Source organism: Mesorhizobium sp. M0119 (assembly GCF_040322615.1).
Classification (GTDB): Bacteria; Pseudomonadota; Alphaproteobacteria; order Rhizobiales; family Rhizobiaceae; genus Mesorhizobium.
The window spans coordinates 1-42382 of sequence record NZ_JAMYTU010000041.1; the positions used below are offsets into that span (position 1 = coordinate 1).

The 42382-nt window shown below is 58.5% G+C and carries 29 protein-coding genes, 8 pseudogenes and 1 other annotated feature; of the genes and pseudogenes, 20 read left to right on the forward strand and 17 right to left on the reverse strand.

Going from position 1 to position 42382, the window contains the following annotated elements; translation table 11 throughout:
* Positions 1-138: 138 nt before the first annotated feature.
* Positions 139-1704, reverse strand: a complete 1566-nt coding sequence (locus tag NKJ40_RS26120; protein ID WP_352468545.1) for an ABC transporter substrate-binding protein — start codon at positions 1702-1704, stop codon at positions 139-141.
* An 877-nt stretch (positions 1705-2581) separates the two neighbouring features.
* Between NKJ40_RS26120 and NKJ40_RS26125 the strand changes: the two are divergent.
* The 11 genes and pseudogenes from NKJ40_RS26125 to NKJ40_RS26170 form a co-directional block, all read left to right on the forward strand.
* Positions 2582-3810 (forward strand): annotated as a pseudogene (locus NKJ40_RS26125) (IS3 family transposase).
* Positions 2866-2977: a sequence feature (AL1L pseudoknot), on the forward strand. Its footprint overlaps the pseudogene before it by 112 nt.
* 54 nt (positions 3811-3864) lie before the next feature.
* Complete coding sequence (locus NKJ40_RS26130) at positions 3865-4140, forward strand: ABC transporter substrate-binding protein (RefSeq protein WP_352468546.1); 276 nt, start codon at positions 3865-3867, stop codon at positions 4138-4140.
* Position 4141: 1 nt separating this feature from the next.
* The gene (locus tag NKJ40_RS26135; RefSeq protein ID WP_352468547.1) at positions 4142-4462 is read left to right on the forward strand and encodes a hypothetical protein; all 321 of its coding nucleotides are present in this window, start codon (positions 4142-4144) and stop codon (positions 4460-4462) included.
* 158 nt (positions 4463-4620) lie between these two features.
* A pseudogene (locus NKJ40_RS26140) lies at positions 4621-4971 on the forward strand (transposase family protein); the annotation flags it as partial.
* A gap of 103 nt (positions 4972-5074) precedes the next feature.
* Positions 5075-5455, forward strand: a complete 381-nt coding sequence (locus NKJ40_RS26145) for a transposase (RefSeq protein WP_245274633.1) — start codon at positions 5075-5077, stop codon at positions 5453-5455.
* The gene (tnpB, locus tag NKJ40_RS31970) at positions 5452-5706 is read left to right on the forward strand and encodes an IS66 family insertion sequence element accessory protein TnpB (RefSeq protein ID WP_502903762.1); all 255 of its coding nucleotides are present in this window, start codon (positions 5452-5454) and stop codon (positions 5704-5706) included. Before NKJ40_RS26145 ends, tnpB begins: the two co-directional genes overlap by 4 nt.
* 73 nt (positions 5707-5779) lie before the next feature.
* Positions 5780-7261, forward strand: a pseudogene (gene tnpC / locus NKJ40_RS26150) (IS66 family transposase); the annotation flags it as partial.
* A gap of 236 nt (positions 7262-7497) precedes the next feature.
* Positions 7498-7686, forward strand: coding sequence for a hypothetical protein (locus NKJ40_RS26155; RefSeq protein WP_352468549.1), 189 nt, complete (start codon positions 7498-7500; stop codon positions 7684-7686).
* Positions 7673-9739: pseudogene (locus NKJ40_RS26160) on the forward strand (recombinase family protein). The gene NKJ40_RS26155 and the pseudogene NKJ40_RS26160 overlap by 14 nt, the downstream one beginning before the upstream one ends.
* Positions 9740-9770: 31 nt before the next feature.
* Positions 9771-9968, forward strand: a pseudogene (locus NKJ40_RS26165) (transposase domain-containing protein); the annotation flags it as partial.
* A 23-nt stretch (positions 9969-9991) separates the two neighbouring features.
* Positions 9992-10633, forward strand: a pseudogene (locus tag NKJ40_RS26170) (integrase core domain-containing protein); the annotation flags it as partial.
* Between the two features lie 233 nt (positions 10634-10866).
* Here NKJ40_RS26170 and NKJ40_RS26175 read toward each other — a convergent pair.
* Positions 10867-12384, reverse strand: a complete 1518-nt coding sequence (locus NKJ40_RS26175) for a fumarate hydratase (RefSeq protein ID WP_352468550.1) — start codon at positions 12382-12384, stop codon at positions 10867-10869.
* 354 nt (positions 12385-12738) lie between these two features.
* Between NKJ40_RS26175 and NKJ40_RS26180 the strand changes: the two genes are divergently transcribed.
* Complete coding sequence (locus NKJ40_RS26180) at positions 12739-13695, forward strand: LysR family transcriptional regulator (protein WP_352468551.1); 957 nt, start codon at positions 12739-12741, stop codon at positions 13693-13695.
* Here the strand turns inward: NKJ40_RS26180 and NKJ40_RS26185 are convergent.
* The 12 genes from NKJ40_RS26185 to NKJ40_RS26240 all read right to left on the reverse strand — a co-directional run bounded on the left by NKJ40_RS26185 (position 13646) and on the right by NKJ40_RS26240 (position 27952).
* Positions 13646-14530: an HpcH/HpaI aldolase/citrate lyase family protein gene (locus NKJ40_RS26185; RefSeq protein ID WP_352468552.1), complete on the reverse strand. Its 885-nt coding sequence runs from the start codon at positions 14528-14530 to the stop codon at positions 13646-13648. The genes NKJ40_RS26180 and NKJ40_RS26185 overlap by 50 nt on opposite strands.
* Complete coding sequence (locus tag NKJ40_RS26190) at positions 14523-15698, reverse strand: CaiB/BaiF CoA transferase family protein (RefSeq protein WP_352468553.1); 1176 nt, start codon at positions 15696-15698, stop codon at positions 14523-14525. The genes NKJ40_RS26185 and NKJ40_RS26190 overlap by 8 nt, the downstream gene beginning before the upstream one ends.
* Positions 15695-16957 (reverse strand): methylaspartate ammonia-lyase, encoded by a 1263-nt coding sequence (locus NKJ40_RS26195; RefSeq protein ID WP_352468554.1) that lies wholly within the window; start codon positions 16955-16957, stop codon positions 15695-15697. Before NKJ40_RS26195 ends, NKJ40_RS26190 begins: the two co-directional genes overlap by 4 nt.
* An 11-nt stretch (positions 16958-16968) precedes the next feature.
* A complete protein-coding gene (locus tag NKJ40_RS26200; protein ID WP_352468555.1) occupies positions 16969-18462 on the reverse strand; it encodes a methylaspartate mutase subunit E in 1494 nt (497 codons plus the stop codon).
* Positions 18459-19865, reverse strand: a complete 1407-nt coding sequence (locus NKJ40_RS26205; RefSeq protein ID WP_352468556.1) for a glutamate mutase L — start codon at positions 19863-19865, stop codon at positions 18459-18461. Before NKJ40_RS26205 ends, NKJ40_RS26200 begins: the two co-directional genes overlap by 4 nt.
* Positions 19862-20341: a methylaspartate mutase subunit S gene (gene glmS, locus NKJ40_RS26210; protein ID WP_352468557.1), complete on the reverse strand. Its 480-nt coding sequence runs from the start codon at positions 20339-20341 to the stop codon at positions 19862-19864. The genes NKJ40_RS26205 and glmS overlap by 4 nt, the downstream gene beginning before the upstream one ends.
* 724 nt (positions 20342-21065) lie before the next feature.
* Positions 21066-21965: a bifunctional methylenetetrahydrofolate dehydrogenase/methenyltetrahydrofolate cyclohydrolase FolD gene (gene folD / locus NKJ40_RS26215; RefSeq protein ID WP_352468558.1), complete on the reverse strand. Its 900-nt coding sequence runs from the start codon at positions 21963-21965 to the stop codon at positions 21066-21068.
* Between the two features lie 2 nt (positions 21966-21967).
* The gene (gene purU, locus NKJ40_RS26220; protein WP_352468559.1) at positions 21968-22855 is read right to left on the reverse strand and encodes a formyltetrahydrofolate deformylase; all 888 of its coding nucleotides are present in this window, start codon (positions 22853-22855) and stop codon (positions 21968-21970) included.
* A gap of 56 nt (positions 22856-22911) precedes the next feature.
* Complete coding sequence (soxG, locus tag NKJ40_RS26225) at positions 22912-23436, reverse strand: sarcosine oxidase subunit gamma family protein (protein WP_352468560.1); 525 nt, start codon at positions 23434-23436, stop codon at positions 22912-22914.
* Positions 23429-26392, reverse strand: a complete 2964-nt coding sequence (locus tag NKJ40_RS26230) for a sarcosine oxidase subunit alpha (protein WP_352468561.1) — start codon at positions 26390-26392, stop codon at positions 23429-23431. The genes soxG and NKJ40_RS26230 overlap by 8 nt, the downstream gene beginning before the upstream one ends.
* Positions 26389-26679 (reverse strand): sarcosine oxidase subunit delta, encoded by a 291-nt coding sequence (locus NKJ40_RS26235; protein WP_352468562.1) that lies wholly within the window; start codon positions 26677-26679, stop codon positions 26389-26391. The genes NKJ40_RS26230 and NKJ40_RS26235 overlap by 4 nt, the downstream gene beginning before the upstream one ends.
* A 22-nt stretch (positions 26680-26701) precedes the next feature.
* Entirely contained in the window at positions 26702-27952 is a 1251-nt protein-coding gene (locus NKJ40_RS26240) for a sarcosine oxidase subunit beta family protein (protein WP_352468563.1), read from the reverse strand.
* A gap of 90 nt (positions 27953-28042) precedes the next feature.
* Here NKJ40_RS26240 and NKJ40_RS26245 point away from each other — a divergent pair, with 90 nt between their 5' ends.
* From NKJ40_RS26245 to NKJ40_RS26255, 3 genes and pseudogenes are all read left to right on the forward strand, one after another.
* On the forward strand, positions 28043-28993 hold the full coding sequence (locus NKJ40_RS26245; protein WP_352468564.1) for a GlxA family transcriptional regulator: 951 nt from the start codon (positions 28043-28045) through the stop codon (positions 28991-28993).
* A gap of 216 nt (positions 28994-29209) precedes the next feature.
* Positions 29210-30289 (forward strand): annotated as a pseudogene (locus NKJ40_RS26250) (IS5 family transposase).
* Positions 30290-30687: 398 nt separating this feature from the next.
* The gene (locus NKJ40_RS26255) at positions 30688-31767 is read left to right on the forward strand and encodes a GlxA family transcriptional regulator (protein ID WP_352468565.1); all 1080 of its coding nucleotides are present in this window, start codon (positions 30688-30690) and stop codon (positions 31765-31767) included.
* 269 nt (positions 31768-32036) lie between these two features.
* Here NKJ40_RS26255 and NKJ40_RS26260 read toward each other — a convergent pair whose 3' ends face one another.
* The gene (locus tag NKJ40_RS26260) at positions 32037-33383 is read right to left on the reverse strand and encodes an NAD(P)/FAD-dependent oxidoreductase (RefSeq protein ID WP_352468566.1); all 1347 of its coding nucleotides are present in this window, start codon (positions 33381-33383) and stop codon (positions 32037-32039) included.
* A gap of 903 nt (positions 33384-34286) precedes the next feature.
* On the opposite strand from NKJ40_RS26260, the pseudogene NKJ40_RS26265 reads away from it, so the two are divergent.
* Positions 34287-35462, forward strand: a pseudogene (locus NKJ40_RS26265) (IS3 family transposase).
* Positions 35463-35490: 28 nt separating this feature from the next.
* Here the strand turns inward: NKJ40_RS26265 and NKJ40_RS26270 are convergent.
* On the reverse strand, positions 35491-36381 hold the full coding sequence (locus NKJ40_RS26270; RefSeq protein ID WP_352468567.1) for a LysR family transcriptional regulator: 891 nt from the start codon (positions 36379-36381) through the stop codon (positions 35491-35493).
* 125 nt (positions 36382-36506) lie between these two features.
* Between NKJ40_RS26270 and NKJ40_RS26275 the strand changes: the two genes are divergently transcribed.
* The 4 genes from NKJ40_RS26275 (at position 36507) to NKJ40_RS26290 (ending at position 41430) form a co-directional block, all read left to right on the forward strand.
* Positions 36507-37841 carry an aromatic ring-hydroxylating oxygenase subunit alpha gene (locus NKJ40_RS26275; protein ID WP_352468568.1) on the forward strand — a complete coding sequence of 445 codons (1335 nt, stop codon included), beginning with the start codon at positions 36507-36509 and terminating at the stop codon, positions 37839-37841.
* A 110-nt stretch (positions 37842-37951) separates the two neighbouring features.
* Positions 37952-39019: a 2Fe-2S iron-sulfur cluster-binding protein gene (locus NKJ40_RS26280; RefSeq protein ID WP_352468569.1), complete on the forward strand. Its 1068-nt coding sequence runs from the start codon at positions 37952-37954 to the stop codon at positions 39017-39019.
* A gap of 108 nt (positions 39020-39127) precedes the next feature.
* On the forward strand, positions 39128-40015 hold the full coding sequence (locus NKJ40_RS26285; RefSeq protein ID WP_352468570.1) for a nitrilase-related carbon-nitrogen hydrolase: 888 nt from the start codon (positions 39128-39130) through the stop codon (positions 40013-40015).
* Positions 40016-40062: 47 nt separating this feature from the next.
* Positions 40063-41430: an MmgE/PrpD family protein gene (locus NKJ40_RS26290; RefSeq protein WP_352468571.1), complete on the forward strand. Its 1368-nt coding sequence runs from the start codon at positions 40063-40065 to the stop codon at positions 41428-41430.
* Between the two features lie 665 nt (positions 41431-42095).
* On the opposite strand, the gene NKJ40_RS26295 is transcribed toward NKJ40_RS26290, so the two are convergent.
* Positions 42096-42272, reverse strand: a complete 177-nt coding sequence (locus NKJ40_RS26295; protein ID WP_352468572.1) for a helix-turn-helix domain-containing protein — start codon at positions 42270-42272, stop codon at positions 42096-42098.
* Between the last annotated feature and the right edge of the window lie 110 nt (positions 42273-42382).

Below are 42382 nucleotides of genomic sequence, written 5' to 3' on the forward strand. Positions count from 1 at the left end.
GCGGGTGGCCTCTGCGCCTTACCTCTTTACACTAGCGACGCTTTTTTTTTCTTTTTTTTTTATTGTGGCTGGCGGGGCCCCCCCGGCGCGCGGTCTCCCGGGGCCCCCCCCCCCCGCGGCAGGCTCGCAATTCGCTTATCAGGCCTCGAACCAGCAACGCGCGAAGTTTTTCCCCTCGCCGTTAAAGTGATCACCCACGAAACCCTGGACGTTTTTCGCCAGCCCATTGATAGCTGTTGAAAACATCAAGGTTATGTGGCCTGCGTCTTCATGAACCATTTCCGCGGCATCATGATAGAGGGACTTGCGCTTTTCGAGGTCGAGTTCTGACCTGGCCTGGACGAGAAGCTTGTCAAACTCCGGCCGGTACCAGTTACCGTCGTTCCACGGAGAGTCGCTTGCGAATGGCTGGGTAAACGCCTGATCTTCAGTGGCTAAGCTGCCGAAAGAGGAGGCGCAGAACGGCTTTTTCATCCAGACGTCGCTCCAATACCCGTCATGCGGCACACGCTTTGGATTGACGGTAATGCCAGCTTTCGCTGCCGTTTGCTGGAAGAGTTCTACCGCGTTGACTGCGCCCGGGAACACGGATTCTGATGTGTAAAGTTCGATTGCGCCGCTGTGGCCGGACTTCTTGTAATAGAAGCTGGCTTTTTCGGGATCGTACGTGTGCTGGGGCAGCGGCGAATAAAGCGGATAGATCGAATTGATGGGATTGTCGTTGCCGATGGTGCCGTAGCCCGCCTGTGTAGTTTTTAAGATCAAATCCCGATCGACCGCATATTTGAGCGCGAGTCTTAGGTCGGGGTTGTCAAACGGCGCCTTGTTCGTTTGCATCACAAAATAGTAAAACTTAGTGGTATCCGCTACGTCGACCTTGACAGACGGGGAATCTTTAATCCGCTCAACAAGGTTCGGTGTGAGGTTCGAGGCAAAGTGTGCTGATCCGGACAGCAGCGCAGATATTCTGGCCATATCATCATTGATAACCAAAATCTCCAGCTCGTCGAACAATGGCTCCTCTGACCTGAAATAGTTAGGATTTCGGCGATAATTGTACCGTACGCCATGTTGCGCCGAGTCAATGATAAACGGTCCCGTTCCGATTCCCTTGGCCGGGTCTTCTCCCTCCGGTTGGGCAATGAGCGCCGCATTGGTCATCAGGAATGGGAAGTTGACGTCGGGCGCAGACAAGGTCACCGTCAATTGGTAGGGGCCGTCCACCTTGATGTCCTTGATCGCCTTCATCAGGGCGGCAGCGCCCGATTTGGTATCGGGGCCGCGGTGACGGTTCAGCGAGTAGACCATGTCATTGGCGGTGAGTTCTTTACCGTTGTGAAAGGTAACACCCTTTCTCAGGGTGAACGTCCACGTTTTTCCGCTATCGCTCGGCTCCCAGCTCTCAGCCAACTCGCTGACCAAATTTCCATCTGTTGTGCGTTCCAGCAACCGGTTGCCAAACTGGTAGGAGACAAACAGCGAGACCGTAGAAAGCATTATCGTGGGGTCAAGCGTGTCGGTCGTCGATCCACTCTTAACCGCGGCGACAAATTTGCCGCCACGCCGGGGCGTTTGAGCAAATGCCGTTGTCGGCCGAACAAAACGGCCAACAGCGCCGGCTATGCCGAGACCTACGGATCCACGAAGCAAAGTTCGCCGATCAATCTGGAGCAACGGTTTGTTGCTCGAATGTTCAAAACCCATTGTTAACTCCCATTGGCTGTGACGACCGTTCCAGCGGCGGGTTCCCTTATCGGTTTCTCGTCCGAGCGGCCGGCATTATCCTAAAGGAAAATTCAGGCATCACAATACACTTTTCACATTGCAGAAAATTTTCGGCTTTTAGGCGCTAGGAGCGCATAATGAGGGCAACACGGAGAATGGGGCTCGCGAGACCTGTTGTTTGCGCCGAGTCATTATTAAGCCTACTGCCGTTCGTTGTCTTATCGCCAATTTGGATGCATCAGAGCCGGGTTTAAAGGTCATCCCTTGGCAGGTAAAGAGCGCCTTTATTGCATTTAGCATCAAAATCCTTGGAAAACCGATGTCGATAAATAGGCAGTACTTTCTAAGCTTGAGATGCGCTCTGGGGTGACGATCCGTTCGTCGTGAAGGCGACTGATCAACAGCGGAATGCAAAATCGCGATGTCTTCCCCCGCGACATGGACAGGCTCATTGATTCCGAATCAAAGAAAGCCGAGCGCGTCTATAGTATTTGCCCTCCCGAGCCGGCTTTTATCTTCGCACCCCTAACAGTCTTGAACGAGCAAAAAGGGAATAAAAATGCACAAGAAATCTGAGATGTCGATTTTTGATATCACGCGAAGGAGTCTTCTCCAGAGGTCCGTGGTTGTGGGCATAGGCGCTGGCTTGGGCGGAGTCCTGCTACTGAAGGAATCGTCGGCACAATCTCCCACGCGGGGCGGCAAACTGATCGTGGGCGTAAAGGGCGGATCCTCGACCGATACGTTGGATCCAGAACTTATGAGCGGAGAAGTTTGTGTTTATATGTCTTACCAATATGGAAACTTGAACCGCGCCGGGTTGATCGGAGGCTCCAACTCCTGAGAAGGTGGAGCCATGACAAGCAAGACGACCAACAAGTTTTCTCCCGAGGTTCGCAACCGCGCGGTTCGGATGGTGCTGGATCACGAAAGCGAGCACACCTCGCGATGGGCGGCGATCTCATCGATCGCAGCCAAGATCGGCTGCACGGCGCAAACACTGTATGAGTGGGTGAAGAGAGCCGAGCGCGACAGCGGCGTCCGCGCTGGCGTGCCCTCGGATGTGACGGCGAAGCTCAAGGCTCTGGAACGCGAGAACCGCGAGCTTCGACAGGCGAACGAGATCGTCCGCAAAGCTTCCGCTTATTTTGCCCAGACGGAGCTCGACCGCCGGTTCAGGCCATGATCGCGTTCATCGACGATCACCGCAAGGCGCATGGGGTCGTTCTGCAACGTGCTGCCGATCGCCCCGTCGACCTACCACGACCATGTCGCCAAGCGCGTCGACCCCTGCCGGCTGTCGGCTCGGGCAAGACGGGATGCAGCCTTGAAGGATGAGGTCCGACGCGTGTTTGAGGCGAACTTCCGCGTCTACGGCGTTCGCAAGGTCTGGCGGCAGTTGCGGCGCAAGGGCTTCGACGTCGCCCGCTGCACGGTTGCCCGCCTGATGAAGGCCATGGGTCTCGAAGGCATCATCCGCGGCAAGCCGATCCGCACCACGGTGAGCGACAAGGCCGCACCTTGCCCTCTCGATCACGTCAATCGCCAGTTCTATGCTCCGGCGCCGAACATGCTGTGGGTCTCCGACTTTACCTGACGTCGCGACCTGGACCGGCTTCGTCTACGTGGCTTTCGTCATCGACACCTATGCCCGCCGGATCGTCGGCTGGCGGGTGAGCCGGACGGCGCATGCCGCCTTCGTTCTCGATGCCCTGGAACAGGCATTACACGATCGACGCCCTGTTCAGGGTGGCGGGCTCGTGCACCACAGCGATAGAGGCAGCCAATACGTCAGCATTCGATACACCGAGCGCTTGGCGGAGGCCGGCGTCGAGCCCTCGGTCGGCAGCGTCGGCGACAGCTTTGACAATGCTCTCGCCGAAACCATCAACGGTCTCTACAAGGCCGAGGTGATCCACCGACGCGGACCCTGGCGCTCATTCGAGGCCGTCGAGTTCGCGACGTTGGAATGGGTCGACTGGTTCAACGATCGCCGGCTGCTGGAGCCCATCGGCAACCATCCCGCCGGCCGAAGCCGAGGAACGGAACTACGCCATGCTGGAAGAACCAGCCATGGCCGCGTGACTCAAACGAAACGGCCTCCGGCAAACCCGGTGCGGTTCAAATCTTCGTCTTGCGATGAAGTGGGGTATCGATCGCGAAGAAATCGTTAAACTGATTTATAAGGGTTACGCGGTTCCAGGCAACGATCACCCCCTGGACCCGACGAGCAAGTTCTACAACACGGACATGCCGCAGCGGACATATGATCCTGACAAAGCCGCATTCCACTTCAAGAAAGCGGATCTCAAGCCCGGGGCAAAAGTGGAACTGTTCACCTCGGCAGCAGCTTGGAGTTCTGCCGTCGAATGTGGCCAGGGTTTTTCGACAGTCATTGAAGACGGCCGGGATTGATATGACTCTGACACGTGCCGCGGTCAATGAATATTGGGGCTGCGTTTGGATGAAAGTCCCGTTCTGCGTTACGTTATGGGGCCGCCGCCCCGCGGATCGAGCCCTTACTCAAATGCTCAGCTCGGCTGCCAAAAGTAACGAGTCTGATTGGCGTTCGCCACAGTTCGATGCGCTGCTTGCGCAGGCCCGCGTTGAACTCGATGAAAGCAAGCGCCAACAGATCTATTTTGAATGCCAGCAGATGGTTGCGGACGAAAGTGGTATGTCCTGCTTCGTGATCGCGACTACCTTGACGGCTATTCCTCCAACTTACGGGGAATAAACCCGCATTCGCGCTATGACCTCGATGACAACCGGGTTGCGGAGAAAGCTTGGTTGGCCTAGCCGTCGAAACAACTTACAATCATTAGATGTTTGATCCCAGGCTTTGATGGGGCATCCTTGTCTTACGAAACGAAGGATGCGCTATGGGACAAGTTCATCAGTGGGAGCGCCACAACGACAGCGGCGATCCGTCGAGCGATACAGCATAGTCAAGAGAGCCTGAGGGTTCTGGCCAAGCGCTACGGGATCAACCAGAAGACCGTGGCGAAATGGAAGAAGCGCTCCTCGGTCGCCGATCTGCCGACCGGGCCGCAAGACCCGCGTTCGACAGTGCTGTCGTTGGAAGAGGAGGCGCTCATCGTGGCCTTCCGCAGGCACACACTGCTCCCCCTTGATGACTGTCTCTATGCCCTTCAGCCGACACTCCCGCATCTGACGCGCTCGTCATTGCGCCGATGTTTACAGCGGCACGGCATCTCGCGGTTGCCCGATGTCGAGGGTAAGCGCCAAGCTGACCCCATCTGGCGCGGCTTGAGGTGATGAGCGAGACATACTGACACTGAAGCAAGGAGCCGAGGAGCTTGCAGTGTCAATTTCTATGTCTGCGCCTATGCCTGATGATAGAAGTTTCCATGTTCTTGAAGCGGTTGCCAACCGACTGGAGGCAAGCCCGCAGCGTCCGCGGCGGCGCTGGTCGGCGGAAGCGAAGTCGCGGCTGATCGAGGCGACACTGAAGCCGGGCGCGAATGTATCGGCCATTGCCAGACAGGCGGGGATGGCGCCGGCCCAGCTGTTCGGCTGGCGGAGCAAGGCGATCAAGAGCGGTGCGGTCACGCCACACAGGGATGCGGAGCGGCTCGGCTTTGTCGAGGTCACGCCGACAGCGTCTGCGTCGGTGGAGATCGAGCTGGGTGGCGTGGTCATTCGCGCCGGTGCCGATATCAATGAGGAGCAGCTGGTGCGGATTATCCGGGCGGTTCGCCAGGCATGATCCCGGCTGGCGTGAAGGTGTTGGTCGCCAGTCATCCCGTCGATTTTAGAAAAGGTCCCGACGGCCTTTTGGCACTGGTGCGCGATGCCGGCTCGGATCCATTGCGGCTGGATGAGGCGAAGTTCTGCTGGCCGCGGATCGGCCACCACCGGGTCCAGCTCAATCATGCTCAGCTCATGGCTCTGGTTGACGGAATGGACTGGAAACGGGTTCGAACGGAGACCGTCAGGCGGCCGCAATCGGTTGGGTAAAACCCTGCGGCATGATGAATCAGGGATCTGAAAAAGCGGGAAAATTGCCCGCGAATATGCTCTGATTTTGGCCATGTCGGCACCCGATCTCGCGCTCCCGGACGACGTTGACGCGCTCAAGGCGATGGTTGTTGCCATGGCCGAAAAAGCCGCCGGTCTGGAAGAGCGTAATGCCGATCTCGAAGCCCACAATACGCATCTCGAGTTGGTCAACAAGAGCGCCGAGGAGCGGATCGCACGACTGACGGCGGTGGTGAAGATGCTGGAGCGGGCGCGCTTCGGCAGCCGCTCCGAAAGGTTGCGGGCCGGTGCGCTGAGCGAGGAGCAGTATGCGCTGGTCTTCGACGAGATCGAAACCGGCGTGGCGGCCATCCAAGCGCAGATGGAGAAGTCTGCGGGCGGCTCGAAAGCGAAGCGCGCTCCGCGTCCTCGCAAAGGCTTTGCGGCCCATCTCGAACGGGTCGAGGTGGTCATCGAGCCCGAAACGCCTGCTGGCTGCGAAGCGCTGGAAAAGATCCTGATCGGCGAGGACGTCTCCGAACGGCTCGATGTCACCCCGGCGAAGTTCCGGGTGATCGTTACGCGTCGCCCCAAATATGCCTACAAGGGTTGGGACGGCGTCATCCAGGCAGCCGCGCCCGCCCGCATCATCGAAAGCGGCATTCCGACCGAAGCGCTGCTGGCGCAGATCGCGGTGTCGAAATACGCCGATGGCCTGCCGCTCTACCGCCAGGAAGCGATTTATGCCCGCGATCAGGTCGAGATCGACCGGTCACAGATGGCGCAGTGGATGGGCAAGCTCGGCTTCGAGCTCGAGCCGCTCGCCGATTACGCACTGGCTCGCATCAAGCAGGGGGAGCGGGTCTTCGCCGATGAGACCACGCTGCCAACGCTGGCGCCGGGATCTGGCAAGGCCAAGACGGCCTACCTCTGGACCTATGTCCGCGATGATCGGCCCTTTGGCGGCAGTGGACCGCCCATCGTCGCCTACCGCTTCGAGGACAGCCGCGCCGGCGAATGTGTCGCCCGTCATCTGGACGGCTATCGCGGCATCCTGCAAGTCGACGGATACGCCGCCTATAACCGGCTGGCCCGATCCGATCGGGGCAATGACGGCGTGATGCTGGCGGCGTGCTGGTCGCACGTGCGGCGCAAGTTCTACGAACTGCATGCCGCAGGCTCCTCCGTTATCGCCTCGCAGACGGTGGCGCAGATGGCCCCACTGTGGGCCGCCGAGGAGGCCGTACGCGGCCAGGACCCGGCAGTACGGATAACTGCGCGTCAGGAGAAATCCGCCGTCATCGTTGCCGCTCTCTTTGCGCTGTGGGAAAAGGAGCTGCCCAAGCTGTCGGGAAAATCGAAGCCGGCCGAGGCGATCCGCTATGCACTCGGCCGGCGTGCCGCGCTGGAGCGCTTCCTCACTGACGGCCGGATCGAAATCGACTCCAACACCGTCGAGCGCGCCATCCGGCCGCAGGCCATCTCGGGGTCATTCTGCCCATGTTGGGCAGGAGGTCGAGGTCCATTACCGTTGGCACCCGTATTTCGGACGTCGGCTTCGCTGCGAGAACAGCGAAGAGCGCGCCAACGGCCGGATCATTCATCTCGTCGTCGCGCCCGGGCATGTCATTACCGCTCCGGCCTGGATGATCGATCCCGTGGCTTGCGCGGCGATGGACCTGGGCCCCCCGCGCGTATCGCTTGCCGCGCTGCTTGAGCTGCACAAGCTCTTGATCGAACGCCGTTTCCGGCGAGGCTCTTCGGATGGTTTCACCATCGCGGAGGCGCAACATGAGAACCCTGCCACCCCCGACACGATCTCTGGTGGTCGTTCGCCAACTCAGCTTGCCGCTCGACTCGGAGAAGCTGAACGGGCTGAGTTCAGCGCAACGGACCATAGTGATCGCCCGGCTCGCCAACGTACTGATGGCCGCCGCCGGCGTGGCAACGGAGGAGGAGAGCTGCGATGACGAGCAGTAATCTGATTCCGACTGCCGTCCTCAAGCGCAAGGCCGTCGTCTATGTACGTCAGTCCACGCAGGCGCAAGTACAGCTCAATCTCGAGAGCCAGCGTCGGCAATATGAGTTGGTCGACGTCGCGCGGCGCTGGGGATTCCGCAAGGTTGAGGTGATCGACGAGGACTTGGGACGCACCGCAAGTGGAGCTGTGGAACGTCCTGGTTTCGAGCGCCTGGTCGACGATCTGTGCACCGGTCATGTGGGCGCTGTGCTTTGCTTGGAGGCGTCCCGCCTGTCTCGCAACGGACCGGACTGGCATCGGCTGCTCGAGTTGTGCGGCGAAGTCGATGCACGGGTGATCGATTTGGACGGAGTCTACGATCCGGGATTGCCGAACGACCGCCTGCTGCTCGGTATGAAGGGCAGCATCAGCGAGTTCGAGCTCGGCGTGCTGCGTGCCCGCATGTACGAGGCCGCCCGCGCCAAGGCACAGCGCGGAGAACTGCGCATCTCCGTGCCCTTCGGCTATGTCTGGCACCGCGATTACGGTCTCGGGTTCGATCCCGACATGCGCCTGCAGGAGACCATTCGCCTGATATTCGCGCGCTTCCGCGAACTCGGCAGTGCGCGCCAGGTCCTGATCTCGATGATCGACGATGGCGTGCATTTCCCCAGACCCTCCGACGGCAAGAAGATGGTGTCCTTCGATTGGGTTCCGGTCCGCTACCGCAACGTGATCTCGATCCTGAAGAACCCATTCTACGCTGGCGCCTATGTCTATGGTAAGAGCGAGAAGCGCACTGAGATCGTCGATGGCCGCGTCCGCAAGAGCTATGGTCATTACAAGCCGGCCAGCGAGTGGCGGTGGTGCTCAAGGAGCATCACGAAGGCTATATTGGATGGAGCGAGTACGAACGGAACCAGGAACTGCTCGCGGCCAACGCCTATGGCAAAGCCGGCGGCGTCAAGTCGGGCCGCGGCGGTCGCGCGCTGCTTCCGGGTCTTCTCTCCTGTGGTCGATGCGGGCGAAGACTGGTTGTCACGTATGCCGGACGTGGCCAGTATCCGGTCTATCGTTGCGAGCGCGGCAACACCATGATGGGCGCAGGCGCGATGCATGTCGTTCAACGGCTTTCGCACCAACGCGGCGGTGACCCGCGAAGCGCTGGAGGCGGTTGCGCCGATGGCGATCGAAGCGGCGTTGGAGGCTGAACGGATGCAGCTGGAGAGCGAAGCCAGGCGCCGGCAGATGATTGAGCTGGACCTACAGCAGGCGCGCTACGAGGCATCGCTCGTCGAGCGCCGCTATGCGGCCTGCGACCCGGAGAACCGGCTCATTGCGGCCCAGCTTGAGAGGAGTTGGGAAGCCACGCTCAGGCGCGTGGAGACCTGCGAGGCCCGGCTGAGCGAAGTCCAGCGTGTGGAGGCTGTCGACGCGGTTCCGGACTTCACGGGCCTCGCCCAGGATCTCGAGGCCACCTGGAATGCGCCGGGTGTCGACATGCGCTGTCGTCAGCAACTGCTGCGCGCGCTCATCAAGGACATCGTGGCGGATGTCGATGACGATGCGCGCGACGTGATCTTGACCATCCACTGGCATGGAGGCCAGCACTCGCAGGTACGGGTTCGCAAGCCCAAATCCGGAGAGCATGGCCAGCGTACGCCTGAGGAGGCTCTGGCGATCATGCGATCCATGGCAACCCGGTGGTCGGATGCCGAGATCGCTGTCACACTCAATCGCATGGGCATGCAGACCGGTCAGGGAAAGACCTGGACCGCGCGTCGCGTCCAATCGCTGCGCACGGTGCACAAGATCAGCGGCTATCGCTCTTCCGACAAGAACGGCGAATGGCTTACCATGTCGGACGCGGCCGCGAAGCTCGGCGTGTCGCACGTCAAAATCCGCCGTTTCGTCAGGGACGGCATATCGCCAGCCGAACAGGTCATGCGCGGTGCGCCCTACCAGATCCGCGCTGGCGACCTTGAAGATGAACGGATCAAGGCCGATTTGGCGCGCAAATCTCCGCGTATCATCAACGAGGATAATCAGAAATCGCTGTTTCCCGCCATTTGAAGAGGGGGTGCATAATGAATCGGTCTTCACAATTACCCGAAAGAACAGCCTCTTCGCGGGCAGCGACGGCGGCGGACGGACATGGGCCACCATCGCCACCCTGCTGACCACCGCCAAGATGAATCAGGTCGATCCGCACGCCTGGCTCACCCTGACCCTCGAGCGCATTGCCAATGGCTGGCCAAACAGCGATATCGACGCCCTCATGCCATGGAATTACCAGCGCTGAACGGCCTCAGCTGCCCGCTTACTGTCGAGGGCGACAAGCCGGCGAAGAGGAAGTTCAAGAGCTACCCGATCGGCTACTTCCACATTGACATCGCCGAGGTGCGCACCGAGCAGGGCAAGCTGCATATGTTCGTTGCCATCGACCGCACGTCGAAGGTCGCCTTCGTCGAACTGCATGAGAAGGCCACCACCGCCGTATCGTGGGAATTCTTGTTGCGACTGATCGAAGCAGTTCCCTACAAGATCCACACCGTGCTCACCGACCACGGCATCCAGTTCACCACGCCGGGCGCCGGCGGGTGGCCGTGCCGTTGATCAGGCAAGCAATCGCCGACGGCGAACTCTTCCGGGCTCATGCCTTCGAATACACTTGCGCCAGAAACGACATCGACCACCGCACGACCAAGGCCAGGCATCCTTGGATCAACGGCCAGGTCGAGAGGATGAACCGCACCATCAAGGATGCCACCGTCAAACGCTTCTACTATGTGAGCCACAGCCAGCTTCGGCAGCACCTTGCAGACTTCGTCGCGGCCTACAACTACGCGCGCAGGCTAAAGACTCTCAAGGGTCTCACGCTTATGAGTTCATCTGCAAGACCTGGACATCCAAGTCCGAACGCTTCAGGCTAAATCCGCTCCAGAAAAGCCGGGACTAAACATCTAGAGCGACGTTTAGATAACCCGCCGCGCCAGACTAACTCAATCGTTGGCGTATAATCCTCCACCGAGATGTCGAGTAGCAGAGCACCACGTCGCCTTCAACCGCGTACAGTTTTAACGGGGCAGATGAGCTTCGTCGATGGATGCACGCTAACAGCTGCGAAGGATGATTGCGAGACCAGTCAGGTCAACGCGGCTTCCGTCTACGCGCCGTCGCACGACGCCGTGCCGGCCGAATTACATCCCTTTGAATGGCAAGACTTGGCTCATACGTTGGCGCCAATATTCAGGACCTGACGCGTGAACATTGTCACCATCGGCACTTAGAGCGACTGTCACGGGCATGTTCTCCACCTCAAATTCGTATATTGCTTCCATTCCTAGGTCTGCAAAGGCCACGACGCGGCTTGAGCGAATAGCTTGCGAGACCAAATATGCCGCGCCGCCAACGGCTGTTAGATAGACACGCTCATGGGACTTAATCGATGCAATTGTGTCGAGACCTCTCTCAGCCTTTCCGATCATCGCGAGCAATCCGAGGTCGAGCATCATATCTGTGAAACTGTCCATGCGCGTCGCTGTTGTCGGGCCGGCTGGTCCAACAGCTTCATCGCCGACCGGATCCACTGGTCCCACATAGTAGATGACCCTGCCTTTGAACGAGACGGGCAATGGTTCGCCGCGAGCAAGTATGTCTTTGATACGCTTGTGAGCGGCATCCCGGCCCGTGAGCAGTTTTCCCGACAAAAGGAGGCGGTCCCCAGCCTTCCAATGCTTGATCTCAGCGACGGTGAGCGTATTGAGGTTGACCCGCCGCGCACGTTTGTCCGGAGCCCATGAGATATCCGGCCATGACGCCAGGTCCGGTTTCGGCAAAAAGGAGGGTCCCGAACCATCGAGGGTAAAATGTGTGTGACGGGTGGCCGCACAGTTGGGCACTATTGCGACGGGCTTTGAGGCGGCATGCGTCGGCCAGTCAAGGATCTTCACATCCAATACCGTCGTCAGTCCGCCGAGACCTTGCGCACCAATCCCCAATGCATTGATCTTGCCATAAAGCTCGACGCGCAAATTCTCTATGTCTGACGTGGGGCCCTGAGCTTTTAGCTGTGCCATGTCAATTGGAGCCATAAGCGACTCCTTCGCCATGACCATTGCCTTCTCGGCCGTGCCGCCGATACCGATTCCAAGCATACCCGGGGGGCACCACCCGGCGCCCATCGAAGGAACGGTCTCGAGCACCCAATCAACGATGGAATCCGAAGGGTTCAGCATTTTGAATTTGGATTTGTTTTCGGAGCCTCCACCCTTTGCCGCAACGGTAACTTCGACTCTACTTCCGGGCACCATCTCAACATGCACTACACTGGGAGTATTGTCCCGCGTGTTGCGGCGCGAGAATGCCGGGTCGGCGACGATGGATGCTCGTAACGGATTTGACGTATTTAGGTAAGCTCGCCGAACGCCTTCGTCGATGACATTTTGGAGGCTGCGACTCGAGGCGAGAGTGCATCCTTGTCCCCATTTTACGAACACCGTGACGATGCCCGTATCTTGGCAAATCGGACGATGACCTATCGCTGACATCCTACTGTTGGTCAGGATTTGCGCAATTGCGTCCTTCGCCGCCGGGGATTCCTCACACAGGTATGCATCTCCCAGAGCCTTGATGTAATCCGGCGGATGATAGTAGCTTATGTACTGCAATGCGTCACACACGCTGTCGATCAGGTCAGTCTCAGATATCACTTGCATTTATCGTCACTCCCTATCCATCCAACTCAGGCGGAAGAAAAACCCACAGTCGCTCGCGCTCCAAGCGCCCTGTTCCAAACCGGTGCCATCGCTACCCTGTTGAAACCAGGACCCATATGGCATAGTATCGCTTATGTTTAAATAGCCTTAGGTAAGCTCTTGTGACCAAATAAGACAGCAGATGCCGGAGGTTGCTCAACGCCAATTGACCTAGCCGCCTCGCGACTCATCACTGCTGCAGCTCTTTCGTCCATTTTCTTTAGGACGAAGGCTTAGAACAGGTAGCTAATATCGCGCCAGGCATTATGCGGGTATTTCCTGCTAGATGACGCATAGAAAGTGTACGAGCAACGAATGTCCGACGCATTTGAAAAAATAACGCTTCGCCAGCTGCAAATTTTCCTGGCCGTCGTGGAACATAAGAGTTTCGTGGCCGCCGCCGCGCAGCTCGATCTGACCCCTCCCGCCGTGTCGATGCAGATGAGCCGCTTATCCGAGTTCCTCGACGCCCCTCTCTTTGATCGCGACGGTCGATCGATCCAGTTGACGGCTGCCGCAACGGCACTGCTCCCCTATGCGGAACGCATGACCGAGGCACTGATCGAGGCTTGCAATGTAATCGATGGTCTGCAAGGTAGACTCGACCACCTGGTTCGCGTTGCAATGGTGACGACCTCCAGGAACTTCGGACCGCATCTCCTCCGGGAATTCGGCCGGCTGCATCCCGACATTCAGATCGAGACCACGATAGCCAACCGCGAAAAGGTGATCGATCTGCTGCAATCGGGAAGCGTGGATCTCGCGTTGATGGGGCGTCCCCCACAGAGCATCGAGGTTGAGACCGTCCCCTTCGCTTCGCATCCGTATGTCCTGATCGGTCACCCCGATCACGTCCTGGCTGGAAAGCAACACATCGCAAGGCGGGAGTTGGTGAATTTCAAGTTCATCGCTCGCGAAGCGGGGTCAGGAACGCGAATGATCCATGATTACTACTTCACCAGTCACTCGATGCAATTACCCCCGATATACATCGTTATGGACAGCAACGAGAACATCAAGCAAGCAGTCATGGCAGACATGGGACTGGCCTTCATCTCCGCCCATACAATCGCGCTGGAATGTCAAACAAAGAAGCTTCGTATCCTACGTGCAGAGGACATGCCAGCAATGCGTGAATGGTTCGCCGTCCACCTGAAAGGAAAGCATCTGCGACCCGCTGCCGAAAACTTCAAGGCCTTCGTTTTGAACGAAGGCCCCAACTTCATGCGGCGGTTTTTTGGGAATTTGCCAAAAGAGCTCTTGCGCGCTTGACGATCGGAAGGTCGATCATGGCCCCGTCGACACTGACGGCACCCCGGTCGGAAGCCTCGGCTTCCTCAAAGGCCGCAACCACCCGTGCCGCCTGACCAAGTTCAGTGGGCGTTGGCCGAAAGGCGGAATTGACGGCCGCGACCTGGTTCGGATGGACACAGAGGACACCGTCAAATCCCATCTTTCGAGAACGGATCGCGAGATCGTCGAACCCTGCCGAACTGTCATAGCGTGCGATCGTGCCTGGCAGCCCGAACGCCTGCAAGCTCTGTGCTCGGCAGGCAAGGATCAACTGATGACAGGGTCCGAACAAGTTCTCGTAGGTAGGCTCGAACCCGCATTCCGCGCTGAAGTCTTCAGTCCCGAGCGCGAGCCCGATCACTCGAGGTGAAGCTGCTCCAATCTGGCCTGCAATCGACAAAGCCGCGGGTGTTTCAATCAGGTTGAGCAAGCTGACAGACTGCGGAGCCAGCCCAATCTGTCTTTCTCTTTCCGTGATGAATTCGTCGACCAAGGCTATATGGTCGGGGCCCCTCACCTTGGGCACCATGATTGCGTCGACACCGTATGAGACCGCGACGCCAAGATCGGCCACGCAATTTGCCAGATCCCGGTTGACCCTGACGATGACACTGACGCCATGCGCCGAGATCTTCCCGATGCAAGATCGGAGTTTTTCCCTGGCGATTTCCTTGGCAGACGCAGACACGCTGTCCTCGAGATCAAGGATGACGGCGTCAGCCCCACGAGCGTGCGCCTTCTCGATGAAGCGTTCCTCGTGTGCAGGCACGAAAAGCAACGATCGCCAAAGGGGTGCGTATCCCAGCTTAGACATTTGCGTCGATCCGTGCGAACTCGCGTCGAATTGCTTCGGTATGTTCACCGATCCTGGGAATCCGCCCGAAGGGTTCCTGCGGATCCTTGAATGAGTATTGGACGGGGGCGCCTGCAAGCTCAGCGGTGTCCCCGCTTTCCAGCGTCACAGCGCGCCGGCGCAACTGCGGATGACGGGAGAACGTCTCGACGGAATTGATACCGCCATAAGCGACCGCTGCATTGCGAAGCTTTTCTTCAAGGTCGGCGCGCGTGTTCGCCGCAAAGAACCGACCGATCAAGGCATCCAGTTCGGGCCGATTCTTCACCCGGGAAGACGCATCCGCAAACCGTGGATCCGTGGCAAGGCCAGCGTCGCCGATTACCTCCGCGCAAAGGCGAACCCATTCTCGTTCGTTCTGGATGGAAATCGCAAGGACATGCCCGTCCGACGTCGCGAAACCTCCATAGGGAGCGATCGAAGGATGGTGAAGGCCGACTGGTTGAGGCGCTTTGCCTCCGTAGACGGTGTGCATGAGAGGCACCGTCATCCAATCGGCGGCGGTATCGAAGAGCGACACTTTCACGCCAGACCCAGCGCCTGTTTGCGATCTGAGGTATAGCGCTTGCTGGATGCCGATGATCGCGTTCATGCTTGCCCCAATATCGCAAACGGAAACGCCGATCCTTCCCGGCGCGCCAGGAGCGCCATTGACCGCGACGAGGCCGCTCTCGCATTGCACGAGAAAGTCATAGGCTTTCATATCGCGGTAAATGCCAGTGTCACCGTATCCGCTGATATCACATGTAATTAGCCTCGTGTGACGTCGGCGCAGTTCCTCGCTGTCGAACCCGGCACGCGCGCTTGCTCCAGGGGCCAGATTCTGAATGAAGATGTCTGCCTTCCCGAGGAGGCTGTGCAGAAGCGCTGTGTCATCCCGGTTTTTTATGTCGAGACACAGGGATTCCTTCCCGTGATTTGCCCAGACGAAATAGGACGACTCCCCCTTCACGGCCTTGTCGTATTTGCGCGCGAAATCACCCTCCGTCCGCTCGATCTTTATGACCCTGGCCCCGCCTTCCGCAAAATGACACGAGCACAGCGGCGCCGCGACCGCCTGTTCGATCGATACCACCAGAAGTCCGGAATAAGGTTTCGAATGCACGACGTTCTGCATCTTCATGTTCATTGGCTTGCTCCCATCGCCCCATGCTTGGCTTGCAGAATGGACTGGTTTCGCCGCATTTCGTTGGCAACGATCGTCAGACCTTCATCGAAGCCCATGCCGGGCTTGATCAATACGCGCTGTGGACGGGTCGCTTGCGCCACATGGAGGCATGCACGTGCTGAAACATCAGTCTCATTGCAGGTGCCGCCGAGATAGGCCTCAACCCTGTGCGCGTGGCAATAGAGAACTGCTTCGATCGTATTGTGAATGCTGCCCAGGTCGGGCGTTTTGATTTGCACCATGTCGCAGCACTGCGCGTCAACGAACTCGATGATGTCCTGATGCGTATTGCACCATTCATCAGCGACTATTCGGACGTTGCTGCCGATATCGCTGAGGCGACCTTTGATTGCCTTCAGCAGTTCGATTTGGCCTGGCTTGTTTCCGACGTCGACCGGTCCCTCGATATAGAGAGGAAATTTTTCCGCTCTCTTTTCGAGTTCGTCCAGATAATTAGCGATCGCCACGGGATCGTTGTCGAAAATCAGTCCGATCGTTCCGTAGACGTCGATGTGGATCGTGGGGGCGTAACTTTCATCGACTCGAAGTTTCTTGATGCGCCGGGCCAACCAGGTGACATACTCCCGAAGGCGTCCGCCATTCTCACCGAGCTTGGTGGAGACGTTGTTGATCAGCCCATGTGGGAGCGCGTCGACACGCTTCATGATCATCTTGTCGACCGCATTGTATCGATCGTCACCACTCTGCCCGAACAGCTTGAGAGGCGACGTATCAATCGGCAGACGATATTCGTCGCAGACCACCTCGACCTTCAGCCGGCTGGTGGCTTTTGCGGTTCCATCGAGCAGCGCCTGTGACAGGCCATAGCGGATTGCCGTGTGGATCGGCCGTCCATTGTCGGAGAGTTGGTCGATGGATCGCGCGTTCTCGGCAAAACGGCTGACGTCACGACCGATCAGCAGAGGACGCAGGTTGGAGATCATCCACGGGATGTAGCGCTCCGCCGTGAACAGCGGGTCGCGTCCGCCGGCGCCTGAATACTGCACCGCGGCGCAATCGCCTTCTGCCCATTGGCCATTTTCCAGCTGAAGGAGAACGGATACCGCTTCGCCGGATTGCCGGATGTTGTCGAAGCCCGGAGTCGTCGCTGCACCTACATAGGTGAAACCGTCCATCCCGGCACCGCCTTTGATCGCAGCCTGGTCGTCGAAGTAAAAGGACGACACCCCGGGGCTGAACTCAACATTCGTGATCTTCATCGTCTTCGTCTCTAGATTGGGGTTCGCAGCGATTGGGGAAACCGATTCGGTCGACCGACAAGCCTGCTTGCGGAAATCGCACGCACGTCATCGACCACCATCGAGAAGGATGCAAATCGCCCCTCCGCAGTGGCGCGCTCGGTAACCTTGTCCCGGTGCAATGCGATGACGTCGTCCGGTAGCGGGATATTGCCCTGGTCGAAAATCCGGATCGCACCATTGTTGTCGCGAACAGGTGTCATCAGGCCAGCATTGACACTCGCTGGCGCGAAGGGAATATCGACAACGCCCGCTTCGAAAGCGAGAACAATGCCCTTTGCCAGGTTCCCTTGGCCGAGTTGGATGACCCGGGCCATCACCGAATGCACTTCGCGTTCGATGAGCGCGACCTCCTGATCGATTTCGCTCGTTGCCAGGTAGCCCTGATCGCTCACCATGTTGATCATCTGTTCAGTCGCCTGCAGGCCGGCGCGGTTGGCTTCCATGGTTGGAACCCCGCTGGCTTCATGGGGTGTCTTGACGATGATTTTCGTTGCACCGCCAAACTTGGCGGCTGCCGCACCGAGAGCGATCACCGAATAGGCCTTGGCTTCATTTTCGGGAAACCCGCCCATCCATTGGTGAAACACCGTGGAAAGCGCGTAGTCGCCATAGCCAAACAGGCCGAAATAGTGATGGGCAAGCCGACGCAGCGACCGCATTGCCGCGACGTCCTGCGCGAGATTTCCAGCCTGTCCGTAGCCGAGGGTGATGCACCTAACCCCTTGCTGCAGCGCGAGGAGGCCCTCCAGCAGCGCGACCGTGTGCGAGATGAACGGAGGGACCAGGGTGCCGGTCAGGGGACCAAACGGTTCGCGATTGATACTGACGCCTTCGGCTTCGTAGAGCCCGACTAATCGATCGCAGTACTGCCAATGACGGATGGATCGGGCCAATGGCACATTCTTGGAATAGGGAATGTTATAGGAAATGCCGCCGCCTTCGAAGCTGCTGAATCCGGAAGCGAGCGTGATCTCCGCCATCAGCCGTGCATCGGGCGTGCCATGGCGGACTTGGATGGGTTTCGAGACGCTGTCGACCAGTTGCTCGCAACCGGAAACGCCGTGATTGACGGGCGGAAAGCCGTTGAGAAGCGACTTTCCAGCAGCGCGCGAACGATCAATGCCCTTCTGAGCCTCCTCGTAACGATTGTGCCTCGTATAGGCGTCGACTGTGGTCGGCAGCACGTCGCAATAGGGAGAAAGATCGTTGAGCAACTTGGTATGCTCGCGAAGCAGCGCAACACCTGCCCTCGGCTGCAGCAGAGTTCGCTGATCCCGCTCGGCCTCAGCCAACGCGACTGCGAATTTTTTTGGGTCCGGCATGTCGCGGTGTCGGGCAACGCCGCGGGCAAAGTCGACGTTCCGTCCGGTGTGCCAGGTTATGAGGACCGTATCGCGCTCCCGCACATAATCCGCGTAGTCCAGTTTGGCATTAGACAGGTCATTCAGGCTAATATCGCTCATAGTGCACATGAGGCCTTTTGGAGAGGTCGCGGGTTTGCTGCGATATCCGCGCCGGCCAGCAGGCGAAATGCGGCGGTCGCCGCAGCGGCGGGATGCTTCCTTGAGACGCTGGCGAGCAGGGTAAGCAAATTTCTGGGATCGCGGAGATAGGATTCGCATTGCGGCACGAGGATGCGTTTGCCGAACTTGTCGATGCCGATCCCGGAGAGGTGAGCGCGTGGATCGAAGTCGAAAGAATGAGAAAGATAACCACCGGTGCCGATGATGGTTTTCACCGATGTAAGATCGCGCCCGGTATGTACCGTCACGATCCCATCCGCAGTCGCGACTTCCTGGGCTCGACCCGCATGGCGCATGATCGATGTCGTAATGTTGGCGGCTGCCAGCAAAGCATCGAAGCGCCGTTCCTGGGGCGTGACCGCGAGGTGTTCCGGTGACGAGGTCAATTTTCCGACATAGCGGTGGAGAGCTGGAGTGTCGGACTCCGGCAACGGGATTATTTGCCCCGCCGCCTCAACGGCAGAAACGGCGGAAACCCGCATTCCCAGATCTCCCTCCACCGTTCTCTTGATCGTCGGTTCGGGGAGCCCACGGCGCACGGTGCCGGGTACGGGCAGGTCCTCATGGTACGAGTAAACGTCGGTGGTCGCGCCGCCCATGTCGATCAGTACAAACTCGCCGAGTTCGGGCGCATGCGTCGCCAATGATCTGCAGAATTCATACAGGGCATAGGGCGTGGGACAGGGCTCGCATCCGGCCCGATCGATGATGCGGTCCAAGCCCTTGCCGGAGGTTATCTTCTGCAGGAATATTTCGCGAATGGCCGCTCTTGCCGGCTCCGGGTTCGGTGTGTCCAGCGTCGGCAGGAGGTTCTCAGTGCAGACCACGTCATGGCCTTTCAAGACCGCTGCGACATGCTCACGAACGTTCCTGTTGCCAGCATAGACGACGGAACACGCGATACCGGCCTCCGCAATCCTCTCTGCATTGCGCGCCGGATAGGAAACATTCCCTCCGTCAGATCCACCCGACAACAGGATGATATCCGGCGCGGATTGCTTAAGCGAAACGATATCTTCCGCACTCAATTCATAAGCAAAGCTTTTCGTCAGTCGAGCACCTGACGAGCAAGCGGTGACCTTTGCCATTTCGGCAGTGAGCTCAGGGACAAGCCCGACGGCAGCGACTGCAAGGCCGCCCTTGGCGGATGAGGAGAAGCAGAGCTCGTAGTCCTCGCCATGGTGGACAAGGCTTTTGAGCACGCTTTCGAAACCGATCGAAAGATCCTGAATGGTCGTCGGACAACTGCTCCGGCGCAACAACCTGAGATCGTTGTCGGACCGCAGCGAAAACGCGGCACCCTTGGTCCAGGTCGATCCGATGTCGATCGAGACGACGATCATCCTGCGCGACGCACTTCTAGATGATCGCTTTCATGATGGTGCGCCACGCGCTTGAGGATATCCGCCTTCAAGAGCGCTGCCACTTCATTGAGATCCGCCGAGGGCGGGAAAACACGATCGAAGCCCATGCTCCTGAACAGGTTCTCGACGTCTGAGAAGTCCACCTTGCCGATTACCAGATTGCCGCCAACGTAGAGGACAATGTCAGGCAGGCCTCGTTCGATGCAGCGACCGCGAAAACCGGCGCAATCGATCTCACCATGTCCGTAGATCGACGAGACCAGAATTGCATCGGCCCCAGTCTCGATCGCTGCGTCGATGAATTCGTCTTGGCTCACCATCACACCGAGGTTGACGACGTCAATGCCCAAAGGCTCCAGGACGCTCTTGATGATCTTGTTGCCCACTGCGTGGCAGTCAGCGCCGATGACGCCCAAGACAACCTTAAATTTGGTTTCCGTCACTGTTCCGCTCATTCGACCATGCCCCTTGTGCAGACAACCCTGCATAGCGAACCTTCATTAGACGTTCAAAGTTCTGTAGTCAATGTATCTGATATATATCGTCTATAAGTTAAATTATGCTTATCAGTCGTGATGCCCATACTTCAGAGGCTGGAAGAGAGAAGCTTCGCTGCGAAGCTGGCTCTAGGCGCCCCGCACGGGCTCAACGAATGGCAGGTCCACGATTCGGCATGCGTTAGCGCGTTCGGCTGCTTTCCGCTGGCCCGCGGCTACACGTTGTTGGAGTAGGACACCCTCGCCCTCACGGCTCGTGAGGAGCGGACGTGGCGGTGGTGTGCTCGGGGGCGACTTCAACAGCGGCCGGCTGAAATCGCCAAAAGCCCTAGCCTGCTGGCCCAACTTGCCAGAAGAGATCGGCGCCGCAGCGGGAATTGTCTTAAGACATACAATTTCAGCCTGGATCCGAGACCGCAGCAGTCGATCAAATGCGTTGTCGTGAGAACTTGGCCTTCTGAAAGCTAGGCTTGACCCTCCAAACCTGCAGAATATGACGCGAAACTTGATTGAACTGATAAATCGCAATCAAGTCACGCCGCAGGCGCAGCATCGAAGCGACCTCAACTTTGCAGTTTTGCTACTTTACATTGCGTCGCTCTTCTCAGACTGCAATCACCCGTAGCGCCATGTGTTTTACCGGACAACCGAGTTCAGCACAGCGGGTCTCATGCGCCGAAGCTTAGGGTATCTTCAAGGTTTTTCCCAGACTGCGATAGGCCGCAATCACGGTATTTGCCATCAGCATGGCAATCGTCATTGGTCCTACTCCACCTGGAACAGGCGTGATTACCGCGGCGACCTGTTCGGCTTCGGCGAATGCGACGTCGCCGACGAGCTTCGTCTTCCCTTTGTCTTTTTCCGGTGCGGCAATGGGGTTGATGCCGACATCGATCACCGTCGCGCCGGGCTTCACCCAATCGGCTTTGACCATTTCAGGACGGCCGACGGCCGCCACCAGAATATCGGCATTGCGGCAGACGGACGGCAGGTCTTTCGTGCGTGAATGAGCGATTGTCACAGTCGCATTAGCGTTAAGAAGAAGCTGAGCCATCGGCTTGCCGAAAAGGTTCGAGCGGCCGATGACAACGGCGTTCAATCCCGAAAGATCTTCGCCATGCGTGCGGCGTACGAAGACCATCGCACCGGCCGGTGTGCAGGAGACGAGACCGGTTTCGAGATCGCCCGTTGCGAGCTTGCCTGCGTTGACGACATGCAGGCCGTCGACATCCTTTTCAGGCAGGATCGACTGAATGATCGCATCACTGTTGAGATGCTTCGGTAGCGGAAGCTGCACGAGAATGCCGTGGATCGAAGGCTCGGTGTTGAGCGTAGCGACGAGCGCTGCGAGCTCTTCCTGGCTGGTTTCGGCAGGCAGCGTGTGCTGCACCGACTTGAAGCCGCATTCCTTGGCCATCTTGCTCTTGGAATTGACATAGGCATGGCTTGCCGGATCGTCGCCGACGATAACCACAGCAAGACCGGTTTTGACACTACTCTGCTTCTCGAGCTTTGCAGCGGCGGTCTTGATCCTGTCGGTTACGGAAGCAGCGACTTGCTTCCCATAGATAACAGTAACCATGCTCATCCCATCCGCTCGGACGCATAGGAGCCGGGACTGGCTGGAAACACGATGGTCCTGTTGCCGTTGATGAACGTCCTGTGGTGAATGTGCGCGTGTATAGCTCTGGCTAAAACCTGGCTTTCAACATCACGGCCGATCGAGACATAATCCTCCGCGCTCTGGGCATGGGTGATGCGGGCGATGTCCTGCTCGATGATCGGACCTTCGTCGAGATCGGCCGTGACGTAGTGCGCCGTGGCGCCAATCAGCTTGACGCCGCGCTCGTATGCTTGCTTGTAGGGGTTGGCGCCCTTGAAGCTTGGTAGGAAGGAGTGGTGGATGTTGATGATCTTGCCGGACATCTTCTGGCACATCTCATCTGATAGGATCTGCATGTAGCGGGCCAGGACGATGAACTCGGTGCCAGTCTGTTCAACAACCGCCACGATCTGCGCTTCGGCCTGTGACTTGTTTTCCTTGGTCACCTGAATGTGGTGGAAGGGAATATCGTGGTTGACTACGACCTTCTGGTAGTCGAAGTGGTTGGAGATGACGCCAACGATGTCGATGGGGAGCGCGCCGATGTTCCAGCGGTAAAGCAGGTCGTTGAGACAATGACCGAAGCGCGAGACCATTAGCAGTACCTTCATGCGGCTGGCGCCATCACGAATTTCCGCCTCCATGCCAAATTTCTTGGCCACCGGGGCAAACGACTCCCTCAGTGCGGGCAGCGTGACCCCTTCTTCGGAAATAAACGAAACGCGGGTGAAAAATTTTCCGGTATCGAGATCGTCGAACTGCGAGCTGTCGACGATATTGCAGCCGCTGTCCGCCAGAAAGGTGGAAATCGCTGCGACGATGCCACGAGTGGACCTACACGTTACGGTCAAAATCAAGTTGTTAGGCATACTTACTTCCTTTGTAACCAGCAAACCAACCGCACGATTTGCAGTGCTTGTCCCGACTATCGATACTCAGCACTCATTCTCGTGAGATCGTCCCAAAGGCTCTCTGCAAAACCTCGCAGTACCATCAGCTCGAAGGAGTCGGTGTTGATGCGGGTGATGTGGGCGGCGATGTGGCCGACCAGAGTCGTCGCTGATTGCCCGACGGGTAAGGAGCCGGCGGAAAGGTCGACGGCCGTGCCCTTCGACAGGACGCGCGCGGCCTGACTGCCTTCAATGCGGATCCGAACGCGGCCACCGCTCTGGTCGATTCCGGTGGCGCGCGGTTCGAGCGTCTCCAACAGGGCCTTCATATCCCGGTGCGTCATCGGCTCATCGCCGACGATGAACCATTGTCCGGGCGAAACGCTGCGAACGGCGCCCTTGCCGAGAGCTCTCAGAAAGGATGCCATGTCGTGTTCGCCGGGTTGGGCAAGCACATGCACGATCGCGCCTTCCGGCAGGGCCGAGAGTTTGACCTGAGGGGAGGAGATGGCGGTCTTGGCGGCAAGCGCCGGGCGAAGGATCGGGCGGAAATCAGACATGGAGCTTCTCGTTCTGCGAATCGACGAAAACCGGATTGCACAGCCGCGCGGCGGTAAACTCGCCCCGCAGGCCGTTCCACACCACCACTTCCTCGCCGTGCCGTTCCGGCCCGTGCTTGACGAGCGCAAGGCCGATGGTAGAGCCGATATGCGGTGAATAGGCGCTTGAGGTGACATAGCCCTGGTCGTTTTCGAGCGTCGCCACGGCATCCTTGGCGAGGATGTGGGAGCCGGTGCGGAAGGATTGCTTCGGATCGAGCGGCATGACGCCAACCAGGCGCGGCCGGTCGGCCGCGGCGAGGCCTTCGCGATCCACCATCGCCTTGCCGATAAAATCGGCCTTGGCGCCCGAGACCATTTTCGCAAAGCCGAGATCGGCTGGCACGACGGTGCCGTTGATCTCGTTGTGGGTGACATGGCCCTTTTCGATGCGCATCACGCCGAGCGCCTCGACGCCATAGGGCATGATGCCGTCGGACAAGCCGGCGTCCATCAGCGCGTCGGCGACGCTTTCGCCATAGCCGGCCGGCACCGCAAGCTCATAGCCGAGTTCGCCCGAAAACGAGATGCGGAACAGTCGGCCATGCAACTGGCCACCGAACAGCGAGACCTCTTTCGCCGCCAGGAAGGGGAAGGCTGCGTCGGAGACGTCGTCATCGACGATCTTCTGCAGGATCGTGCGGGCTTTCGGACCGGCGATTGCCATCTGCGCCCACTGGTCGGTTGCCGAGGCGAGGCGCACGTCGAGATCGGGCCACAGCGCTTGGGCGCAGAATTCCAGATGATTCATGACACCGGCGGCATAGGCGGTGGTTGTCGTCATGAAGAAGCGGTTTTCCTCCAACCGGCTGGTGGTGCCGTCGTCGTAGATCATGCCGTCCTCGCGCAGCATCAGGCCGTAGCGAGCCTTGCCGATGGGCAGTTTCAGGAAGGCGTTAGAATAGACGCGATTGAGGAATTCGGCTGCGTCTGCGCCACAGACCTCGATCTTGCCGAGCATCGAGACGTCGCAGAGCCCCGCATTGCGGCGTACGTTCAGCACTTCGCGGTCAACACTGTCGCGCCAAGACTGCTCGCCGGGGCGTGGGAACCAGGAGGAGCGGTACCAGAGACCAGTCTCGACGAAGACGGCGCCGTGCTTTTCCGCCCAGCCGTGCAGCGGCGATTTGCGCACCGGCTGAAAATGGCGGCCGTGATGGGGGCCTGTCAGCGCGCCGAAGGAGACCGGCGTGTAGAACGGCCGGAATGTCGTCGTGCCGACCTCGGCCGGCGAGACGCCGCGCGCTTCGGCGAGAAGGCCGATGGCATTGACGTTGGAGAGCTTGCCCTGGTCGGTCGCCATCCCGTTGGTTGTGTAGCGCTTGGCAAGCTCGACATGGCCGTAGCCTTCGCTGACGGCAACGCCGAGATCCTTGCGGTGCACGTCGTTCTGGTAATCGACGAAGGCCTTACCCTTGACGCCGGCGATCGACCACAGGGGCTTGGCTGGTGGAGCGACGATATCGCCTACGACCGTGGCGAAGTCGGCGGCTGCCGCCGTGAACCCCAGCTCCGCCGCCATACCAGCGCCCTTTTGCGCGCCGTCGGCAAGGCAGGCGGCAAGACCGTCTGCAGCGTTGACCGCCCCGGCGAGCACGAGCCCCTTCAGATTGCCGGGCGCGAGGAAGGCTGCGTGTTCGTCCGACCAAGCCGGCTTAGCTCCACGGTGGCAGGCGAGATGGATGATTGGGCTGAAACCGCCGGCCATGGCGAGTGCATCGATGGCGAGGCTTTCGCTGCGGCCGTTCGCGCGGATATCGATTGCGCTCAGCGTCTTGCCGCCCTTGGCATCCGTTACTACGGCACCCCTGATGAGGCGCGCTTTGCCCGCATAAGAACTGCCGCCGTTCTCGCGGCTGTCGATGATGGCCGCAAGCTGGAGGCCTTGCGCTTCGAGGTCACGGGCAAGCGCATAGCCGCTGTCGTTAGTGGTGAAGATCGCCGCCGTCTTGCCGGGGGCGACCGCATAGCGGTTGAGGTAATGGCGCATCGCGCCTGCCATCATCACGCCCGGAATGTCGTTGCCGCCGAACACCAGCGGCCGCTCTTCCGCCCCCGTGGCCAGTACCGCGCGCTCGGCGGCGATGCGCCAGAGGCGCTCCACCGGCACGTCGGGCTTCGGCTGGGCAACATGCTTTTGCACCCGCTCGACGGCGCCGAAGACATTACCGTCATACCAACCGAAGGCGGTGGTGCGGGCAAGCAGGGTGACATTCGGTAGCGCTTCGAGTTCTGCGACGCAGACGCTGGCGAAATCGGCGGCCGGCCGACCGTCGACCGTTGCCGTCTCGGTAAGAAGCGCGCCGCCGGCAAGCGGATGTTCGTCGAGGAGAATGACGCTGACGCCGGCGCGACCGGCCGTCAGCGCTGCGGCCAGGCCAGCCGGTCCGGCGCCGATGACGAGCAGGTCGCAATGGGCCCAGCATTTGTCATAGGCGTCGGGATCGGCCTCGTAGGCCGCCTTGCCGAGGCCGGCCGCCTTGCGGATGAAGGGCTCGTAGACCTTTTCCCAGAAGGGGGCCGGCCACATGAAGGTCTTGTAGTAGAAGCCGGCGCCAAGGAAGGGCGACAACAGGCTGTTCAGTGCGCCGATGTCGAGGTTAAGCGACGGCCAGCGGTTCTGGCTCTTCGCTTCCAGCCCGGCATAGAGCTCCTGCATGGTGGCGCGGGTGTTGGGTTCGGTGCGCCCGCCACTGCCGATGGTCATCAACGCATTCGGCTCGGCGGCGCCTGCCGTCAGGATGCCGCGCGGCCGGTGATATTTGAAACTGCGGCCGATGAGGCGGCGGCCGTTGGCCAGCAACGCCGAGGCCAGGCTGTCACCGTCAAGCCCCTGCATCGACTTGCCGTCGAAGGTGAACGATAGGGGTCTGGTGCGGTCGATCAATCCGCCCTTGGGCAAACGGTAGGAGGTCATGCGCTAGCTCCTTGCCGGTCAACGGTTTTCTCGACGCATGCAGCGTCGCGGCAAGCGGCGATTTCATGGGTCACGGTGTCGCGCGCGACGACCAGCCAGCGGCGGCAGCCGGAGGTATGGTGCCAGTATTCCTCGTAGGCGCCGCGGGGATTGTCGCGCAGATAGACATAGTCGAACCAGGCATCAATGCCGGCATCGGCCACCGGCCGCGCAAGCGCTGCGCCCTTGATGGTGAATTCCTCTTTTGGTCGAGGCCCGCAATGCAGGCAGGGCACGAGACTTACCATTTGGAATGTCCTTGATCCAAGATCAGTGAAGGTTGGGCTGGGCGCCCTGGCCCTTTTCGTCGATGAGGTAACCGCGTTGGAAGCGGTCGAGGCGGAAGGCCGTCGCGGTTGCCTGCGGCGTGCCGCGTGCCAGCAGATGGGCAAAGCAGAAGCCCGAGGCAGGCGTCGCCTTGAAGCCGCCATAGCACCAGCCGGCATTCAGATAGAGGTTGTCGATCGGAGTGCGGTCGATGATCGGCGATCCGTCCATCGACATGTCCGTGATGCCGCCCCAGGAGCGCAGCACCCTGACCCGCGACAACGCCGGGATCATCGCCTTGCCGGCTTCCACAACGTGTTCGACCGTCGCAAGGTTGCCGCGCTGCGCATAGGAATTGTAGCCGTCGATGTCGCCGCCGAAGACAAGGCCGCCCTTGTCGGACTGCGAAACGTAGAAATGACCGGCGCCGAAGGTGACGACGCCGTCGATGAACGGTTTCAGCCCCTCCGAAACGAAAGCCTGCAGCACATGGCCTTCCAGCGGCAGCTTCAGATCCGCCATGCGGGCGACTTCAGACGAATTGCCGGCCGCCGCCAGCGCCAGCTTGCCGCAGCCGATGAAGCCGCGCGAGGTCTCGACGCCGGCGACGCGGCCGTTCTCGCGGCGGATGCCGGTGACCTCGCAGCCCTGGATGATATCGACGCCGCGGCTGTCGGCGCCGCGCGCGTAGCCCCAGGCGACCGCATCGTGGCGCACGGTGCCGCCGCGCTTCTGCAACAGGCCGCCCTGGATCGGGAAACGGGCATTGTCGTAGTCAAGGAAGGGCAGCATCTTTTGCACCGCGGCGCGGTCGAGCAGGTCAGCGTCGACGCCGTGCAGGCGCATGGCGTTGCCGCGCCTCGTATAGGCATCGCGCTGGGCGTCCGAGTGGAAGAGGTTGAGCACTCCGCGCTGCGAGACCATGGCGTTGAAGTTGAAATCCTGCTCCAGCCCTTCCCACAGCTTCATCGACAGTTCGTAGAAGGGATTGTTCCCGGGCAGGAGGTAGTTGGAACGGATGATGGTGGTGTTGCGGCCGACATTGCCGGAGCCGATATAAGCCTTCTCCAGCACCGCGACGTTGGTGATCCCGAATTCCTTGGCGAGATAATAGGCCGTGGCAAGACCGTGTCCGCCGCCACCAACGATGATCACGTGGTAATGCGGCTTGGGTTCGGGCTGGCGCCAGGCCGGAGTCCAGGCCTTGTTGCCGCGAAGTCCATTGAAAAGGATAGAGAGAGCTGAGTAGCGCATAGGATTTGGTTCCATGTGGTTTCAGCTTGTATATCTCGCCAAGACGATTATTCTTATCTTCAGGGAGCCAAAAAACGATACAGAAGAGCCATGTCTGATCAAACCAACCGGCTTACGCAGACAATTGGGTTTCTATTGCTGCCCGGCTTTTCACTGATGTCGTATGCGTCCGCAACGGAGCCGCTGCGCGCTGCAAACCTTCTTGCTGGCCAAGCACTCTACGACGTCAGACCGATTTCGATTGACGGAACAGCTGTGGCCAGCTCTTCCGGCGCCATCATCCCCTGCCAGCGGCTGGATCGTTCTGTGCTGAACATCATCTTCGTCTGCGCCGGCGGAAATCCAGCGAGCCAAGGCTCGGCCGCGCTTTTCGCAGCGCTGCGCCAGTTGTCTCGCAACGGGGTTCGCATCGGCGGAATTTCAGGTGGACCTTATCTTTTGGCTGCTGCCGGCTTGCTCGATGGCCGGGACTTTACAGTCCATTGGGAGCATGCAGCGGCAATTGTTGAAGCGTTTCCTCTGCTCAGTCCACGCCAGGCCAGATATGTGCTCGACGGAAACCGCATTACCTGCGGAGGTGGGATCGCGCCTCTGGATATGATGCACGCCCTTATTTCGGAGAGGATGGGAGCGGATTTCGCCCGCCGCGTCAGCGACTGGTACCTGCATACTGCGGTTGCAGAACCAACGGCGCCACAACGGGCCTCCGCCGCCGAGCGCTTCGGGGTCAACCATCCAATCCTGTTGAATGTTTTGGAGAAGATGGAAGCTGCTATCGAGCGGCCTTTACAGCGCTCCCAGATGGCGATCTATGCCGGTGTAAGCAAGCGTCACCTCGATCGCCTGTTTTCCGAGCATCTCAACGCGGGGTATTCGGACGTCTATCGAAAGTTTCGCCTTGCGCATGCGCGCCGCCTGTTGCAGCAGAGCCCCCTTTCTATATCCGAAATCGCCTTTGCAACAGGCTTCTCAAGTGCAGCTCACCTCTCCCGATGCTATTCGGCACTGTTTGGAAAGAGCCCGAAAAAGGAACGGAGTTGACTATTATGTTCAAGGTTAGAACCTTGGATTTGACAGGGCGGCTTGTTTTGCGACGGGGCGGTCGAACGTAACAAACAAGCGCCGCTTAGAGCCGTAAAGACAGCAGACGTTGTTCACGATAATCAGGGAAGGATCGAACCAGTTGGACACCTCGAAAACCTCCCCATTTCGACCGCTTCGTGATTCACTGTCATTGTGATTTGCGGGAGGCTGCGAATGCGGGGACAGGCGGGGTTCTGGGACATCGACGAGCGCTATCTGCGGCTGAGCGAGGCCGGCGATCCGCTGGAGAAGCTGAATGCGGTGGTGGCGTGGGAGGTTTTCCGCAAGCCGCTCGGCAAGGCGCTGAAGCGCTCCGATGGCGCGAAGGGTGGCCGGCCGCCTTACGATCCGGTGATGATGTTCAAGATCATGGTTCTGCAGGCGCTCTACGGCCTGTCTGACGACCAGGCCGAGTTCCAGATCCAGGACCGACTATCCTTCATGCGCTTCCTCGGGCTGGGTCTCGGAGACAGGGTGCCGGACGCCAGGACGATCTGGCTGTTGCGGGAGCATCTCACACAGGCCGGCGCGGTGGACAACCTGTTCGCCCGTTTCGACAAGCACCTCGGCAAGGCCGGCTACCTGGCGATGGGCGGGCAGATCGTCGATGCCACCATCGTGGCGGCGCCCTAGCAGCGCAACACCGACGCCGAGAAGACTGACATTAAGGCGGGCAAGGTTCCGGACGAGTGGAAGAACAAGCCCGCGAAGCTGCGCCAGAAGGACCGCGATGCACGCTGGACGGTGAAGTTCTCGAAAGCCAAGGTCGCCGAAGAGGGAAAGGCGCAGCAACGCGACATCGCCATTCCCGCCTTTGGCTACAAGAACCACGCCTCGATCGATCGCAGACACGGCTTCATCCGAGGATGGAACGTCACGGGCGCGTCAGCCTATGACGGTGCTCAGCTTCGCAATGTGCTCAACCGCGGCAACACCGGCTCGACGGTGTGGGCCGACACGGCCTATCGCTGGAAGAAAAACGAGGAGTGGCTCGACCGGAACGGCTACGTCTCCGACATTCACCAGAAGAAGCCGCAGGGCCGGCCCATGAGCGAGGCGACGTCGCGGGCCAACGGCCGACGCTCCAAAATCCGTGCCTTTGTCGAGCACGTCTTCGCGCAGCAGAAATCCCGCATGGGTCTGATCGTGCGCACGATCGGCATCGCGCGGGCCAGGATCAAGATCGGCATGGCCAACCTCGCCTACAATCTCACCCGCTTCGTATGGCACCAGGGGCGAACTGCGCCCGCATGACGGCGAAGGCGGCGCAAACCGCCGCCGCGATGCCGAAATCGGCAAACCGCATCAACCTCAAAAACCAAATCCGAAGCGATCTCCGTTCATCAGTCCACGCAGAACATCGGCGCGGCCCTACCGGTCCGCGAAACGCCGGTAGTTCGAGGTGTCCAGTTTTGACCAGCGCAATCGCTTTAGCTTAAGCCAACCGCACAGCCTGCGATTACAGCGATAACGTCTCGTTGAGCTACTTGGGGCATCAATCACGGCCGATGGCGTCGACCATCATAGCGTTTGCTAGACTAGGAGCGCGGGAATAGCCGGACCTGTTAGTCCTGTGACGCAGTCCATGTCCGTTTTGCGGAGATGTCATTTACTTGTTTACTAACATCAATTATGACCGTAGCCACTAAACAATGGATGGCCTTTTTGAGAAGTCGGCCGCCGATCCCCGCAACAGTAATTACTATGCAGAGCTTCAAATCCGAATCATGGAACCAAGGGGGAAAAACGCAAATTGGTCGTCCGGCAACCCAAACGCTGCTTGCGGAAAGATGCAGGTGATCGAATTTGTTTTGCTCGATGCATTTTCGATGATGTCGTTGACCAGCGCGATCGAGCCGTTGCGTACCGCTAATCGCCTCCTTGATCGGGAGGTCTATAACTGGCGTTTCACCTCAGAGGACGGTAACACCGCCACCGCATCAAATGGTCTCGAGGTGAAAGTCCATGAGCGATTTGGCACATCAGGTGCACCTGATTACGTTTTCGTTTGCGCTGGTATGACCCTCGTTGCCCACGACCAGAACCGACTCAATGCAGCCTTGAACAAACGCGCCCGCCAAGGCTGCAAGATGGGTGCCCTTTCAATGGGATCGGTCTTCTTGGCAAGAGCTGATTTGCTCAACAATGCGCGATGCACCTTGCATTGGGAAGGGCAACCAGCCTTCCGGGAGGAGTTCCCTGAGGTGAGGCTGTGCAACGACCTCTTCGTAATTGACGGAAACCGCTACACCTGCGCGGGTGGCACCGCGAGTCTTGACATGATGCTGCACCTCATAACGCGCGAGCACGGAGCAGCGCTTGCGCGCTCTATTGCCAATCAGTTTCAGGTGGATCGCATCCGGACGGGCGATTCGGAGCAGCGGCCAGGAAGCTCGGTGAGATGGGATACGCTTCCGCCACAAGTTATGCAGGCGGCCACGCTGATGAAAGGCTCTTTTGAAAACCCACTCAGCATGGAACGGATATCGCGTGCTGTAGACTTGAGCGTGAGGAATCTCGAGCGTCTGTTTGAGCGACACACCGGTCAAACGCCGGCCCGATATTACAAAATTCTGCGGCTGGAGCACGCGCGCGATCTGCTAATGCACACAAATCTACCGAGTACCGACATCGCGATTGCTACCGGCTTTTGCTCAAGTTCGTATTTCTCTGTATGTTACAAAGAGCATTTCGGTCATTCGCCTTCGAAGGAACGCCGTCGAACACTCTAGATGCCGTATGGGCGGGTGTGCTCGTCGCATAGCCAAGAAGGTGGTGTCGCTCAGAGTGAACGGGTTCCAATTGTTTTCGCCCCCCAAGCATCAGGCGAGGGGCAACCATGGACTATTATGCACGAATTGAAGTGTCGTGGAGCTGGCGAAGGTGACGAGTGAGCCTGATGGCAAAGAGCGGGAAACGCAGTCCGTTACGCATGTCTCATTGCAAAAAAAGCCGGCTTTCTGTTGCGAAAACCGGCCAATCAATGAGTTGAGGGAAAAAATCAGCTCCACGGATAAGGGCTGTTCGAGGACGGGTGCAGCTCACCCGTTTCGTAGCGGCCAAGACGGAAAGGCTTTAGCAGGCGAGATTCATGGCCCAGGACTTCTTCAGCAACAAGCGCACCCACGCCGATCATTTTGTAACCGTGATTGGAGTCGGCGATGATGTAGACGTTCTCACCGAATGCTTCGAAGACCGGGAAGTTGTCCGGCGTGAAGCAACCGATGCCACCCGACGGCTCGCGATGGAACTTGTCCATCATACCTTCAAACCGTTTGTTGCAGTGAGCCAGCGCCGACACCCACATATGGGCGAATTCCTTGCTGGCGATGAATTCCGGCGAGGAGGGGCCGTAGGGATCGATCTGAACCTCCTCCACCGGCGTTTCGACCTTGTAAGGCATTGCACCGCCTTGGACGCCGCCGAAATTGAAGTCAGGCTTGTAATAGATTCCCCACATCTTGTCGGTAATCAGACTTCCGTCGACGATGGAGTAAAGCGGCGCGTCCGTGTCGACGTGAATAACCGGCGGCATCGTGCCATCGTTGGTCCTGAACGTGCTCGGGTCGACGCCGAGTACGCCTTCCTCAAGCTGCCAAAAACGCCACATGGGAATACCGCCATGGAGCTGGCCATCCTTGCCCTTGATCGTGACCGTCTGCGGCAGTTCCGCCATGCGCCAAAAATCGCGGACCCACGGGCCGGCGCCGACGACGAGATAGTCGCATGTGATGGGGCCCTGATCGGTGTCGATGCCGGTCAGGGCCGAGCTTGATCCGTTCGCGAAGGTCATACCGGTCACCGTCACGCCGGTCAGGATACGGACACCCTCGCTTTCTGCCTTCTTCGCCAGCGCGTAGATCGCCGCAGTGTTATGGGCGTAGCCGCCCTTCTTTTCATGAAGGACGGAAGTTATGTTCTTTGCCTGCCAATCCGAAAACATGTTCTTCATATAGGTGTCGCAGTCAACTTCGCCTTCAATAAAGACCGAGGTATACCCGATGGCCTTTTGCTGCTCGTAGATGCTGCGAACGTCTTCGTGCATCGATTCCGAACTGATTTGCATGTAGCCGACGGGATTGTATTGATAGGCTTCGGCGTCGCTCTCCCAAACGCTTACCGAATGCGCCATGAGCTCGCGCATCGCGGGTTGAAAGTAGTTGTTGCGGACGACACCGCAGGCAATGCCGGATGCTCCCGCGGCGATGCCGCCTTTGTCGACAACAAGAATATCGGCGCCCGAACCCTTGCGGGCCTTCTTGAGTGCCAGAGCCAAATGATAGGCGGTCGAAAGGCCATGAATGCCGGCACCGATGATCACGTAGGATGATGATTTGGGAAAGGCCATGAGATTACTCCTTTGTTGGCTTTGTTCTCCATCATCCAGTATCTCCCGATTTTGTGGGGCCTAGTTTCGGTTTTTCGTCAAACCCGTTAGAAAAAACGGCAGTCTACGTGTCCGCTTTGGTTGCATCAACCGCGAGCCATTGCCGCATTTTAGCAGCGGTCGGGGAAGAATCCGAGCTGATGCGTGATGAGCTGTGCGTGGTTCTGGCATCGTCGTCATTCTGCCGCTCCAATATCGGTCGCTTCTCCACCGCTCGGGCTGAGCGTCAAAAGCCAGCGGGCATCGAACGCCCGGTGATGGGACCAACTCCAAGAATGGTCTCAGTCGCCGGCTCAATTCATTTGCACGGTGCTCGCGAGCACGAGCGCCGCCGGCGACGTGAAACACCAGTCGGGTTACGCCCTCCCCCGACTGAACGCGGATCGACCATGGAGAAGTCGCATTGCGCAAAACAAGAGATTTGCGATAGAGAGACGGAGAATCTACATGAGAGCAGACGGCCAAATGAACGTCTCGACCATTGATTACGGTCGCAGGGACTCGCGCATTGAGAGTGGCTCACCCGCTTCACCGCCGGCGACCGGCTCGAACTTGACACCAACCGGTCAAAACGCCTGTGCTTTGACCAGGAAATCCCTTTTAGCGGGTTCCTACGGGCCGAAAGTTAGGCGCTGCCCTCATCACTCCTGGCACTTGCAAGCTCAACAACGTTAGCCCCGTCGCCTAGCTTTCCCAAAACCTCGACGCCACCATCAAGGGCCATCGCAGAGCCAGCCCTGGAGATTCCGAAGCGTCAAACGCAAAATCCGTAGGGGATCAGCGACGTGTTTATCCCAATTGACCTGCCATGGGTAATTTCCTCCAGTTGGGATTAGAGTCCGGCCTCGTTTGAAGGACGGACTGATGAAGAGAAAGCGATTTACGGAAGAGCAGATCATCGCGGTTTTGCGGGAACACGAGGCGGGGGCGAAGGCGGGCGATCTGGCCCGCAAGCACGGGATCTCGGAGGCGACGCTGTATAATTGGAAGGCCAAATATGGCGGGCTGGAGGTGTCGGACGCCAAGCTGAAGGCGCTGGAGGAGGAGAACGCGAAGCTGAAGAAGCCGCTTGCCGACCAGATCATCTGGAAGCCTCGGCGCTGCGCGAGCTTCTTTCAAAGATAGGGCCCGTCGCCAAGCGCGAAGCCGTCGCGCATCTGAGGCGCCAGGGCCTGTCGGAGCGGCGGGCCTGCTCGATCGTTGCTGCCGACCGCAAGATGATCCGTTACCGGTCCTGCCGCCCGCCTGAGACGGAACTGCGCGGCCGCTTGCGAGACCTTGCCACTGAGCACCGGCGCTTCGGCTATCGGCGGCTGTTCATCCTGCTCAGACGCGAGGGCGAGCCGTCGTGGCTCAACCGCATGAGCGGCTCTATCGCGAGGAAGGGCTGACGGTTCGCAAGCGACGGTCACGACGACGCGCGGTTGGCACCCGCGCCCCGGTTCTGGCCGAGGCAAGGCCGAACGCCCGCTGGTCGCTGGATTTTCCACGGCCAGTTCGCCCGCGGCAGGCGCTTCCGCGTGCTCAACATCGTCGACCACATGACACGCGAATGCCTGGCGGCGATCGCAGACACCTCGATCTCGGGCCGGGGTGTCGCGCGCGAACTGACGGAACTGGTCGCCCGCCGCGGCAAGCCTGGCATGATCGTCTCCGTCTATGGCACCGAGTTCACCTCGAACGCCACCCTCCCCTGATCGAAGGATCACAAGGTGGAATGGCATTACATTGCGCCGGGCAAGCCGATGCAGAACGGCTTCTGCGAGAGCTTCAACGGCCGGATGCGCAACGAACTCTTGAACGAAACCTTGTTCTTCGGCCTCGACCATGCGCAGACGACGATCGCCGAATGGGCGGACGACTACAACCGATCGCGCCCACATTCGGCGCTCGGCTACATCACGCCCGCGGCCTATTCCGCCAATCTCACTGCAACGAGCGATCAGCTGCATAACCCCGACCAGCTCCGCCGATCGCCCGTTGCTCAACCCGCGCACATACGGCGTACAACCCGCCGAGGCTCTAATTGCCGCTGGATGAAAATTCGGTGGCAGGTCACAATCTAACGTCATTTATATAGCGTCACAGAATCGACAAGTGCTTGCACGATAGCTCGAGTAGTCGAGTTCGTTTTCGTTTTCGTTACAATATGGAATAAATTTCGGTGTCGCTGCGTCGTGCGCGACAAACGCACAAGCTGGCCGAGCTGAAGTTGCCTATCAACGAACCCCGTCCAGGCAAGGGCAGCACCACGCCCAGCGATTGCCTCATCCATCATTGGCAGATAGCTCGTGAATCGGGGGCCACTCAAATTTCGTTCCGTGCCGATCCAAGATTGCCAGTTGTCGCCAACGCTAATCGTTCGGTGCAGAAGCGGAACATCTAGGAAAGCCTGCGGGTCTTCCGACGCAACTGCTGGGTAGCGCTCGAGGAATGCCGGCGAGCAGACCGGAAACCACTCGCCGTCAAACAGCCTTGTGGCAGCGAGCCGCGGCCAATCCTCAGGTCTTCCGAAGCGGAAGGAAAGTGCCACGTCCGGCCGATCAAAATCCTTATACTCATTTGATGTCAGCAGCATCACCTGGCCGTCAGGAATATGTGACACCACCCTATCAAACCGCGGCATTAGCCACATCTGCGCAATGTCGTAGCTGCAGCCAATCACAAAGGTATTTCGATCCGGGGCCTGCAGACTTTCAACCGCTTGCCTGATCGCGCCCAGACCATCACGGATCGCCTCAGCTAGATCGCTACCCTCCTTAGTCAGAATGGCCCGGTTGCCCTTGCGCGTGAATAAATGGACTCCCAATTGGCGCTCAAGATTGGCGACATGCCGGCTGACCGCCGATTGCGCAATGTTGAGTTCCTCGCTTGCTGCCGTTAGCCCCCCGTTTCGTGCCGCCGCCTCGAAGACGACCATGGCGTTAAGCAGCGGCAGCGATGTCCTCAGTGTCTTCATAGCGGGAGATCATTCGGGCAACTAAGAATGCTTTTTTGTTATGATCGACTATCATATCGATGTTTGTGGCACAAGTCTGCTTGACACATAATCCTGACGAAACGTTATGGTCAAAGGAGTTCAAAATGCAAGTAACCGCAAGAGGCAAATCGCAGCTCGACGGGAGCTCAGTTGTTAGCCTTATCGATCATCACCGCCCCAACTGGTCGCTTGAGCAGGCGTTTTATGTTGACCCGGCAATCTTTGAGCTCGAACGCGAATTATGGTTTCCGCGCCAATGGTCGCTTGTTGCCCATAACAGCGAGGTGCCAGAAAGAGGCCGTTACATCGTGCGCCAACTCTTCGACGAAGAGATCATCGTGGTTCGTTTCGGCGACGGGGAGGGAGATATCGCGGCCTACTACAACGTCTGCACGCATCGCGGTTCACGACTTTGCGCCAAGGACGGGCGCGGTCGGCTGTTGGTTTGCCCATATCATGCTTGGTCGTTTCGGTTGACTGGGGAGTTACAGACCAGGCAAGATTTGCCCGGAGGCGTCGATCCAGACGCTGTCGGATTGCATCGTGTGCCCACGAAATGCCTTGGCGGTCTCGTGTTCTGCGGCCTCGAAGAGGCTAGCTTGCCTGACTTTCAACCCGTTGCTGATGCGCTTGACGGCGAATTGCGCGAGCACGGCATAGACCGGGCGCGAATTGTGGCGCGCAAGAGCTATCCGATGAGAGCCAACTGGAAGCTCGTGTTCGAGAATTTCCTCGAATGCTATCATTGTGGACCAGCACATCCCGAATATTCAAGTGTGAATGCGCACGTCAAAGTGAGTGCGACGCGCGACAAGGACAAGGCGGCTGAATGGCACCAGGAACTCGAGACTTGGCGTAGCTTGGTTGGCGATGCTGAGTTCAACAAACGGGTATGGGAGCCTGGAGGCCTCGACAAGACGCCGTTCGGCATGCACCGGAAGCCAATCGGCGATGGTCGTAAGACTCTTTCCCAAAATGGTCAGCCGGTTTCGCGTTTGATGGGCGGGCGAAACACTTACGATGGCGGCCAGACCGGCTTTCGAGTTGGCCGTCTTTCCTTCCTCAGCGCAGCCAATGACTTCGTCGCAGCTTACCAGTTTATCCCGCGCAACGTGGCGGAAACCGACATTGTGGTAACTTGGCTGGTCGACAAAGACGCCGATGCCAACGTTGACGCGGATGCAATCAGTTGGTTGATTCACGTCACCACTCTCCAGGATTTGAAGATTGTCGGAGACAATGCCGCTGGAGTCGCTTCTAGAGCCTACCGGCCTGGCCCTTACACGGCGCTTGAGAGCGAGCCGTCTTCCTTTACTCAAGCGTATCTTGCGGAAATGCGTTCGCTGCTTACAGGCGAGCGGCCGACCGCGGCTCCGGTTTGGCAACTACCTGAGGGTTACGCTGGGCAATCCGGGTGCAAGGTAACTCAGACTGCCTAAGCGGTCCGAATTACCAAAGAAGCCTTTCGAGGCTCGGCTATCCGGTTCCACAACATGGGTTACGGGATAATCCTAGACAGTTTTATCAAACGCGCCTCAACGGTATTCGTATGCTTCACCAACTGACCGTGAGCCAAATCCGCCGGGAGACCGCGAATGCGGTCTCCCTTGTCTTTGACATTCCACAGGGACTTGCGGCCCGTTTTGCTTTCACGCCCGGGCAATATCTAACCCTGGAAGCTGCGATCCACGGCGAGCAATTGAGACGTCCTTACTCAATCTGTTCTGGCCTTGACGATCACGAGATCCGAGTGGCTGTCAAAGAGGTCGCGGGCGGACGGTTCTCGTCCTTCATCAACCGCGACCTTAAAGTAGGCGACGTCCTCGGCGTGATGGAGCCAAAGGGCCGCTTTGGTTTGGCACCGGTCCCGGAGAGTGGTCGCATCATTCTTGCGGTGGTCGCAGGCTCGGGCGTCACTCCAATTTTCTCGATCGCCAGAACCGTGCTTGCCCGCGAGCCGCGTAGTCAATTTCTTTTGGTCTGCGCAAACAGGCGGCGAGAGGACATTATCTTCGGCGCGGAAATTGAGCGACTTAAGCAGTTTTATTCGCCCCGCCTCATAGTGCATCACGTGTTTTCGCGCGAGTATAGCGAGCTGGAGCAATTCCGGGGCCGAGTCGATGGGGAGATGCTCGCCGCCATCCTCAAGGAGGCGGGTGTGCCGGGCTCAGTCATCAACGATGCACTTTTATGCGGGCCGCCGGAAATGATGGTGCAACTCAGCGCCGCACTACAAGCAATGGGCGTCGCGCCCACGAGAATCCTCACCGAGGTGTTTAGCGTAGCAGCCGCCAAGTTGGAGCCGTGCGACCTTTGGCCTGAAGGGGATGCCGTGACGCGCCAGGTTGAAATTCGGCTAGGTGGACGTGGCACTAGCATTGATGTCCGGCCTGGCGAGACTATAGTCGGTGCTGCCCGTCGCAGCGGAGTTGAAGTCCCATATTCCTGCGGCGGAGGCACTTGCTGCTCGTGTGTCGCTAAAATTGTTGCGGGCAGCGTGGAAGCTCCTCCTGCCAGCGCTCTTGAACCGTGGGAAAGAGAAGCGGGCTTCGTACTCACTTGCCAATCGCGACCCGCATCGGATCGATTGGTCGTGGACTATGACGCTGCGTTTTAAGCCGAACCATCCGCAACGCCGGCCATGCAACAAGAGTCGACGAGCGGTGATCCTGTATCCCGGTTTCCCAGGAGTTAAGATCTTCATTGAAGGGGCAAGAGCAAACCAATGGGTAGGTTAAAGCTAGCCTGTGCACAAATGTCGTGTATGCCCGCAAATATTGCGGGCAATCTCGACAAGCACCTGCGATTCATTATGGAAGCGCGTTCAAAGGCAGTCGATCTACTCGTTTTTCCAGAGCTTTCCCTCACCGACTATCTCTCGGCGCCGGATTTGGGATCGCTTAAGCGCTCGATCGATTCAACTGAGATGGCTGCCGTAGCGAACGCGGCGGAGTCAATGGCTGTTTCCTTCGGGTTCATTGAGGCCGGCGAAGACGGTAGCAGCTACAATGCACAGGCTTTGGTATCTAATGGCACGGTAATACATGTGCATCGCAAGCTTAACCTTCCTACATATGGCAATTTGCGGGAGGGTTTTTTTTACTCAGCCGGGAACCGCGTCGATCTCGCACAGGTGGATACCACGCGAGCCGCAACTCTAATCTGCGCTGACAGCTACAATCCTGCGCTCACCTGGCTGGCTGCCCTCCAAGGGGCAGATCTCCTTCTGCACCCCATTGCATCGGCCCGGAGTGCTGTCGGAGGCGATTTTGACAATCCGGCGAGTTGGGAAACGAATTTGCGCTACATCGCGATGATCTACGGCCTTCCTATAGTGATGACCAACCATTGCGGCACCCGCGGCGCCCTAGATTTCTGGGGCGGATCGCGAATTCTCGACGCTAACGGACGGGAGCTTGCTCGGGCAGGCGAGGGCGAAGTGCTCATAGATGCAACCATTGAAACAGGGGACACAATGCTCGCGAGACAGCTTTTGCCTACGGTTCGCGATTCTGCGCCTCAACTTGTAGCAACAGAGCTTGGACGTGTCCTTGGCCATCTGAAAAAGTCAGATCATTTGGTTTGCAGGGAATTGTGCCCTCCGGCGACTTGAGTTGGATCAAGTTAAATCAGCGAAAACAACTGGCAACGGAGATAATTGTGGCGGAAAACATTCAGCAGGCAATGCAGGTAGCTTCCTTCATTCACGACTTGGATTTTGTCGATGTGCCGGCCGATGTGCGTCATCAAGCTCGACGTTGCCTTATTGACACCTTGGGAGTTGCGATCGCTGGAGCGCGTCTGCCAATTGCCAAAATCGTAAACCGCTTCGCAGCTCGTCACCTTGGCACTTCGGATGCCCGCGGTGCGAGGCTTCTTCTTGACGGTCGCGAAGTCAGTGTTCCGGGAGCAGCTATGGCCGGGGCGGCAATTATCGACGGGTATGATGCTCATGATGGGCACGTTCTCTGTAAGGGACATGTCGGTGTCACAGCATTGCCCGCTGCACTTGCCTTTTCTGATAGTTTGAAACTTGATGACTTTGATGAGTTTCTGACTCTCCTTCTGATTGGTTATGAGGTCAGCACCCGAGCTGGGATAGCGCTTCACGCGACATCTCTAGTTTTCCACTCGTCGGGTGCATGGAATTCCTTTGGACCTGCCGCGATCGGAGCCAGAATGCTGCGACTTTCGGCATTGGAAACGTGCCACGCTCTTGGGATTGCGGAATACTACGGCCCACGCTCACCACTTATGCGCGTTGTCACCTACCCTACGATGCTGAAAGATGGCTCAACGATGGGCGCCTTTGCAGGCACTTCTGCTGCATACTTAGCGGCAGAGGGTTTCACCGGGGCACCTGTAGAGACAGTAGATCTGGAGTTGGAGGCTAAGGACTTATGGTCTGATCTTGGTCAACGTTGGCGAATTGTGGAACAATATGTAAAGCCGCTACCAGTTTGCCGGTGGACACAGCCTGCCGTTCAAGCAGTGCTTTCTCTGAGAATCCGCCATCCGGGGTTGACACATGAGCATGTTCAGTCCGTTGCGATAGAAACCTTCCATGAAGCCGTTTCGTTGAGCTGCAGGGAACCATCCGAGACGGACGCAGCACAGTACAGCCTACCATTCACAGTGGCGGCGGCCTTAGTCCATGGTCGTCTAACTCCATCAGAGATCGCTGGTGTTGGGCTTTTCGATCCAGACGTGCTTTCAGTCAGCCGTAACGCTCAACTGATCGAAATGGATACATACAACGCTCTCTTTCCAGCTGAACGATGGGCAAATGTCCGATTGACGCTAAAGGATGGCACTGTACTCGACAGTGGAGCACATACCACCATAGGCGATGCAGCCGAGCCTTTGAGTGACGACGCCCTTATGAGCAAATTTCGCGAAAACTGCAGCGGTACGTTTGGCTGCGAGAGAGCAAACCGAATTGCAGAGATTGTTCTGGGTGGTTCACCCAATAGAAGCCTACGCGAGCTTTGTGACCTTGTGACGGCGCCGAACGAGACAAATAGATAGCGTTTTCGATCCAAATGCTAGCGACTTCGACGAAGGACAACTCCGGATCGGTATCGGCCAAGCTTAGTGTAGAATGTCGCGTCCAATCTCGTGTGACGGAACTAAATAAGTGAAGCCAGTCGCAAACAGATCTAGATCCGGCGCTGGATTTTTCAGTTTCCAAACGGACGCGCGTGTCCTCCGGCGAGGGGACGAAGAACTACTCGCTCTTCAAAAGCCTTGTTAGTCCCTCGGACGTTTCCAACTATGAGAATATGAGAATCAATACTCTGTCAACTGATGATAAATCTTGCGGTTGTCACCAGATTTTGCCTGAGCCGCCACTGCCACGTGTGCTGGCTGGCCACCAAAGAACTGACTGGGTGGTCGTCGGTGGGGGCTTTGTGGGGCTAGCGTCCGCAAGACGGCTGGCGGAGTTGCGTCCCAACGACCGGATCATCTTTGTTGAGGCGCTCCGCATCGGGTATCGGACGCACGAGAATGAAGTATGAAGCGTGGGTACAGCCGAAGCGAAATTTGAAATCCTGCGCATGAAGGTATTTGGCATCGCCTGTAACAAAATCTCCTGGAGAAGAACGTCATGAACATCGCCCGACTGTATGAGTCAGGTCGTCATACATGGAGGAGCTACGGCAAACCTCGCAGGGCAAGTTCCCGACGAGTGCTCAGGACGGTTCGTTTAGATCTCCCAATTGGCGCTCAAGATTGGCGACATGCCGGCTGACCGCCGATTGCGCAATGTTGAGTTCCTCGCTTGCTGCCGTTAGCCCACCGTTTCGTGCCGCCCCTAAGAAGATGACCACGGCGTTCAGCAGCGGCAGCGATGTCCTTAGTGTATGCATACCGGGAGATCATTCGTAAGCGCTATTTTCGCTGCACGTTGACGCGAGCGCTTTCGACGGAGGCCTTCGAATCGGGAACGGTATCTGGTCTGATCAGGCTGCTGTTGCTT

Coding starts and splice junctions, on each gene's coding strand:
- NKJ40_RS26130 (WP_352468546.1), top strand. CDS start 3,865: ATGAAGTGGGGTATCGATCGCGAAGAAATCGTTAAACTGATTTATAAG.
- soxG (WP_352468560.1), bottom strand. CDS start 23,436: ATGTCTGATTTCCGCCCGATCCTTCGCCCGGCGCTTGCCGCCAAGACC.
- NKJ40_RS26190 (WP_352468553.1), bottom strand. CDS start 15,698: ATGAACATGAAGATGCAGAACGTCGTGCATTCGAAACCTTATTCCGGA.
- purU (WP_352468559.1), bottom strand. CDS start 22,855: ATGCCTAACAACTTGATTTTGACCGTAACGTGTAGGTCCACTCGTGGC.
- NKJ40_RS26180 (WP_352468551.1), top strand. CDS start 12,739: ATGTCCGACGCATTTGAAAAAATAACGCTTCGCCAGCTGCAAATTTTC.
- folD (WP_352468558.1), bottom strand. CDS start 21,965: ATGGTTACTGTTATCTATGGGAAGCAAGTCGCTGCTTCCGTAACCGAC.
- NKJ40_RS26200 (WP_352468555.1), bottom strand. CDS start 18,462: ATGAGCGATATTAGCCTGAATGACCTGTCTAATGCCAAACTGGACTAC.
- NKJ40_RS26295 (WP_352468572.1), bottom strand. CDS start 42,272: ATGCATACACTAAGGACATCGCTGCCGCTGCTGAACGCCGTGGTCATC.
- NKJ40_RS26195 (WP_352468554.1), bottom strand. CDS start 16,957: ATGAAGATCACGAATGTTGAGTTCAGCCCCGGGGTGTCGTCCTTTTAC.
- tnpB (WP_502903762.1), top strand. CDS start 5,452: ATGATCCCGGCTGGCGTGAAGGTGTTGGTCGCCAGTCATCCCGTCGAT.
- NKJ40_RS26260 (WP_352468566.1), bottom strand. CDS start 33,383: ATGGCCTTTCCCAAATCATCATCCTACGTGATCATCGGTGCCGGCATT.
- NKJ40_RS26185 (WP_352468552.1), bottom strand. CDS start 14,530: ATGTCTAAGCTGGGATACGCACCCCTTTGGCGATCGTTGCTTTTCGTG.
- NKJ40_RS26145 (WP_245274633.1), top strand. CDS start 5,075: ATGCCTGATGATAGAAGTTTCCATGTTCTTGAAGCGGTTGCCAACCGA.
- NKJ40_RS26255 (WP_352468565.1), top strand. CDS start 30,688: ATGGATGGCCTTTTTGAGAAGTCGGCCGCCGATCCCCGCAACAGTAAT.
- NKJ40_RS26270 (WP_352468567.1), bottom strand. CDS start 36,381: ATGAAGACACTGAGGACATCGCTGCCGCTGCTTAACGCCATGGTCGTC.
- NKJ40_RS26280 (WP_352468569.1), top strand. CDS start 37,952: ATGCTTCACCAACTGACCGTGAGCCAAATCCGCCGGGAGACCGCGAAT.
- NKJ40_RS26240 (WP_352468563.1), bottom strand. CDS start 27,952: ATGCGCTACTCAGCTCTCTCTATCCTTTTCAATGGACTTCGCGGCAAC.
- NKJ40_RS26120 (WP_352468545.1), bottom strand. CDS start 1,704: ATGGGTTTTGAACATTCGAGCAACAAACCGTTGCTCCAGATTGATCGG.
- NKJ40_RS26275 (WP_352468568.1), top strand. CDS start 36,507: ATGCAAGTAACCGCAAGAGGCAAATCGCAGCTCGACGGGAGCTCAGTT.
- NKJ40_RS26245 (WP_352468564.1), top strand. CDS start 28,043: ATGTCTGATCAAACCAACCGGCTTACGCAGACAATTGGGTTTCTATTG.
- glmS (WP_352468557.1), bottom strand. CDS start 20,341: ATGAGCGGAACAGTGACGGAAACCAAATTTAAGGTTGTCTTGGGCGTC.
- NKJ40_RS26135 (WP_352468547.1), top strand. CDS start 4,142: ATGACTCTGACACGTGCCGCGGTCAATGAATATTGGGGCTGCGTTTGG.
- NKJ40_RS26230 (WP_352468561.1), bottom strand. CDS start 26,392: ATGACCTCCTACCGTTTGCCCAAGGGCGGATTGATCGACCGCACCAGA.
- NKJ40_RS26285 (WP_352468570.1), top strand. CDS start 39,128: ATGGGTAGGTTAAAGCTAGCCTGTGCACAAATGTCGTGTATGCCCGCA.
- NKJ40_RS26205 (WP_352468556.1), bottom strand. CDS start 19,865: ATGATCGTCGTCTCGATCGACATCGGATCGACCTGGACCAAGGGTGCC.
- NKJ40_RS26235 (WP_352468562.1), bottom strand. CDS start 26,679: ATGGTAAGTCTCGTGCCCTGCCTGCATTGCGGGCCTCGACCAAAAGAG.
- NKJ40_RS26175 (WP_352468550.1), bottom strand. CDS start 12,384: ATGCAAGTGATATCTGAGACTGACCTGATCGACAGCGTGTGTGACGCA.
- NKJ40_RS26155 (WP_352468549.1), top strand. CDS start 7,498: ATGAGAACCCTGCCACCCCCGACACGATCTCTGGTGGTCGTTCGCCAA.